Source organism: Brevibacillus parabrevis (assembly GCF_022701015.1).
Lineage (GTDB): Bacteria > Bacillota > Bacilli > Brevibacillales > Brevibacillaceae > Brevibacillus > Brevibacillus parabrevis.
This window is the reverse complement of sequence record NZ_CP064090.1, coordinates 5,486,897-5,544,433: the sequence shown is the minus strand read 5'-3', so window position 1 is coordinate 5,544,433 and position 57,537 is coordinate 5,486,897. Positions and strand designations below refer to the sequence as shown.

At 52.2% G+C, this 57,537-nt stretch carries 51 protein-coding genes, 2 pseudogenes and 1 other annotated feature (2 of these 54 only partly in view); of the genes and pseudogenes, 36 read left to right on the top strand and 17 right to left on the bottom strand.

What is annotated here, in order from left to right; genetic code table 11:
* The 6 genes from IRJ17_RS25480 to IRJ17_RS25455 all read left to right on the top strand — a co-directional run.
* Nucleotides 1–554, top strand: the 3' portion of a protein-coding gene (locus IRJ17_RS25480) for an ABC transporter substrate-binding protein (protein ID WP_242772296.1). 442 nt of this gene lie to the left of the window's left edge; only the last 554 of its 996 coding nucleotides appear in the window; its start codon lies beyond the left edge, outside the window; its stop codon occupies nt 552–554.
* A 347-nt stretch (nt 555–901) separates the two neighbouring features.
* Nucleotides 902–1,597 (top strand): hypothetical protein, encoded by a 696-nt coding sequence (locus IRJ17_RS25475; RefSeq protein WP_242772293.1) that lies wholly within the window; start codon nt 902–904, stop codon nt 1,595–1,597.
* A 97-nt stretch (nt 1,598–1,694) separates the two neighbouring features.
* Nucleotides 1,695–2,165, top strand: coding sequence for a PDDEXK family nuclease (locus IRJ17_RS25470; RefSeq protein ID WP_122962948.1), 471 nt, complete (start codon nt 1,695–1,697; stop codon nt 2,163–2,165).
* Between the two features lie 361 nt (nt 2,166–2,526).
* Complete coding sequence (locus tag IRJ17_RS25465; RefSeq protein ID WP_242772290.1) at nt 2,527–3,537, top strand: ATP-binding cassette domain-containing protein; 1,011 nt, start codon at nt 2,527–2,529, stop codon at nt 3,535–3,537.
* Nucleotides 3,534–4,349, top strand: coding sequence for an ABC transporter permease (locus IRJ17_RS25460; protein WP_242772287.1), 816 nt, complete (start codon nt 3,534–3,536; stop codon nt 4,347–4,349). Before IRJ17_RS25465 ends, IRJ17_RS25460 begins: the two co-directional genes overlap by 4 nt.
* A 196-nt stretch (nt 4,350–4,545) precedes the next feature.
* Nucleotides 4,546–6,684, top strand: a complete 2,139-nt coding sequence (locus IRJ17_RS25455; protein ID WP_242772285.1) for an AraC family transcriptional regulator — start codon at nt 4,546–4,548, stop codon at nt 6,682–6,684.
* 76 nt (nt 6,685–6,760) lie between these two features.
* Here IRJ17_RS25455 and IRJ17_RS25450 read toward each other — a convergent pair whose 3' ends face one another.
* The 4 genes from IRJ17_RS25450 to IRJ17_RS25435 form a co-directional block, all read right to left on the bottom strand.
* Nucleotides 6,761–7,288, bottom strand: coding sequence for a hypothetical protein (locus IRJ17_RS25450; protein ID WP_242772284.1), 528 nt, complete (start codon nt 7,286–7,288; stop codon nt 6,761–6,763).
* A 103-nt stretch (nt 7,289–7,391) separates the two neighbouring features.
* Nucleotides 7,392–8,375 (bottom strand): drug/metabolite exporter YedA, encoded by a 984-nt coding sequence (gene yedA, locus IRJ17_RS25445; protein WP_242772283.1) that lies wholly within the window; start codon nt 8,373–8,375, stop codon nt 7,392–7,394.
* Between the two features lie 22 nt (nt 8,376–8,397).
* On the bottom strand, nt 8,398–8,850 hold the full coding sequence (locus IRJ17_RS25440) for an Lrp/AsnC family transcriptional regulator (RefSeq protein WP_242772282.1): 453 nt from the start codon (nt 8,848–8,850) through the stop codon (nt 8,398–8,400).
* Nucleotides 8,851–9,293: 443 nt separating this feature from the next.
* Nucleotides 9,294–9,824 carry an ECF transporter S component gene (locus tag IRJ17_RS25435; RefSeq protein WP_242772281.1) on the bottom strand — a complete coding sequence of 177 codons (531 nt, stop codon included), beginning with the start codon at nt 9,822–9,824 and terminating at the stop codon, nt 9,294–9,296.
* 211 nt (nt 9,825–10,035) lie between these two features.
* On the opposite strand from IRJ17_RS25435, the gene IRJ17_RS25430 reads away from it, so the two are divergent.
* The 10 genes and pseudogenes from IRJ17_RS25430 (at nt 10,036) to IRJ17_RS25385 (ending at nt 20,999) form a co-directional block, all read left to right on the top strand.
* Nucleotides 10,036–10,878, top strand: a complete 843-nt coding sequence (locus IRJ17_RS25430) for an AraC family transcriptional regulator (RefSeq protein ID WP_242772280.1) — start codon at nt 10,036–10,038, stop codon at nt 10,876–10,878.
* 485 nt (nt 10,879–11,363) lie between these two features.
* Nucleotides 11,364–12,671, top strand: coding sequence for an NtaA/DmoA family FMN-dependent monooxygenase (locus IRJ17_RS25425; protein WP_242772279.1), 1,308 nt, complete (start codon nt 11,364–11,366; stop codon nt 12,669–12,671).
* An 87-nt stretch (nt 12,672–12,758) separates the two neighbouring features.
* Nucleotides 12,759–12,920: pseudogene (locus IRJ17_RS25420) on the top strand (TetR/AcrR family transcriptional regulator); the annotation flags it as partial.
* A gap of 27 nt (nt 12,921–12,947) precedes the next feature.
* Nucleotides 12,948–13,316: a DUF4180 domain-containing protein gene (locus tag IRJ17_RS25415; RefSeq protein WP_122962957.1), complete on the top strand. Its 369-nt coding sequence runs from the start codon at nt 12,948–12,950 to the stop codon at nt 13,314–13,316.
* Nucleotides 13,317–13,354: 38 nt separating this feature from the next.
* A pseudogene (locus IRJ17_RS25410) lies at nt 13,355–13,459 on the top strand (formylglycine-generating enzyme family protein); the annotation flags it as partial.
* A gap of 382 nt (nt 13,460–13,841) precedes the next feature.
* On the top strand, nt 13,842–15,101 hold the full coding sequence (tyrS, locus tag IRJ17_RS25405; RefSeq protein WP_122963254.1) for a tyrosine--tRNA ligase: 1,260 nt from the start codon (nt 13,842–13,844) through the stop codon (nt 15,099–15,101).
* Nucleotides 15,102–15,296: 195 nt separating this feature from the next.
* Nucleotides 15,297–16,067 (top strand): DUF4253 domain-containing protein, encoded by a 771-nt coding sequence (locus tag IRJ17_RS25400; protein ID WP_173596105.1) that lies wholly within the window; start codon nt 15,297–15,299, stop codon nt 16,065–16,067.
* On the top strand, nt 16,058–18,703 hold the full coding sequence (locus tag IRJ17_RS25395) for a winged helix-turn-helix domain-containing protein (protein WP_242775333.1): 2,646 nt from the start codon (nt 16,058–16,060) through the stop codon (nt 18,701–18,703). Before IRJ17_RS25400 ends, IRJ17_RS25395 begins: the two co-directional genes overlap by 10 nt.
* Nucleotides 18,704–18,822: 119 nt before the next feature.
* Nucleotides 18,823–19,761: an NAD(P)-dependent alcohol dehydrogenase gene (locus tag IRJ17_RS25390; RefSeq protein ID WP_242772276.1), complete on the top strand. Its 939-nt coding sequence runs from the start codon at nt 18,823–18,825 to the stop codon at nt 19,759–19,761.
* Nucleotides 19,762–20,021: 260 nt separating this feature from the next.
* Complete coding sequence (locus tag IRJ17_RS25385; RefSeq protein WP_173596107.1) at nt 20,022–20,999, top strand: iron-hydroxamate ABC transporter substrate-binding protein; 978 nt, start codon at nt 20,022–20,024, stop codon at nt 20,997–20,999.
* A gap of 216 nt (nt 21,000–21,215) precedes the next feature.
* Here IRJ17_RS25385 and IRJ17_RS25380 read toward each other — a convergent pair whose 3' ends face one another.
* The 8 genes from IRJ17_RS25380 to IRJ17_RS25345 form a co-directional block, all read right to left on the bottom strand.
* Entirely contained in the window at nt 21,216–22,073 is an 858-nt protein-coding gene (locus IRJ17_RS25380; RefSeq protein WP_122962962.1) for an amidohydrolase family protein, read from the bottom strand.
* Nucleotides 22,060–25,185 (bottom strand): GNAT family N-acetyltransferase, encoded by a 3,126-nt coding sequence (locus tag IRJ17_RS25375; protein WP_242772274.1) that lies wholly within the window; start codon nt 25,183–25,185, stop codon nt 22,060–22,062. Before IRJ17_RS25375 ends, IRJ17_RS25380 begins: the two co-directional genes overlap by 14 nt.
* Before the next feature lie 181 nt (nt 25,186–25,366).
* Nucleotides 25,367–25,672, bottom strand: a complete 306-nt coding sequence (locus IRJ17_RS25370; RefSeq protein ID WP_122962964.1) for an AraC family ligand binding domain-containing protein — start codon at nt 25,670–25,672, stop codon at nt 25,367–25,369.
* 6 nt (nt 25,673–25,678) lie between these two features.
* Nucleotides 25,679–26,449 (bottom strand): ABC transporter permease, encoded by a 771-nt coding sequence (locus IRJ17_RS25365; protein ID WP_122962965.1) that lies wholly within the window; start codon nt 26,447–26,449, stop codon nt 25,679–25,681.
* Complete coding sequence (locus IRJ17_RS25360) at nt 26,424–27,491, bottom strand: ABC transporter substrate-binding protein (RefSeq protein ID WP_122962966.1); 1,068 nt, start codon at nt 27,489–27,491, stop codon at nt 26,424–26,426. The genes IRJ17_RS25365 and IRJ17_RS25360 overlap by 26 nt, the downstream gene beginning before the upstream one ends.
* Nucleotides 27,492–27,495: 4 nt before the next feature.
* Nucleotides 27,496–28,215 carry an ABC transporter ATP-binding protein gene (locus tag IRJ17_RS25355; protein ID WP_122962967.1) on the bottom strand — a complete coding sequence of 240 codons (720 nt, stop codon included), beginning with the start codon at nt 28,213–28,215 and terminating at the stop codon, nt 27,496–27,498.
* 20 nt (nt 28,216–28,235) lie between these two features.
* A complete protein-coding gene (locus IRJ17_RS25350; protein ID WP_122962968.1) occupies nt 28,236–29,015 on the bottom strand; it encodes a class I SAM-dependent methyltransferase in 780 nt (259 codons plus the stop codon).
* A 29-nt stretch (nt 29,016–29,044) separates the two neighbouring features.
* Nucleotides 29,045–29,830, bottom strand: coding sequence for a Crp/Fnr family transcriptional regulator (locus IRJ17_RS25345; protein ID WP_173598421.1), 786 nt, complete (start codon nt 29,828–29,830; stop codon nt 29,045–29,047).
* A gap of 391 nt (nt 29,831–30,221) precedes the next feature.
* Here IRJ17_RS25345 and IRJ17_RS25340 point away from each other — a divergent pair, with 391 nt between their 5' ends.
* The 4 genes from IRJ17_RS25340 to IRJ17_RS25325 all read left to right on the top strand — a co-directional run bounded on the left by IRJ17_RS25340 (nt 30,222) and on the right by IRJ17_RS25325 (nt 33,604).
* On the top strand, nt 30,222–31,067 hold the full coding sequence (locus IRJ17_RS25340) for an SDR family NAD(P)-dependent oxidoreductase (protein ID WP_173598420.1): 846 nt from the start codon (nt 30,222–30,224) through the stop codon (nt 31,065–31,067).
* Nucleotides 31,068–31,069: 2 nt separating this feature from the next.
* The gene (locus IRJ17_RS25335) at nt 31,070–32,635 is read left to right on the top strand and encodes an AMP-binding protein (RefSeq protein WP_242772271.1); all 1,566 of its coding nucleotides are present in this window, start codon (nt 31,070–31,072) and stop codon (nt 32,633–32,635) included.
* A gap of 111 nt (nt 32,636–32,746) precedes the next feature.
* Nucleotides 32,747–33,187: an SRPBCC family protein gene (locus tag IRJ17_RS25330; protein WP_217021902.1), complete on the top strand. Its 441-nt coding sequence runs from the start codon at nt 32,747–32,749 to the stop codon at nt 33,185–33,187.
* Between the two features lie 180 nt (nt 33,188–33,367).
* A complete protein-coding gene (locus IRJ17_RS25325) occupies nt 33,368–33,604 on the top strand; it encodes a DUF2798 domain-containing protein (RefSeq protein WP_122963257.1) in 237 nt (78 codons plus the stop codon).
* Nucleotides 33,605–33,719: 115 nt separating this feature from the next.
* On the opposite strand, the gene IRJ17_RS25320 is transcribed toward IRJ17_RS25325, so the two are convergent.
* Entirely contained in the window at nt 33,720–34,568 is an 849-nt protein-coding gene (locus IRJ17_RS25320; protein WP_242772268.1) for a LysR family transcriptional regulator, read from the bottom strand.
* 124 nt (nt 34,569–34,692) lie between these two features.
* Here IRJ17_RS25320 and IRJ17_RS25315 point away from each other — a divergent pair, with 124 nt between their 5' ends.
* The 4 genes from IRJ17_RS25315 (at nt 34,693) to IRJ17_RS25300 (ending at nt 38,445) form a co-directional block, all read left to right on the top strand.
* Nucleotides 34,693–35,802, top strand: coding sequence for a Gfo/Idh/MocA family protein (locus IRJ17_RS25315; RefSeq protein WP_242772266.1), 1,110 nt, complete (start codon nt 34,693–34,695; stop codon nt 35,800–35,802).
* A gap of 94 nt (nt 35,803–35,896) precedes the next feature.
* A complete protein-coding gene (locus IRJ17_RS25310) occupies nt 35,897–37,285 on the top strand; it encodes a TraB/GumN family protein (RefSeq protein ID WP_242772264.1) in 1,389 nt (462 codons plus the stop codon).
* Between the two features lie 244 nt (nt 37,286–37,529).
* Nucleotides 37,530–37,922, top strand: coding sequence for a DoxX family protein (locus IRJ17_RS25305; RefSeq protein WP_122962975.1), 393 nt, complete (start codon nt 37,530–37,532; stop codon nt 37,920–37,922).
* Nucleotides 37,923–38,010: 88 nt separating this feature from the next.
* The gene (locus IRJ17_RS25300; RefSeq protein ID WP_173598416.1) at nt 38,011–38,445 is read left to right on the top strand and encodes an SRPBCC family protein; all 435 of its coding nucleotides are present in this window, start codon (nt 38,011–38,013) and stop codon (nt 38,443–38,445) included.
* Nucleotides 38,446–38,482: 37 nt separating this feature from the next.
* Here the strand turns inward: IRJ17_RS25300 and IRJ17_RS25295 are convergent, their stop codons facing one another.
* Entirely contained in the window at nt 38,483–39,475 is a 993-nt protein-coding gene (locus IRJ17_RS25295) for a helix-turn-helix domain-containing protein (RefSeq protein WP_122962977.1), read from the bottom strand.
* A gap of 180 nt (nt 39,476–39,655) precedes the next feature.
* Between IRJ17_RS25295 and IRJ17_RS25290 the strand changes: the two genes are divergently transcribed.
* From IRJ17_RS25290 to mle, 6 genes are all read left to right on the top strand, one after another.
* The gene (locus IRJ17_RS25290) at nt 39,656–40,258 is read left to right on the top strand and encodes an MptD family putative ECF transporter S component (protein WP_122962978.1); all 603 of its coding nucleotides are present in this window, start codon (nt 39,656–39,658) and stop codon (nt 40,256–40,258) included.
* Nucleotides 40,255–40,932 (top strand): energy-coupling factor transporter transmembrane component T family protein, encoded by a 678-nt coding sequence (locus IRJ17_RS25285; protein WP_173596117.1) that lies wholly within the window; start codon nt 40,255–40,257, stop codon nt 40,930–40,932. Before IRJ17_RS25290 ends, IRJ17_RS25285 begins: the two co-directional genes overlap by 4 nt.
* Entirely contained in the window at nt 40,929–42,398 is a 1,470-nt protein-coding gene (locus IRJ17_RS25280) for an ABC transporter ATP-binding protein (RefSeq protein WP_217021907.1), read from the top strand. Before IRJ17_RS25285 ends, IRJ17_RS25280 begins: the two co-directional genes overlap by 4 nt.
* Nucleotides 42,388–44,199, top strand: coding sequence for an ABC transporter ATP-binding protein (locus tag IRJ17_RS25275; protein WP_242772263.1), 1,812 nt, complete (start codon nt 42,388–42,390; stop codon nt 44,197–44,199). Before IRJ17_RS25280 ends, IRJ17_RS25275 begins: the two co-directional genes overlap by 11 nt.
* The gene (locus IRJ17_RS25270; RefSeq protein WP_242772262.1) at nt 44,199–45,938 is read left to right on the top strand and encodes an ABC transporter ATP-binding protein; all 1,740 of its coding nucleotides are present in this window, start codon (nt 44,199–44,201) and stop codon (nt 45,936–45,938) included. Before IRJ17_RS25275 ends, IRJ17_RS25270 begins: the two co-directional genes overlap by 1 nt.
* 638 nt (nt 45,939–46,576) lie before the next feature.
* On the top strand, nt 46,577–47,416 hold the full coding sequence (mle, locus tag IRJ17_RS25265; RefSeq protein ID WP_242772261.1) for an alpha/beta fold macrolide esterase: 840 nt from the start codon (nt 46,577–46,579) through the stop codon (nt 47,414–47,416).
* 24 nt (nt 47,417–47,440) lie between these two features.
* Here the strand turns inward: mle and IRJ17_RS25260 are convergent, their stop codons facing one another.
* Entirely contained in the window at nt 47,441–47,800 is a 360-nt protein-coding gene (locus IRJ17_RS25260) for a winged helix-turn-helix transcriptional regulator (RefSeq protein WP_122962985.1), read from the bottom strand.
* A gap of 126 nt (nt 47,801–47,926) precedes the next feature.
* Between IRJ17_RS25260 and IRJ17_RS25255 the strand changes: the two genes are divergently transcribed.
* Together IRJ17_RS25255 and IRJ17_RS25250 are read left to right on the top strand one after the other, a co-directional pair.
* A complete protein-coding gene (locus IRJ17_RS25255; RefSeq protein ID WP_173598410.1) occupies nt 47,927–48,649 on the top strand; it encodes an SDR family oxidoreductase in 723 nt (240 codons plus the stop codon).
* Nucleotides 48,650–48,758: 109 nt separating this feature from the next.
* A complete protein-coding gene (locus IRJ17_RS25250) occupies nt 48,759–49,760 on the top strand; it encodes a hypothetical protein (RefSeq protein ID WP_242772260.1) in 1,002 nt (333 codons plus the stop codon).
* A gap of 76 nt (nt 49,761–49,836) precedes the next feature.
* On the opposite strand, the gene IRJ17_RS25245 is transcribed toward IRJ17_RS25250, so the two are convergent.
* Nucleotides 49,837–50,574 carry a cyclase family protein gene (locus IRJ17_RS25245; RefSeq protein WP_173596124.1) on the bottom strand — a complete coding sequence of 246 codons (738 nt, stop codon included), beginning with the start codon at nt 50,572–50,574 and terminating at the stop codon, nt 49,837–49,839.
* A gap of 402 nt (nt 50,575–50,976) precedes the next feature.
* Here IRJ17_RS25245 and IRJ17_RS25240 point away from each other — a divergent pair, with 402 nt between their 5' ends.
* From IRJ17_RS25240 to htpG, 4 genes are all read left to right on the top strand, one after another.
* Nucleotides 50,977–51,783 (top strand): alpha/beta hydrolase, encoded by an 807-nt coding sequence (locus tag IRJ17_RS25240; RefSeq protein WP_242772258.1) that lies wholly within the window; start codon nt 50,977–50,979, stop codon nt 51,781–51,783.
* Between the two features lie 164 nt (nt 51,784–51,947).
* Nucleotides 51,948–52,182, top strand: a binding site (T-box leader).
* Between the two features lie 182 nt (nt 52,183–52,364).
* Entirely contained in the window at nt 52,365–53,900 is a 1,536-nt protein-coding gene (locus IRJ17_RS25235; RefSeq protein WP_122962989.1) for a 2-isopropylmalate synthase, read from the top strand.
* A gap of 371 nt (nt 53,901–54,271) precedes the next feature.
* The gene (locus tag IRJ17_RS25230) at nt 54,272–55,030 is read left to right on the top strand and encodes a MerR family transcriptional regulator (RefSeq protein WP_242772256.1); all 759 of its coding nucleotides are present in this window, start codon (nt 54,272–54,274) and stop codon (nt 55,028–55,030) included.
* A gap of 211 nt (nt 55,031–55,241) precedes the next feature.
* The gene (gene htpG / locus IRJ17_RS25225) at nt 55,242–57,122 is read left to right on the top strand and encodes a molecular chaperone HtpG (RefSeq protein ID WP_063228559.1); all 1,881 of its coding nucleotides are present in this window, start codon (nt 55,242–55,244) and stop codon (nt 57,120–57,122) included.
* Between the two features lie 335 nt (nt 57,123–57,457).
* Here the strand turns inward: htpG and IRJ17_RS25220 are convergent, their stop codons facing one another.
* Nucleotides 57,458–57,537, bottom strand: the 3' end of a protein-coding gene (locus IRJ17_RS25220) for a DUF5701 family protein (RefSeq protein ID WP_242772253.1). The gene runs 667 nt beyond the window's last position; 80 of the gene's 747 nt are visible here — the last part of the coding sequence; the start codon falls outside the window, past its right edge — the gene reads right to left on this strand; the stop codon is at nt 57,458–57,460.

Below are 57,537 nucleotides of genomic sequence, written 5' to 3'. Positions count from 1 at the left end.
CGAAGATTGCGCCGACAGTGGCGATGCCTTACAACCGCTTTGCATCGATTCAGGAGGAGATGCGTTACTTCGGCGATTTGTTGGACAAAAAGGACGTTGCGGAGCAATGGATTGCCGATTTTGAGCGTAAAACCGGCAAATTGCGCGAAGCAGTACAAGGAGCGCTTCATGAGGGCGAGACAGTGTCTGTCATGCAGGAATACGACGGCACCGTATTTTTGTTCGGTCCGAAGTCTGGACGTGGTGGCCGGATCATGTATGAAATCTTGGGCGCCAAGCCGCCTGCGGCCATTCCTGAACATATGCTGGCGGACTCCTACTATGAATTTTCACTGGAGAAGCTGCCTGAATATACCGGGGATTACTTGATTTTGACGACAAATTCGACGCTGGAGCAGTTGAAGGCTGACCCGATTTGGGGCAAATTGCCGTCGATCCGGGATGGAAAAGTGTTCCTGTGGAATGAAAATCAGTCGTGGTACCGCGATCCGATTGCTGTGGAAGGGCAAATAAACAGTTTGGCTGAGTGGATTACCAAAGCCGCCAAAAAGTAGAGGGAGAGCGTTTCATGCCGAAAGAGCAAATGTACGATGTGACGATTATCGGTGACGGCGATTTGGCATTCTCGTGCGACAGTTTAATTTAACGCGTCGTTTTACGATAGTTGGAGAAAATACGGGTGTTGCGAATCCTCAAAAATCATCTCGTGAAGAAAAAAGAGCGAAAACTGCGGTTCTCACTCTTTTTTTCTTTTGTTAAGATGAGTGGGATTCACAAAATGACACAGCTATAACCTGCATAAAATAGGTGAAATTTGCTTTTCTTTTACGTCTTGACTCGAAAAAAATAGAAGTGGGCAAGGAGATTAGGCAGGGGAGCATGAATGGGAGGCAGTGGCACAATGACCAAAATTGTGAGCTACATAAATGATTTTGCAATCAGTGATTCTACATCCCCTATCGAATATAAACGGGCTGGCTATCATCAAAGATATTTAACGATCAACGGAGAAGAGATTGCCAATACAGGGATCGATTGTGAAACGTGCCTGTTTTATGTGGAAGTATCGGGCGCGGAGTGGAAGAATCCAAGGGGAATTTCAGCAAACTTGAATAATGGATTAACCGAGCTAAACCATGATTTTGTGTCGGAATTATCATGTATCGTGCCAAATGGTCAGTATGTTGTCGCTTTGTTCAAAGCATATCCGCGATTGAAACGACAGGCAGATGGAAGCGAATATTATCAAATCGGCTCCCGACGAGTGGGTTCTGGAAAGAAAATAGAGGAATACATCGTGCCGATTCAACCGAGTGGATCATTGGACCAATCAGTCACTGAGAAGTACATGAAGACGGGGAAAGGGAACGTCAATCCGACGGCATTATGTGTTTCTTTTCTAGACACGAAATTTCCGCTTAATGATATACACTTCGATGAGCTTTGGCTGCATACGCACTACTTGCTAGACGGACATCACAAAATGTTTGCGGCTGCTCATGCCAAAATGCCCGTCTCCATGTTGTCTTTCCTATCAATTGATGAGTCATTTGCCAGCCGGGCGCAGATCGATAAACTTATCCAAGCATTGAGATGATAAAATGTTTTTTGACTGGAAAAAGCAGATTGGCTGACGGGTGATTTTGGAGAGATGAGGAACGAAATAACGTTAGGATCGGGAGGCACAACAGAAAATGCAAAGCGTTGACAAGAGCAGCAATCACTCGAAAATTACGGGGGATTTTGCCGAACATTTAATTATGTACTGGTTGTCTCGACATGGGTTTGAGTGTGTGCATGTCACTCATACGGGAATTGACATCATTGCAACGAGGAAGTCAACAGGCGAACGGTTGGGCATATCCGTTAAATCGCGAAGCAGGGCAGCGGGGCAAATTGATAACGCACTGACAATTACCAGACCGAGTGATGAATTTCGAAAAGTAGACGAGGCGTGTGGGCATTTTGCTTGCAAACCTTACTTTGCGATTGTTATTGATCAGGAGAATGTCATTAACGCTTATATAACTTCGAAGGAAAACATCATTAACATGTTTGGGCACAGCAGTGCATCAAGCCAAAACTGGAATTATAAGAAGCTTGAAAATGATCGTAATACTGTTTTGTTTTCCCTTGAATACGGCAAGCAGCGGTGGTTTCAGTAATATCACCGCCATTGCTACATTGATTATACTGCCAATGGTGCTCGTGCGCTCCCGCTTACGTGCGTCAGCATATAAAAGCACGAAAAACGGCTGAGATGCCGTTTTTTTGTTGGAGTTAAAAGCGGATTGTTGTAGCTAACCAAGAACATTCCACATTGTCTCTGGACAATCATTCTCTTTTTATGTCTCGGCAAAACACTTCCCTCTCCTCCTCCAGACTGACCTCCACCCCCTTCCCATGTACGTGTAACAACCGGACAAAAAGCCCTAAAATAAAAAAACGACAACCAGTTTACATTCAGTTTAAATCCGCACGGTATTGTTGCGATATCAAATAAACAGTGGGTAAGGAGATGCCAGAATGAACAAGAAGTACAGCAATGAATGGGCAGTCGAAGCCCGTGGGCTTGTCAAAGTGTTCGGAGACAATCGCGCTGTAGATGGCGTGGATTTGAACGTGCGCGCAGGCTCGATTTACGGCGTGCTTGGTCCAAATGGGGCGGGCAAGACTACGACGATTCGCATGTTGGCGACTTTGCTCCGGGCGGATGGCGGAGAGGCACGCATTTTCGGGCACGATGTGACGAAAGAGGCGCATGTCGTGCGGCAGTTGATCGGGGTAACGGGGCAATACGCTTCGGTCGATGAGTCGTTAAGCGCCACAGAGAACCTGATTATTTTCTCCCGTTTGCTCGGCTTGGGGCGCGCCGAGGCGAAGCGAAAAGCTGCTGAGCTGCTGGAAGAGTTTGGTCTGACGGAGGCTGCCAAACGTCCATTGAAGCACTTTTCCGGGGGGATGCGCCGTCGGCTGGATTTGGCTGCCAGTCTCATCGCGCAGCCACCGCTCATTTTCCTGGACGAACCGACGACCGGGCTGGACCCGCGAACGCGTTCGCAAATGTGGGATACGATTCGCCGCCTGGTAGAAACGGGGTCGACAGTTTTGCTCACCACGCAATACCTCGATGAAGCAGACCAGTTGGCCGACCGAATCGCGGTGATCGACCGTGGGCGGGTCGTGGCAGAAGGTACGGTGGATGAGTTGAAAGCATCTGTCGGGAACTCCGCCCTGCATCTGCGAGTCCAAAATGTACAGGACATTGCCAATGCTCGTGAAATGGTGGAGCAAGTGCTCGGAGTTCGCTCCAGCGTAACGGCAGAAGCAGGCAAGATTACGGCGCCAATGGCGAACGCCGACCAAGTCACCGATTTGCTGATCGCTCTGCGGACGAGAGGCATTCACCTGACGGAGATCAGCGTGCAAAAGCCGACGCTGGACGAAGTCTTTTTAACGATTACGGGGCACGGTGCCAGCGAAAATGCACAGCAAGCCTCAGAACACCCGAACAGAACGGAGGAAGCCACTGTATGAAAAGCGCAGCATTGACGCAAGAGCTTGATCGTTCGTTGAAAAACCGCGCCAGTTTCGCTCAGGCGCTCCGCCATTCGTTGACGATGGCCTACCGGGGGCTGCTGAAAATCCGGCGCACTCCCGAGCAGCTGTTTGATGTCACGATTCAGCCGATCCTTTTCACCCTGATGTTCACGTATATTTTTGGCGGCGCGATTTCAGGAAACGTGGAAAACTACTTGCCGATCATCATTCCTGGCATTCTCGTGCAGACCGTTATCTCGACGTCCATCGTGACGGGCGTTCAGCTTCGCGAGGATATGGACAAAGGAGTTTTCGACCGATTCAAGTCGCTGCCGATCGCCCGGATCGCGCCTTTGGCCGGGGCGTTGCTCGCCGATACGATCCGCTATACGATTGCGACCGTGCTTACTTTTGCGATGGGGTATATCATGGGCTACCAGCCTGAGGGCGGACTGGGATTCGTCGCGATTGCGGGGATTCTTGTCATTGCCTGCTCGTGGGCGGTCAGTTGGATTTTCGCCTTTTTCGGGGTTATTGCGAGGACGGCGGCAAGCGTGCAAGGGATTTCCATGCTGGTGCTGTTTCCGCTGACTTTTCTCTCCAATGCGTTCGTGCCAGTTGAAACGATGCCGACGTGGCTCCAGTGGTTCGTCCAACTCAACCCGATCTCCCATCTGGTGAGCGCGGTTCGCGAATTGGTCAATAGCGGCACGATCGGCACGGAGTTCGTTTTGTCGCTCGCGAGCGCTGCCGTTATCGTGGCTATTTTCGCTCCGCTGACGGTGCGGGCTTACATGCGGCGGACGTAGTGAATTTTGTAGGGACGGGAAGCGGGTCAACAAGGGATTGCAAGGCTTGCTCAGACTTAGACTCAGGCTCGGTGTAACTATCATTTGGCAATTGTACATTGTACGGTTCATCCAACTAACAAGAGACATAAACAACCGCTATATGCCGGAGCTGTCTGGCAGGTAGCGGTTGTTGTTGTTGGGAAGACAGTTTTTCATGACTATATGCATTTATAATGCCGTCAATCGCTGGTTCGACCACTCTTATGGGAGACGGATAAACAGCGAAAAAAGCTATGAGCACAGCAAAGCGATGGCTCCGGTTCGTTTTAGCCAGATTGCTGTTCTTGCTCTTCAACTGATAATTATTATCACTTATAATAAAGCAACCAAACAAAAAGGACTGGTCACATTGAAGCAAGAAAACTCCCAAGCGCTGCTATGGAACCAGGCTGCCATTAAAATTTTGGACATCCGTCACACAGCGTTGGCACCGGGGGAAGGGTTTGGACCGTACAAGCTCCCGGCCAGCATGTTTCTTTTTTCCACGCGGGGCAACGCGCAGGTTTTGTTGGATGGGACGGCGTACATGGCAAAAGGGTTTCAGCTCATGCACAGCGGAAAAGGAGCCACGCTCCAGATTGTGCCTGCGGGTGAAGCGTTTGAATATTACTCGATTTTTTACAAAGCAACGATTCCGGCACCCGCAAGCCAGAGCTTGCTTGAACTGTTAAAGCGCAGCAACCCGTTTTTGGCGCAATACAGCCTGATCCCGAGCAGCCCGGTTTTGCTTTTTCACCACTTGCAACAAATGCACGAGCAATGGCAGGGCCCAGAGTCGCTGAGGCGGTTTCAGATCAAAGCTCTTTTCTACCAATTTGTTTATCAGGTGCTGGCAGAGTTGGAGCGGGAGGGCAGCGAAGTGACCTATCCCGATTTGACGGCACAAATCATGCTGTACATGGAAAAAAATTATGCGGAGCCGATCACGCTGGAGTCTTTGGCGGAGATGTTTCGTTACAGTGCATACCATTTATCCGCGACATTCAAGCAAAGCACAGGCTACAGTCCGATCGATTATTTGATTCGCGTTCGCCTTGAAAAAGCGGCGAGCCTGCTGACGGAGACGGACGCTTCGCTGCGGACGATTTCGGCAGGTGTCGGGTACAAAGATGTGTACTATTTCAGCCGCTTGTTCAAGAAAAAGCTGGGCGTGTCGCCTGCCGAGTATCGGAGAAGGAATTGGCAACAGAGCAAAGTTGCAGATAGTCCGGCAAAATTCCCTACATATTCTATTGTGGAACGGATGCTGAATCGGTACATTGATAGTGATAATTATTATCAATATACAAAAAAAGGGGATTTTCCGATGAGCAGAGGTTCACGAGCGTCACTGGCGGCAACTGCGCTGTTGTGCATCATGCTGTTGCTGAGTGCTTGCTCTGGCGCGACCAGTACGAGTAATGGGGCAGCAGCCCCGGCACAAGGGGATGCGAATAACGTGGCAAAAGTAGAGACGATCACCTACAAGACGACAAGCGGAGAGGTGACGATTCCGAAAAATCCGAAGCGGGTTATCGTTTTGGCAGACAGTTACGTAGGCTATTTCCTCGCTTTGGGCATCAAGCCTGTAGGGTTGTCGGAGTTTGCCCTGAATCATCCTTTCTACGCCGGAAAAGTGGACGGGATTGAAAATATCGGGGGCTATGGCGATGACAGCAACTCGCTGGAAAAGCTGTTGGAGCTGAAGCCTGACGTCATTATCGCCTTGGACAACGCGAAAAACCTGGAGAACATCCAAAAAATAGCGCCGACTGTCGCGATCAAATACGGGGAAAAAAATTTGCGGGAGCAGCTTCGGGCTTTTGGCAAAGCGTTTGGCAGGGAGCAGGAAGCAGAAGCGTGGATTGCGAACTGGGATAGCAAAGTGGCGAAGTATAAGCCAGCCGTGCACGAGGTCGTGGGTGACAAAAAAGTGGCGATTTTAGGGGGAGACATGAAATCGCTTGGTGCGTTCGGAGATTTTTACGGACGAGGCGGAGAGATTTTATATCGCGAGTTTGGGTTGAAAGCGCCGGAGATCATCCAGAAAGCAACGATGGATATCGGCAAAGGCTACGTTGCGCTTTCGCATGAAAAACTGCCGGAATATGCGGGAGATTTTTTGTTCATCGAGGATTCGCTGGAGAAGGAGATAAGCAAGAACGAGTTGTGGCAACAGCTGGATGCCGTCAAAAACAAGCGCGTGTATACGATTGATTCGAATACATTTTATTTCAATGATCCGCTGTCGTTGGAAAAGCAGTTTGATTATATTGCGGGGAAATTGCTTGGTGAGGAAACGATCAGTAAGTAGTAAAAGTTGAGAGATACGCGAAACCAAAAGCAGCCCTCCTTGTATTCGACTGGCAGAGGGCTGCTTTTGCTACTTTTTAAATGATGGTAGGCTGGATACCCATCTGAACTTGAATCCCTTTAAACCATACTAAGTAGTTCTGCATCTCTTCATCAGTGAAAATAGTGCCGGGGGCTGTAGCTACTCTTGGCAGTTTCCTTAGATCGATTCCTTTCCCAATGAAGTAATTTTCGTTGGGATTAATTTCAAGGTTGGTGACATTACCGTATTTTACAAGCAAGAGGGCATCTTCCACTCTGAGATCATACCACTTCCCAAACCCCTCTTGAAACCGATACCCTGCCGCTGGCGGCGACCCTCTAGCTGTCTTTTTGTCCTTGATAAAGCTATCTTCAATTCGGCCAATGACATGGAAAGAACTCTTTTTAAGCAACATCGCTATGAGACGGATGAAGCTTGGATTTATGCGGCTTAACTCGATTGTATTTCTGGAGATGCAATCTTCAAATACATTTCTGGTCAATGACTCCAGTTGTTCCTCCAGTCCCTCTTGTTCAATAAGGTCGAAAATTTTAGTTTGAAGTCCCTGTTTCTCTTTGTCCAAATGATTCGCCCCTCTGCTTTTTTCTAAGCAAACATGACTTGTTTTTGCTTAATGATAAAAATTAGATTACAAGGGTAATTTTACCTTTTTCTCAAACTAATAGTTACACGCCCTCCCCTTCCCCTCTCACCACTTCTTTCCGCTCGATGGCTTTCCTCTGCCCGCCAAAAACCGTAATCATCATGACCGCGACAACGATAATGATAGCGGCGGCCCAGGCGTGGGGAGAGAGTCGCTCGTTTGCCAGAAACCAGCCCAAAAATACGGCGACGATCGGATTGACGAAAGCATAAGTCGATACCCAGGCGGGGTCAGCATTTTTCAATAGCCAAATGTACGCTGTGTAGCTGATGATCGAGCCGAACACGATCAGATAGCCCAAGGCGAGAGTGGAGCGGACAGATAGCTCAGACAGGTGCAGCTTCGTCCAATCGTCGAGGAAAAATGAAACAAAGATCAGCAAAGCGCCGCCTACCATCATTTGCGCCGCTGTCGATTGCAGGGGAGACGCGGGGAGTTTTGCCCTGCGAGAATACAAAGATCCGATTGACCAAGAAACCGAAGCGATCAAGAGGGCGATCATGCCGATTGTGTCCATGTTTTGGCTGTTCGCTCCGCCTGTGTTCAGGACGAGCACGGCAATGCCGGAAAAGCCGAGCAGTACGCCAGCGAGGACGCCGAGCGCAGGTCTTTTTTTGTTGCCGCCAAGCCAGTTGAAAGCAAGAATCCATAAAGGAACAGTTGCTACCAGCAGGGAGGCGATGGCTGACGGGACTTTTTGTTCCGCCCAGGCGACCAGCCCGTTCCCGCCCAAGAGCAAGAGAGCGCCCACGATTCCTGCACCTTTCCATTCGGCAACGCTCGGATGCTGCTCACCCTTTAACCGCGCAAGCACATAGAGGACAGTTCCAGCCACAAAAAACCGAATGCCCGCCATGATAAAAGGCGGGATGGTTTCAATCGCAACCTTCATCCCGAGATACGTTCCTCCCCAAAAAATGTACACGGAGAGTAAAGCGATTACAACGAGAGTAATATTTGAATTTTCTGACTCGCCGATTTGCATTGCTTTTTTCCCTTGCATCATCCAGGGTCGCCTCTCTTCTTTCTCAATTCTCCTTCATCCCGTTTTCGTAAAGGGTAGATAAAACAAACGTCGTCGAGGTCTCCTGAACGTCAGGGAATTTGACCATTTCATCGATCAGATTGGTAATATCCTCAGGGGAGGATACCCGCACTTTGAGCATCATGCACCATTCCCCGGCCAGGCGTTGGCATTCGAGAATCGTTGCGCCCGGAACGTGCAAATCGACAATCTTGCCTGCGATTTCTTTGAAGTTTTGGCATTTCATTTTGACAAAGATCAGCACTTTCAGTTTTTGCTCCAGCTTGCTCCAATCGACAATGCAGCGGTAACCTTTGATGATGTTGCTCTTTTCCAGCTTTGCCACCCGCTGATGAACGGCAGGGCGGGATATGTGCAAAAGCTTGCTTAGTTCTTCGTGCGAGAGTCTCCCTTTTTCCTCAAGGAGTTGCAAAATTTTGATATCGATATCGTCCATGGCGTACCTCCTGAGAAAAATTGTAGCACAAATAAACAGGAATAGAACGAATGGTAATCAGAGTGATCAAAATTCGAACGAAACGTTGTAAAATGCGCTTGGATTTTCCGCAAAAGCAAGTGGAGCAGTTGAAAAACCACTCTGGTTCTTACGATTTGTAAACTGGGTGGAGAGTCCAGTCGATGACAACGTGCGGAAGCTGGTTCCGGCGGTGAAAAAAGAGCTGGCGCACACTTGCTCGATGCCTCGGTAAATAGGGGCAGTCTACTGGCGATCCGGCTTGTGGCGGATGAAATTTCGCAAGCGGTGCTGTAAAGAAAGCAAAGTGACCGGCGAGTGGGCGAGCAAATGAAGCGGATTGAAAGACAGCAAAAAAGCTCTTGGCGGGAAATTTCTCCAAGAGCTTTTTCGTGATGGAACAGCAAGGATGGCTACCTGCCCGCCTATGCCTGTCCCACAATCTTTTTCAACCGCCCTACGAGTGGCAGCACGATAATTCCGGCAACGATAACCTGGAGGAAGTTCCCAGGGATGGAGCCGAACGGCTGAATCCAGTTGCCATACAAAATCACTTCCACGAAGTAGTAGCCGACGATTTTGATAATCAGCGCGACGGCGATCGCCACACAGTAAGCCAGTGTGCGTTTGCCAGGCATTTTTTCCCCGATGAGGCCAGCGACATAACCCATGGCACCGACGATGATGAACGTAAAAGGCGCCCAGGCTGTCCAGCCGGAGATCAGGTCGAAGAGACCCATGCCGAAAGCTCCGGCAATCGCTCCCGTTTTTCTGCCGTACACAAAGGCAGCAATAAAAAGAGGCACGTTACCGAGGTGAATCAGGCCGCCGTTGCCCATGATCGGGAGGCGGATGTTGATGAACATGGTAGCTGCGAGGGTAAAAGCGATAAAAAGGGCATGAATCACAAGCATTTTTGTTTTCGAAGTAGATCTTGGTGAGTAAGTTGAATCCATATAACAGCCTCTTTCTTTTTTTCCTATTATCATACCCGCAAACGGTTCCTAAATAAATATGCTTCCCGCGATTTATTTGGGCAGGGAGCGCCAGATGGTACGGCAAACCCGGGGATGGAGCGCATGCGATGCTCCTACGGCAAAATCAGGCCCAATCCTATGATAAAATAAGCAGGGGTACACGATATGGACAGAAAGCAGGTTTCCTTTCATGATGGATTTGGACAAGATAGCGGAAATATTCGCCGGCGGTTCCTATGAGATAGCCAATGTGCAGCGCTTGGTCATTCAGCCGAAAAGTATTTTGCGCGGTTTCAAGACTGTCCAATACGGATTTCTGTTTATTGTGCGTGGAGAGGCGAAGATGCATGTGAACGGAACCGCTTACGATTTGTTGCCGGGAACGGTCGTTCATGCTGCTCCAGGCATGCAAATGGACTCGCGGGTCATTGGTCAGTCAGAATTGGAGTATTTCATTGTTTTTTACAGGTGGAACAAACACGGAAATGACACGGCGGCTGTTGAACTGAATACTCACTTCAAACTCGAACCCGGCGCGAATCCCCGGTTGCTTGAAGCGCTCATCATGATCCAGCAAAAAGCCCGCGCTACAGGCGGGATCGGGAAGCTGCATGTCAAAGAGCTGTTTTTAGGCATCATGCATCAAGTGCTGGTGGGCTGCAAGAGTCGGGAGGAAGGACGTTCTCCAGGCCAAAAAATAATCGAAGAAGCGATTGCGTACATTAGCGGGCATTACATGGAGCCGCTGACGCTCGGCGAATTGGCTGAGTTGCACGGTATGAGCCCCAAGCAATTTTCTTACTTTTTCCATAAATACACAGGATACCGCCCTATCGACTACGTGATTCATTACCGGATGGAGAGAGCACGCGAGCTGCTGAAAGCAGGCAGCTATCCGATCAGCGATATCGCCGTCAGTGTCGGGTATGCCAATGCGCTCTATTTCAGCAGGATGTTTAAAAAGAAATTCGGCGTGTCGCCTTCCGCGTACAGAGAGCAAGAAGAGAGTCATAAGGACGTCGGACAGTCATGACTGTGATTGCTGACTGCAAGCCGCGAGTTGTAAACCGCAAGCTGCGAGCTGAAATCGTAAGCTGCGAGCTGTAAACCGTAAGCTGCGAGCTGAAACCGCAAGCTGCGAGTTGTAAACCGCAAGCCGCGAGCTGAAATCGCAAGCTGCGAGCGGTAAACTGAAAGCCGCGAGCTGCAAACCGCAAGCTGCGAGTTGTAAACCGCAAGCCGCGAGCTGCAAACCGCAAACTACGATCTGCCAACCGCCCACCAACTGCGCTGAAAACGCCGGGACGTTTTTCAAAGAAAAGCACTGGATTAGACAATCTTGCATATCGTTTTCGTGATTTGTGCATTTGCTTTTACTCCTGCCCTTGCTACACTATTTAACGATAATGATTATCATTGTTGGGAAAAGGTGCGTATTTGCGCTTTTGCCAACATGACGGAAGAGCGGGGCAAGTCCTAATCGCGAAACGAATCTCAATCCAGGAGAGGTGGATACGTATGGCTGAAAATAGACAATTGTGCATCGGACTGGCGATTAATACTACGTGGATGAAAGGGGCAGGCTGGCGGCGTCCTGACAGTGATATCGAGAAACTGGACACGATCGACTACTATATTGATTTGGCGAAAATGGCCGAGCAAGCCAAGCTCGATTTTTTGTTCAAAGCCGATTATTTATACGTCGGTCCGCAGATGCTGGGAGACGCCGTCAGCTTTGGCAGCGTTGATCCGACACTGATGTTCTCCGCTATTGCCCGGGAAACCGAGCGAATCGGGTTGGTGACGACGATCTCCACCACATTCAATCCGCCGTTCATCGTGGCGAGACAGCTTCAGTCGTTACACTGGCTGAGCAACGGGCGAGCTGGCTGGAATATCGTCACATCGATTGAAGGGGCCGAGAACTTCGGCGATGCTCCGATGCCATCACCGCAAGAGCGCTATGCGAAGGCAAAAGAGTTTATCGAGGTCGTACGCAAGCTGTGGGATAGCTACCCGCGCGAAGCAATTGTCATGGATCGGGAGACAGGCATTTTTACCGATCGGGACAAGGTAACGCCGATCAACCATTCGGGCGAATTTTTCAGTGTCAAAGGGCCGCTGACGATGCCAGCCCATGCCTCCGGCTCGATTCCGTTTTTCCAGGCAGGTGCGTCGGATACGGGACGTGATTTTGCTTCTTCCGTCGCGGATGCGATTTTTGCAGCCATGCCGGATATTGAATCAGGAGTCGAACTGCGAAGCGACTTGCGCAAAAGGGCGGAGGAGCATGGACGTAATCCGGATGCAGTCAAAGTGCTGCCGGGCCTGTACTTTTTCTTGGGGGAGACGCGCGAGGAGGCAGAGGAATTGCATAAAGTGGCGCATGCCAATTTGAGCACGGAGCGCAGGCTGGCTTCGCTGAAATTCGTACTCGGAATGGAAGCAAGCCATCTGGCTCTGAATCAACGCATAACAGCCGACATGCTCCCTGATCCGAACCTGCCCGTCCGCAGCCGGACACATGCCGAGCTGTTGCGCCGATTTATCACGAAGTACGAGCCGACTTTGCAAGAAGTGCTGGCACGCCCTGAGGTAGTCGGATCGGCGCATTGGGTGTCTGTCGGAACTGTCGACGATGTACTGGCTGATATTATCGAGCGTTACGAGGCGGGAGCGATTGACGGGTTCATTGCTCTGCCGGGCGGATCGGAAAAATCGATGAACATCTTTTTCGAACAACTGATGCCCAAGCTGGTGGAAAAAGGCTTGTTCAAGCGCGAATACGCAGGCGCCACCTTGCGCGAGCATCTGGGAATCCAATAAAATCGTGCGTTGCCGGGAATGAATTGCTTTAGCCACCCTGCCCCGCCTCCTGTCCTTCTTTTTCCCTAAAAAATCAGCCTTTGCCAGCTGGCGGAAGAAGATGCTCAGGGGGCCGCTTATGGGCTGATGGCGATGGTAGTCGGGCTGAGCTTTTTTCGGGTGGCGGGGATTGCGCCGCCGCAGGGCGAAGACAATCGCTATATAGGCGAGCAGTATGTCCAAAGACTTTTCCAGGCCCATGCCAAATGAGTGGCTGATCAAACAGGGAGGTAGACGATGAACATTGCCAAGCACACCGTTAACGGAGTCAATATTGCTGTCGTAACAAGCGAGGAACACGTCATCGCCGATGTCCAGGCGGCACTGGATCTGATCGCGACGGCATGGTACGAAGCCGAATGCGACCGCATCGTCATTCATAAAACGATGCTTGCGGAGAGTTTTTTCGATCTGAAGACGCGACTGGCGGGCGACATTTTGCAAAAGTTCATCAATTACAAGGCAAAGCTGGCGATCGTGGGCGATTTTTCCGTGTATGCAAGCAAAAGCTTGAAAGACTTCATCTATGAGTCGAACAACGGCAACGACATCTTTTTCCTGCCGACTGAGCAGCAGGCGATCGAAAAGCTGAGCTTGGCTAAATAAAAGTGGAAAGCGGAGGGAACCAGATGACAGGCAGGCAGGCTTGGGCGGAAGCGGCTAGAGGTGTCGGCGCGACATGCCGCAGGCGCAGTCATCCGACGTTTCGCATCGATGATCTCGGCTTTCGGCTTGCCCGGGCGGTGTGAGGGCAAACGCCAGTTGACACCGATCTTCCAATTCACTATACTGTCTGTAATCTTATATGCGACATACGTTGAAAGAGCCCAGTAGCAGATTGGTCCCTGTCCCAGAAAGCCGGGGGATGATGAAACCCGGCACACACCAAGCAAGCGAATTACAACTCTGGAGTATCTCGGGTAATGCTGAGCGGAAGCGGCGAACGATATCTCGCCGAGAGTGGCATGAATGGCGCGCAAAAGGAAGGCGTGTGCGGCATTGGTGCAATCTGGGTGGTAACACGGTTATTCAATCGTCCCTATGTCTATATGACAAGGGGCGATTTTTTGTTGTCACGCACAACGTTGATCCGGTATAGGAGAACTACGAACCTGAGGGAGTGAATTGGCTGTGAACATTATTGATGAACTCGAATGGCGCGGCGCCATCAATCAACAAACAGATGCCGAGGGACTTCGCGAATTGACCGAGCAAAAATCGATCTCGCTCTACTGTGGCGTGGACCCGACAGGCGACAGCATGCATATCGGTCACCTGATCCCATTCATCATGCTGAAACGCTTCCAGTTGGCTGGTCACCGCCCGGTTATTTTGATCGGCGGCGCGACAGGAACGATCGGCGATCCGAGCGGCCGGCAATCGGAGCGCTCGCTGCAAACATTGGAGCAAGTGCAGGCGAACGTGGATGCACTGACTGCGCAAATGAAAAAGCTGTTCATCACAGAAGGCGACAATCAAATCCGCCTGGTGAACAACTACGACTGGACGCATAAAATCAACGTCATCGAATTTTTGCGCGACTACGGGAAAAATTTCAGCATCAACGCGATGCTCGCCAAAGACGTGGTGGCAAGCCGACTGGACAGCGGTATTTCTTTTACCGAGTTCTCCTACCAAATCCTGCAATCGCTCGATTACTTGCACCTGTACAAACACGAAGACGTGCAGCTGCAAATCGGCGGTTCGGACCAATGGGGCAACATTACGAGCGGCCTCGATCTGATCCGCAAAAAAGAAGGGCCAGAAGCGAAAGCGTTTGGCTTGACCATTCCGCTGATGCTGAAAGCAGACGGCACGAAGTTCGGAAAAACGGCTGGCGGCGCTGTCTGGCTCGATCCGAACAAAACGACGCCATTCGAGTTTTACCAGTTCTGGGCGAATACCGATGACCGTGATGTTGTGAAATACTTGAACTACTTCACGTTCTTGTCCAAAGAGCAAATTGAGGAGCTGGCTGAAAAAGTCCAGACCGAACCGCATAAACGCGAAGCGCAAAAAATGCTCGCAGAAGAAATGACCCGATTCGTGCACGGGGAAGAGCTGCTGGAGCAGGCCAAACGCATTACAGCTGCCTTGTTCACGGGAGACATCAAGTCGTTGACGGCAGATGAAATCGAGCAAGGCTTCAAAGAAATGCCGACCTATGAAGCGACGAAAGAAGCGAAAAACATCGTGGATTGGCTGGTAGAGCTGGGCATCGAGCCATCCAAGCGCCAGGCGCGCGAGGACATTACCAAAGGCGCGATTTCCATGAACGGCGAAAAGGTGAGCGATCTGGAGCTGGAAGTAACGGCTGACCTCGCCATCGGCGGACGCTTCATCATCATCCGCAAAGGCAAGAAAAACTACAGCCTGGTTAAGCTGTCGTAACACAAGCAAATCGCACGAAAAAAGGAAAGCTTCCCTCCCGACTGGCGAGGGAAGCTTTTTTTAGGTTAGCTCTACATTCTTCTGGATAGATGGTGTACGATGAACAGGTGTGGCTTATTTTTCCAAAAATGCGAACAAGCCATTTGCATAAATCGATAAAGCGAATGAATGCGTGAAGAAAAAGAGGTGTCGGTCATGGTTGAAGAATTGGTCGAGTATTTGGATGAATGCGAAACAGAAGTCGTCGCAGTAGAACAATTGGCGTTGCCGCTGCAAGCAGAAGGGAAGCACCGCATTTTGGTGTTGCCGGGCTACAACCTGCTGGAAATGATGGAAGAAGTGTGCGAGGAAGCAGAAACGTTGTCCGCTTTTGTCGCGCAGCAGCTGGAAGAAGCCCGCAGCCTGAGCGTAGAGGATGCCTTCCGCAAAATCGTGGAGTCCCGGCTGGTCTACACTGATTTGCCAGCTGAGGAGAAGCAACTGCAAGGCAAAAACTTTTCCGAATGTTATCAGGCGTACGCAGCGATGTGGGAAGGCAGCGAGCTGGTTCACGAGCAGTTGGTCGCAACAGAAGCATCGACAGAACCGTTTCAGCTCGATCGGGAATGGGCACAGGACCGGATCGAGGATGGAGATTCGCTCGTCGTGCTGAACTTGCCGCAGGAGCGCGGGCATGAGGCTCCGCTGTGGATTCCGATGGGCGGATACAACGAATGTCCTTTGCCTGTGTACCAGTCGGTCATCTTCAAGCATTTTCAGGAACAGTATGGCGCAAGCATCCTCGCTGTGACAGGCGATACATGGGTGCTGCAAGCGAAGCGGCGTCCGCAAACGGCTGAAGAAGCGCTGCAATTGGCAAAAGAGCATTTTATTTTTTGCCAGTACGTTTTGGACGATCAACAGACGCTCGGTCATTATGCCGATTACTTGCTGAAGCAGGACGTGTGGTATTTTTGGTGGGATTAGAAAAGGACATTCTTTTGACAAAGCTGTACATCCCCAAACCGCGGCCAAAAGCGGTCCGACGCCCGCGGCTCGTGGAAAAATTGAGCGAAGGGATGCATCGCAAGCTGACGCTGATTTCTGCTCCAGCAGGCTACGGCAAGACGGCGCTTGTCAGTGAATGGCTGGCAGATGCTCCCGTCTCTGTCGCCTGGCTGTCGCTCGATGGGGGAGACGACGACCTGGGGCGTTTCCTGCGCTGCGTGATCGCGGCCATGCAGACAATTGAGCCGTCTGTCGGAAAAGGGCTGCTGCCCATGCTCAAGGCTGCGGAAAGTTCGCCAAGCGAGGCGATGCTGCTGTCTTTGTTGCACGATCTCCACTCTTTATCCCCGGCGATGGTTCTCGTTCTGGATGACTATCATCTTCTCCGCTCTCCGAGTATTCATGAGGCGGTTGCTTTTCTGTTGGAACGCATGCCGCCGCAGCTTCATCTCGTCATCACGACCCGCGCGCAGCCGCCGTTGCCTTTGGCGAGGATGCGCGCGAAAGATCAGCTGACGGAAGTTCATGCTGGCGATCTGCGCTTTGCCCAGCGGGAAGCCGGCGAATTTTTGTGCCAGGGGATGGGGCTGGTTCTTTCCGAGACAAGCGTCGGGATTTTGGCAGAACGCACAGAAGGCTGGATTGCCGGATTGCAGCTGGTCGCGCTTGCTTTGCGCAGGGAAGGCGAGCCGGATCGGTTGATTCAGTCTTTTCCGCCTAATCATCCTTATGTGTGGGACTATTTGGTCGAGGAAGTGTTGAATCAGGAAACGGAGAGCATCCAGTCGTTTTTGCTCCAGACGTCTGTTCTTGAACGGATGAGCGGGCCGCTTTGCGATGCTGTTCTGAGCGACGGGGAGCACACAGTCCGGGCTGGCTTTGGCGAAGCGACGCTGGCCTTGCTTGATCGCGCCAATCTGTTTCTTGTCGCCTTGGACAGCGAACGGCGCTGGTATCGCTACCATCATCTTTTTGCCGAGCTTTTGCGCAAACGGCTTGATCCAACCGTCGCTGCAAGCTTGCATATTCGCGCAAGCAGCTGGTATGAAGCGAACGGCTTTGCGCTTGAGGCGTTTCACCATGCTGTTTGCGCTCATGATACAAAAAGGGCGGCGCGGCTGGCGGAAGGTGCTGGCTTGCCCCTGATTTTTCGCGGGGCAGTGACCCCTGTTCTGCAATGGCTGGAGTCATTGGGCGAGCAGGAAAAGAACGAGCTGCCCGGTTTGTGGGTGATGCAAGCGTCTGCGCTGTTGATGACTGGAAAAACAACAGGCGTGGAACCAAAGCTGCAAGCTGCCGAAAAAGTGTTGCAGGCGGTGGAGCAAAGCGACATGACCCGTGATTTGCTCGGTCATATCGCGGCGATCCGCGCTTCGCTGGCTGTGAGCAAGCATGACGCGGAGCGGATCGTAGCGGAGTCGCACCGTGCTCTGGAGCTTTTGCATCCGGAAAACGTGCCTGTGCGCACAGCGACACTATGGGCACGCGGGTACGGCTGCCAGCTTCGGGGTGAATGGGCAGAGGCGAGCGTGGCTTATACGCAAGCTTTGGCGAACAGTGAAAGGGTCGGCCATGTCCTGATTACCATGCTGGCAACACTTGGCCTGGGGATGATTCAGGAGATGGAATCCCGGCTGTACCTGGCGGAGCGAAGCTATCTGCGGGTGCTGAAGCTCGCGGGCGATCCGCCGCTGCCGGCAGCTTGCAAGGCGCATCTTGGTTTGGCTCGCCTGTATTACGAGTGGAATGAACGGGAAAAAGCGTTGGAGCATACTCGTCAGAGCGTGAAGTGGGCAAAACAGCTGGAACAGACGGACTGCGTGGTCGAGAGCGAGATTTTTTTAGCCAGGCTAAAGCTTGTCCAAGGCGATGCCAGCGGGGCAGCACGCATGCTGGCAGAAAGCGATCACACGGTCCAGCGGCAAAACTTCGCAGTCCAGCTTCCTCAGCTTTTGGCGGTCCAGACCATGGTGCAACTGCATAAAGGCAATCTGGCTGCTGCCGAGCGCCTGGCGACGGCGAATGGACAGCTCGCAAGCACTCGCGCCCGGGTGTATTTGGCCAAGGGCAATTCCGCCCAAGCCGTGGCGATTCTCAAACCGTGGCATCAAGAGCTGGAGCAGACCCGCCAAGAACGGGAGCGGATCGAGGCCAAGCTGCTTTTGGCTGTCGCGCTTTTTGGGCATGGGGAAAAGCGCCAGGCGGTACAACTGCTTCGCGAAGCTTTGGCACTGGCTGAGCCGGGCGGGCTGGTGCGGACGTTTGTCGATGAAGCTGCTTTGCTCCTGCCGCTGTTGCGTGAGTGGACAGCAGCCGAAGCGGCGTCTGAGTATTGTGGCAAGCTTCTCGCTGCCATGAACCAGTTGGCGCCAGCACACGGGACGGGTCAGCCAGCGCAAGCGCAGCAAGCCGAGTCTCTGATCGAGCCGTTGAGCAATCGCGAGCTGGAAGTGCTCCGCCTGATTGCCCAAGGATTTTCCAACCAGCAGATCAGCGAAAGGCTGTTTATTGCGTTGCCGACTGTAAAAGGGCACAACCGGGTCATTTTTGAAAAGCTGCAAGTGAAGCGGCGCACGGAGGCAGTCGCGCGGGCACGCGAGCTTGGACTGTTGTAGGCGGTGCTGTTTTTCAGCCGTGATTGTTTTTGCAAAACCATACTTTAGTAGCTGTAGCGAGACAGTTCATAGCGGCTATACTCATGGCAAACAGGAAATAAGGAAAAAGGAGGAAGCCCATGAGAGCTGTCGTCTGCACAAGCTATGGAGCACCGGATGTCCTCTCGCTCCAGGAGGTAGCCAAGCCCGTTCCGAAAGAGCATGAGATTCTCGTGAAAATATATGCGACCACGGTCACTTCCGGGGATTGCCGGGTGCGCGCTTTTCGCTGTCCGTTGCTGTATTGGCTGCCTATGCGGTTGCTGATCGGATGGAACAAGCCGCGAAACCCGATTTTGGGCGTCGAGCTGGCTGGAGAGGTGGAAGCGGTCGGCAAGCAAGTCAAGCGCTTCAAGCCAAAAGACAAGGTGTATGCGATCACCGAGATGGACTTTGGCACGTATGCCGAATACAAATGCTTGCACGAGGACGCCAACGTCACCCTCATGCCGACTAATGCCACTTATGAAGAAGCCGCAGTGATGCCGTTTGGCGGAACTACCGCCTTGCACTTTTTCCGCAAAGGACAGTTGCAGCGCGAGCAACGAGTCTTGATCTACGGCGCCTCGGGATCGGTCGGCACATCGGCGGTGCAGCTCGCCAAATACTTCGGAGCCGAGGTGACCGGAGTGTGCAGTACCGCCAATGTAGAACTGGTCAGGCAGCTTGGCGCGGATGAGGTGATCGACTATACAAAAGAAAACTTTGCCCAATCCGGCAAGCAGTACGACATCGTCTTTGACGCTGTAGGAAAATGCGCGAAATCCCGCTGCAAGCAGGTGCTGGCTCCCCATGGCAAATACCTCACCGTGGAAGGGCAAGGAGTGGCAAAAGTGCGCGTGGAAGACATGCAGCTTCTCACCGAGCTGATGGAGGCGGGCCAGCTTCGGGCGGTCATCGACAGACGCTATCCGCTGGAACAGATTCCGCAGGCACATGAATACGTAGAGCAAGGGCACAAAAAAGGAAATGTAGTCATTACGGTAGCAGATGACTCCGCGAACGGACACAACGGCTGAAAAGGCCGTTTTTTTGTATTTGTATGGAAAAACGTCTCGATATTTATCGCGAAAACGCATGTGACCGCTTCTGGTCAGCCAAGCAGACATGACGTCATTGTTTGCCGCAACACATGGGTGGAAGCGGTTCCAACAGCATGTCAGGGGAAAGAGAGTGACCGTATTGACAGGCAGGTGAGAACTGTTTATAGTATGTAATTGTCAGAAATGATTATCATTATCATCTGCAAGTTTTTATTTGCCAAAAAGGAGACTGCAACATGAAAAAGTGGCTCATTCCTTTCCTGATGTCGCTTTCGCTGATGGTCAGCGCTTGCGGCAATGCATCGACGCCGGCACCAAACAATGCGGGCGGCAGTGAGACAAATCAACAGCAGGCAACAAAAACCGAAGAAAAGCCGAATGCGAATGCTGAGGCCAAACCTGAAATGATCACGTACCAGTCGGAGAACGGTCCGGTTGAGGTTCCTGCCCAGCCAAAAAGAATCGTGGGCCTGACCAACGCACCTAACGTAGTTGCGCTTGGCGGCACACTGGTCGGGATCGACGAGTGGACGAAGAAAAATCCACTGTTCACCGACAAAGTCAAAGATGTCGAAGTCGTATCGGACGAGACGATGGAGAAGATTTTGGCTCTTCAGCCCGACCTGATTATTGCCGGATCGTGGATGAAAAACCTCGACAAGATGAAGGAAATCGCACCGACAGTCGTCTACACGTGGGGCAAGCTGGACTACCTGGCGCAGCAACGCGAGATTGGCAAGCTTTTGAACAAGGAAAAAGAGGCGCAAGCGTGGATCGACGATTTCACGAAGCGCGCGCAAGCTGCTGGCGAAGAAATCAAGGCGAAAATCGGCAAGGACACGACCGTCTCCGTGTTCGAGCATGATACGAAAGACTTTTACGTCTTCGGCAACAACTGGGCTCGCGGAACGGAAATCCTGTATCAGGCAATGGGCCTCGCCATGCCGGAAAAAGTCAAGAAAGACGCACTTGGCCCTGGCTACTACACGCTTTCTTTGGAAGTGATTCCGGAGTACGCTGGAGACTACATCGTGCTCAGCCAGCGCAAGGGCGGAGAAAATCCGTTCCTGACCTCGGAGACGTGGAAAAAGATTCCCGCTGTGAAAAATAACCATGTGATCGTGATCGACATGGAAGCATCGACGTACAGCGACCCGATTACGCTGGAATATTTGCTGAAAATCTTCAAGGAAGGCTTTCTCTCCCAGTCGTAACGAGAGGCAGCTGCATACGAAAAAAGAACGAGAACGTCTGGGGAACCAGGCGTTTTTATTTGTGGGAGCATGCCGGGGCGCAAAGCTCGCACAATACTGCCAAAGAACACGGCAAACCCCTTCTGGCAAAAGAAAAATCCCATGTGTCTTCACGCGAATGAGCGCAGACATGAGGGATTTTTTTGATGGACGTGAAAGGAAATTCATTGCAGTTTACTACTCGACAAAAGCCCGCACCTTCGGAAACACCTTCAACGCCGTCTTGTAAAACACATCCGCATGATACTCAGCCGGAATCAGCTCCTGCACAAACTGGATGTACGACTTCACAGGGGCGAGCGGCCAGTCGGTGCCGAACAAAAATTTGTCATAATGATCGCAGTACGTAATCGCATGGCGCAGATGAGCGAAGAACAGCGGCGATTCGGCCAGTCTGCGGCAGTTGTCTGCGTCACCGACCATCAAGCCGGACAGGTCGGCAAACATGTTGCGGTTTTTGTACACGACTTCTGCGCCATCCAGCACCCACGGGTCACCGAAATGGGCCATCATGAAGTTCACGTCCCGATGCTTCACCGCTACCTCGTCGAGAGTGAGCGGATGCGAATACTTGAGCAGACCTCGTTCCGAGTAAGTGTCACCCGTATGGAAAACAACGGGCACCCCGTATTTGGCGGCGAGTGCATAGACCGGATCGTAGACGCTGTCGTAGGCGTAGAACGGATAGTAGCCGAGATAAATTTTCAAGCCGACCGCCTGGGGGTGTTGCAAATCTTGCTCCAGGCGAGCAACCGCCGCATCGTCCAGCGTGTACGGATTAATCCCCAGGCAGTAGACGAGCTGCGGTGGCAGTTCAGCGGTCAAGTCCAGACCCATCGGCGTGATCGCTTCGTAATCGGGAAAGCCGTCCTGCTTTGTTTCCGTCAAGCCCATGCCGATTCCGAGCACCACTCCGTTGTCCTTATATTCCTGCAAAATGCCTTGGACAGAGTAGTCGACAAACGACTTCTCCGCGGCTGTCCGCTTAAATTCTTCGATATGCGATAAATGCATGTGCGCATCAATGATCTTCATCTGAATTTCCCCCTTCGCCTTCGCTGGTAAACCGGATCGCCCGCAAAGCCGCCAAGGAATCGGCAGGCAGCTCTTTGTCGGCAAACAGGAAAAAGACAGGCGGCGTAAAGCTCGTGCTGTTGTCCGGCAAGTTCAGTTCGCGCAGGATGGTGGTCATCGCGATTTCCTTGTTGGCGTACACTTCGACATCTGCGGTGCCCAGATCGGTGAAGATCGTGAGCTGCTCGGCGCGGGAAGCTGCGCCAAACGTATAGTCGGATTGTTCCGTTACGGTCAAATCTCCCTGCGCCAGCTTGTAGGTCAGCGGCTCCCCGTGTTTCCCCGCTGTTTTCAGCCAAACCGTTTCGTCAGCCGCTTCTGTCTGCAAAAAGACTTCGGTCGCAAAGCTTTTGTGGGCAAAGTACGTTCCGGTTTTTTGCACGATTTCGACCGTATGGCAAAGGAGCGGGACGCCCGGCAGCAAAAGAAAATATTGGTGGCAGGTGAGGCCGCGATACTTCTCCTGTTTTTTGACGTGATAGCTGAGCTTGATGCCTTGCCAGACGTTCTGGCGATTGTCGGTCAGCTGGACGAAGGCGGCGCTTCTTTCTTCTTTAACCAGTGAAAAAGCGCTCAGTTCTTCGATGTGGTTGCCGATGCCGCCTGTCCACGGATTCCACCACGATTTCGGTTGCCGCTGCGGGAAAGAGCTGGCCAGCCATTCCTGTCCGCCCGAAACGAGCGAGAACAGCGACGGGTAAAAATCCGGTGCTGCTTTGATGCGGATGGAGCCGTTGTCTGCGCTGTAGACTTGCTGGCCTTGCTCTTCGGTCACTTCCATGGAGATGGAGCCTGGTTGAACCGGGAAAAGGGCGCTTTGCAAGCAAATGTCGTGGGTAGCGAACTGACCGTCCACACGAACCAGCTCGTACGCTTTGGCCGAAGCAGGCAAAGCGAAGTGCGCTTCCTGTTCCTCGGCTTCTTCCGTGAAGCGTTGCGTCTGTCCCAGAGCTTCTTCGCTCGCAAGTAAGGCCGTCAGTTCCCCGTCCAGGTACTGCTGTTTGTATTCTTTTACCTCAACTTTCACTTCGCCGTTTGCCAAAAATGGGTTGTGATCGTTGGCAATCAGCTCCAGATGAGGGGTCAGCGACAAGTCTTTGGCCAAAGCTTCTTTTCGGGCAAAAGCACGAAATTCTTTCCAGTCCGTATACGCTCCATGCGCCACGCATATCGGGCCGAACGTCGCGCTGCTCTGCGGCTCCAGCTCTCCGATGCACGATTCCAGGGCGATTTGCCAGCCTTGAATATCCATCTGGCAAGATGGCGGCCAGCACAATCCCCACGGGGCTGCATCTTCCCGGGAAAACAGCCAGTTTTCACTGAGCAGCTTGCCGTCCCAATATTCCAGGTCGCTGCCGTAAGAAGTGGGAACGTCTACATAGCGGCCTTGATAGGGCAAGATCGGGTGCTGGATCGAGTGGATGAGGCTTTGTGTCAGCCATAGCTCAGCAGCCAGTTTTTCCGTGGAAGTGTTGGTTATATCCAGCGTGTGTTCAACGGTGCCATCGCCGTGCAGCAGCGTTTTGCTGATCAGCGAAAGAGCAGGGTAGGCATCGGAACGGTAAGCGGCGCGAATACCGATGGCGCCTTTTTCGGAAAAGAAGTCGACGTGCTCCACGCGCTTTTTGGAAAACTCGCTGGAATACGGCTTGCCAAGCTTCGGATAGGCGATGTACGTCGGCGCTCCGCCGTTTCCGCCGGAAATGGTGAGTTCGTTGTCGTCCTTGTTCAAGGTGAGCGTATGGCGGCCGTGATGCACTTGCCACGTCAATTCTGTTTCGCCTGCCAGGAGCGCTCCCAATCCGGTAAAGGCAGCGCCAAGCTTTTTCACGAAGGAGACTTGCTTGCCGTCTGCAAGCTGCCCCACGATTTGCACATCGGCGCTGTAAAATCCGTGGTCGATCAGATCGGCGCGAAGCGGAAGCGAGACGCGTTCTTTGCCGGACAACCGCAGCGAATGGCTGTGTTCGTGGAAGCGCAAGAATGGCGAGTCAGCCAGTTCAAAAGAAAACTGTGCTTCTTCGGAAAAGTTGTTTTCCATGTCCAAATAATAGTGTGCAGTTTGACCCGGATAAGTCAGACCAGGAACGTGCATGGTGAGCGAAGCAGGGAATTTGGGCAAGATGCCGACCTGGAACAGCGCCTTTTTGCCGTTGATTTGAATGTGTGTGCAAACTCTTGGATGCGTGCGCCAAATGCTTTGCTCTTCCGTGATTGCTCCGACCGTAAAGCTTGCAGACAAGCTCGTTTCGTCCGTGACGGACAGCTCCTGCTGGTAGTCAAACTGAATGTTTTCATTCGACTCTCCCGTCAAGGAAAGCTGCAACGGCTTGCCCGATTTATTGACGATCCGGTAGTGAATCTGGTAGTCGCGGCCGAAGACCAGCTCCAGCTGCTCGACCTCGGCGGACAGCAAGTAGTCTTCCGTTTCGATCAGGCGCAGCCCGCGGCCGCGCCGTTCAAACTCCACGCGCAAGCTCAGGTCGGCTTTTTTCCAGGAGTAGGTGAAGTAATCAAAGCCGTTTTCTTTTCGTCCATCCGGCTCGACCACAATTTGTCTTGTGGAATCCTGGTACCAGTCCAGCGTATCGAAATAATGCGCGATAGCTTCTGTGCGCAGGACAGTGGGCATCATGTTCATCAAGTGCGTCGAGTCATCCCGGTCTTCCCAGAAAAAACCGAATTTTTTATACAAAGGAACCGCCTTCGTGTTGCCAGCCCATGTGTACAGGTCAAGCCGCGGCCAACCAAGCTGGACAGTCTGGTCCAGGGCGAGGGCAAGCAGCATGCGGCCTACTTTTTTTCCGTGATAGTCAGGACGAACGTTGAGCAGGGGGATGTAGAGGGCGCCCGTATCTTCCCTGTATTCCGCCAGGCTGCAATAGCCGACTACCGATTCGCCGTCCATTGCGAGGTACACAGCAAGCGCGTCGGAGCGAGCTTCTTCCTGTCTGATTTGTTCCGCCGTCGTAATCGAATTGCCGCCTCCCCAGCTGTCTCGGCTGGCGTTCCACATATCAGCGACAGCCGCAGCCAGCTCCGGTCGGTAGAGAACGATAGAGATAGATTCCATGTTTGCTTGCACCTCGATCTCATGTCAGTTTTTGCCTATTAATAGAGATACGTTTGAAGATAGCATCGGTTTCTCGTTCTGGCAGTTTTTTCTTGTCAACGCGAAAAGCCAGTATCGCTCGGTCAAACTCTAACGATACTGGCTTTTTCACTGTTCACTTGTGGCAACCGAATGTGTGCACTTACGCACGCTCGATGCGGATGACGACCATTTCCACGTCTTCATCCAAAGCGCGCACACTGTGCTTCTCCGCTGGCAGCATGTACAAAAGCGACTGTGGATCAAGCTCGATCTGCTTCCCGGAAAAGTCAAAGACCGCTTTGCCTTTTTGCACGAGAATCAACACGTCGGCGTCTGTGTCGTGTTCCGGGATAAAGCTGCCGGCACGCAATTGCAGTTGCAGCACTTTGGTGCGTTCAAAGCCCATCAACGCGCCAATATGCTTGGGCGCGGACTCCAGATAGTTTTTCAGGTCGAACGTTTGCATAAATGATCACTCCTCACGGTTCCAGCGCAGAATAAATTTCCGCAGCGGAGATATGACAAGATGGTCCAGCAGGATGATGATGAAAATACTGACGAGTGTCCAGGCGAACACTTTTGCCGTATCGATGTTGACTCTGGCAAAGGCGAGCGAATAGCCGATTCCCGCATCTGCGCCGAGCAGCTCTGCCATGATCGTGATGCGGACGGCAGAGCCAGTCGCAAGCGAGATCGCAGTGAAAATCGGCACGGCAAGTCCGGGCAAAATGATGTGTCTCAACGTGTGCCACGGAGTGCTTTTGTAGATCGCCGCCATTTCCAGCAGCTGGCGGTCGATATTGCGCCAGCCGTCCGCCGTATTCAAGTAAATGCCGGGGAAAACGAGCACAGAGACGACAAACACGGGAACCATCGAGCCTGTGCCGAACCAGACCATCGCCAGGACGACGACGATGATCGGCGGAATCCCCATGAGCATCGACTGAACCGGACGCATCGCATCGTACAGGACGGGAGAACGTCCTGCGACAAGCCCGCAGCAAATCGCGACTATCATTCCGCTAAAAAGTCCGGTAAACATGCGGGAAGCGGACTGGAGCAACTGCTCGGTGAACTCCCCGCTCTCGACCATCCGAACGAAAGCGGCTGCGGTGTCCAGTGGTGAAGCGAACAGGATAGAGGGCAAGGACATCGATAAGCCTTGCCAAATGGCGAGCAGGATCAGGATTGTCACGCCCTGTACGAGCAGGCGGCGATTACGGAGCGTAGTAGAATCCTGCATCCGGCAATTTCCCCCCAATAATCTCCGGGGACAGAGTGGAGAGCTCGGTGAAGAAAAATTCCAGTTCTTCCTTGGCGTCCTTGGCCGAGACGAACTGCAAGTTCAGGGAAGGAATGACATTTTCAATGATTGGCGGGGTCAGCCCGTCCTGGTATTTCGCGATCATCGCGGCAGCGTCTTTTGGCTTTTCGTTCAGGAACTGGACGGATTGCTCAAACTGTTTTTGCAGTTCCGCCACCAGTTCAGGATGCTTGGCGATCAGTTCGCCTGAGACGAGGATACCAGCTTGCGGGATGCGCGGCGATTTGCCTGTCGCTTTCGCCCATTCGGCTTGCAAGCTCATGACTTTGCCCAGTTTTTTGCCTGCCTTGTTGCCTTGCATCACAGACATGGTCGCCATATGCTCCGGCAAGATGGCGTACTTCGCCTTGCCTGCGACGAGCAAGCCGACCAGCTCCTGCGGCGCGCTGACGTATTCGATTTTGACATCTTTAGTCGGATCGAGATTGTTTTTTTTCAGCAAGTAGCGGAAGACGAGATCGGGCATATCGCCTTTAAACGGAACGTGAACGGTCTGCCCGCGCAGGCTGTCCCAACTGACTGCCTCACCGTCGGGGCCGATCATATAGAGGATGCCCCAGATCAGCGTGTTGATCAGCTTGACATCCATTCCCCGGTTGTACAGATTGGCGCCGACATAAGTAGGTACGGCGGATACTTCGGCCTGGCCGCTACTGATTCGGGCGCGCAGCTCATCCGGTGTTTTCCACGGCTTGTACTCAACATTTTCGACGAACGGGCTGAGCGATTTGTCCTCGATCATTTTATAGATGGGAGAAGAGAGCGAGATTCCCACTGGTGCCTGAATGGTCAAATGCTCGCGTTTTTGCACTTCTTGCGCAGTCGCAGCTGGTTGCTCGGCGGCTGATTGTTGGCTTGAGGTGGTAGCCTGATTCGTTTGAGCGGAGCAGCCGATCAGGGCGCTGGTGATGGCGACAATCAGGGACATCATGACGTAGCTGGTTTTGGATGTGCGTGACACTTGTCTATCCTCCTGTCAGGTGCTGGTGCAGCACGGCTTTGATTTGTTGAATTTGTTCCTCGCTCCTGCCTGCTCTTTGTCCGGGGAGGGGGTATTCCCGGATGACTGTTGCCGCTGCAAGGTTGTTGCTTTTGCTGAACAACAGGACGCGGTCAGCCAGGCGGGCCGCTTCTTCCGGATCGTGTGTCACATAGACCATTCCGATGCGGCGTTCCTCGATCAAACGGATGACATCTTGTTGCAGCTCGCGCTTGAGGGCGAGATCGAGCGCGGAAAAAGGCTCGTCCATCAGCATCATTTTCGGGTCTGTGACCAGCGCGCGTGCGATGGATACACGTTGCTTCATCCCGCCGGAGAGCTGCTTCGGATAGTAGTCGCGGGCATGGAACAGCCCGACTTTTTGCAACACCGTCGTCACTTTTTCGTTCATCGTGTCTTGGTCCATGCGGCCGAGCACAAAACGAATGTTGTCCGTGACCGTTTTCCACGGAATCAGCCGCGGCTCCTGAAAGACATAGCCGAGCTGTTCCGTGCGGACGGTCACCGTTCCGGAAGTCTGCCTGATCAATCCGGCTGCCATGTTGAGAATCGTTGTTTTGCCGCAGCCGGAAGGGCCGAGGATGGCGACGACCTCTCCCGCCGCGAGAGAGAAGGAAAAGCCAGCGAGTACAGTCGTCCCGTTGAACGACTTCGTGACGGAGGCAAATTCCAGCAAGGCTTCCATCGGCTCGCCTCCTGACTTTGTTATTTCACGACCGTAAAGGTGATGTGTCCGTACAGGTCGTCGTTGGCATCGAATGTACGAATCAGTTCAAACAAATGGGCTTGATCCGCCGGGTTTTTGCACGCGTTGGTCAAAAGTTGGATCGTGCCTTCCCAGCCTTCGTCTGTGAGCAAGCCTTTCAGCGACAGAAGCGACATTTTTCCTGTCTGGCAATCGACTTGGCGGAAGGCAGCCTGTTCGAACAAACCGCGCCAGTTCGCTTCGGTCATCGGCTGGGCATTGACCGCGAGCAGTTGGCGCAAAGCAGCCAGGCGCTCCTGCACTTCCGGCGTTTCCGGGTCCTTGCACAGCAGCAAATCGTGGGTCGCCAGTCTGCCGCCCGGCTTCAAGACGCGGAAATATTCCGCGATCGCCTGCTTTTTCTGTTCCAGCGGCAGCATGCTGAGCATCGCTTCATTGATCACCACGTCAAACGTTTCAGCGGCAAAAGGCAGCTCCAATGCATTGCCGTATGCAATCTGGACGCGCTCTTCCAGTCCGTGCTGGCGAATGTTTTCCTGCGCCCGCTCGACGCTCGGCTGGTGAATATCAATTCCGGTCACCTGGCAACCGTACTCCTTGGCGATCTGAATGGCGGTCGTGCCCATGTTTGGCGCTACTTCCAGCACTTTCGTATCGGCGGTGAGGCGGCATGCTTGCAAAATGCGCTCGGTCGCTTCTTTTCCGCCCGGACGCAGCCGGGTTTTCCCAAGGGAAGCGAGAAACAGGTGAGTAGGCTTGCGGCTTGCTTTTTCGGTCATGTCAAACATCCTTTCTTATGATCGCACGTTCACACCTCATGGCAGCCTCTGACGCAGCATGCCTGGGCGTGAGTGCGGATAAAATGGTCTTTTTGGGGATCGATCGGTACAACAGGCGTGTCAGGAAGCAAGCTTCTCAGCTTTTCCAGGTGAATGTGCATGCTGCCGCCCTGGGCCATCACGACCGCTTGCTGCTTTTTCAGCTTCTGGATCGTGCGGTTGACCGTCTCTCGCGTCGTGCCGAGCATCCCGGCCAGCTCGCTATTGGTAAAAGTGGTGGAAAAGCGGAGCCATTCTGCGTCGAGCCTGGCTGCGTGTGTCTCGCTCAGGCGCAGCAACAAAGACACGAGCTGGCTTTCCACCGGATAAAACGTCTTGTCTTCCAGACGCTGCTGAAGGTCGATAATTTTGTCCGCCAGCACTTGCATGATTTTGAAGCTGATGGCGGGATGAGCGAGCAGCAGCTGTTCGAAAGTGCGCACGGGAATGACGAGGCAATGGACGTCATCCAGCGCGACGGCGTGGTGCGGATAGCTGTCTGTGCGAAAAAATCCGAGGTGAGGGAACATGTCGCCCTGATCGGCAAGCAGGAAAGTTTGTTCTTTTCCATCTTCACTCGTGCTGAACAGACGGACTCGGCCGGAAATGACGAAGTACACTTGCAAGATTTCTTCCGATTGATAGAAAAGGTAGTCGCCTCTTGCAAATTCACCGGATTTGCACGTAGCCGCAACAGCTTTCAACTCATGCTCGGACAAATTGCGAAACAAATGAAAGCAACGCAAAACGGAGGAGATCGGGCCAGTAGACAGCATAGGAATGCACTCCTTTTCTCGCATTGTTATAATTGATTATAATAATCATTCTCAATTATAACATTGTGTGAACGGAAAAAAATGAGAAAAGGAAGCAAAGGCCAGAGCAATCGCACTGAGGCGCACTTTCACAACCTTTCACGCGTTTTAATGGGAGCAGGTAGTTGATTGATTACGAGCCCAGTATAAAACATGTGCAGAGCGATGCCTTGTGACCAATATCACAGTTGAGAATTTATCTCATTCTTGTTTCTGCGGGCTAGGTCGAGGAAAATAAAGGAGAATGGACGACTAACCAAAACGAACATGACCGTTTTGTTGACCGCAAGCGGTCACATCCCATTTCATGAAAAACGGCGAGACGTTTTTCACAGAAAAAAGGACGATGCGGATGCCTGCCTATACGTTGTGGGAAAACATGCTGTTTTGGCCAACGGCTCTGGATGAGGGCAAGCTCGCGGCGGCTGTTGCGGGCAAGACGATTCTCATTACCGGGGCCAGCTCGGGAATCGGGGAGCAGCTGGCATATGTGCTGGGGCGCTGCCAAGTGCACTTGCTGCTGGTGGCGAGAAGAGAGGAAAAGCTGCGCCGGATCAAAGCTGAAATCGAGCGAGACGGGGCGAGAGTCAGTGTGTGCGGGGCCGATCTTCGCGATCCGGCTCAGTTGGAGGCATTTCTTGCGTTTTTGCACGAGCAGTCTGGCGGGATCGACATCGTGGTCAGCAATGCAGGCTTGTCCATCCGGCGACCGATCATGGACTCTCTGGAGCGCTATCACGATTTTACCCGGACGATGGCGATCAATTATTTTGCTCCGGTTAAAATCTTGTTGTCGCTTACTGAGCAGCTCGCCCGAAACAAAGGGCAGATCGTAAACGTCTCCACGATCAACACATCGTTGCTCCCGTTGCCTTACTGGGCGGCGTATCAAGCTTCGAAAGCCGCGTTCGACACCTGGTTTCGCTCGGCCGCGCCGGAGTGGAGCGCGAAGGGGATTGCCACGACATCGATTTACTTGCCGCTGGTGAGAACGCCGATGATTTTGCCCACGACTGCCTATCGGAGCATGCCTGCCATGAGCGCAGAGCACGCTGCGAGGCTCATCGCCAAATCGCTGTACACGAAACGGACCACGATCCGCCCGTGGTGGCTTTTGGGGGGCGAGCTGGCTTCCTTGTTTGGCAGAGGGCTATGGGAGCGATTGCTTCCTCGCTGGCTACGCAAAAGGGGGGAATGACGATGCGCCTGATGTATTTGCTCGCTGTGCTTGCCAAAATGAAGCTTTTGACGCCAGCAGGCATCGGCAGGCTGCTCGCCGCCTTGTTCCGATGCGGAACGAACCTGATGACGCTGCTGAAGCTCGCGCAAAGCACCCACGCTCAAAAGGTCGCATTGGTCGACGAGCGGGAAACGGTTTGCTTTCAGCAGCTTTGGACAGACTCTCTGCGGCTCTCTTGGGTGTTCAAGGAAAAATACGGTCTTGCGAAAAGCAAACAGGTCGGCTTTTTATGCCAAAACCACATCGCGTTGGTGCGAGCCATTTTCGCGGCGTCCGGTACGGGCTGCGATGTATATTTGCTCAATCCCGAAATGAGTGCGGGACAGCTCAGGCAGTTGTTCGACGAAGTGGAGCTGGACCTGCTTATCCACGACGAAAAGCAGACGGCGACCATCGAGCAGGCGGGATACGCGGGAGCGAGTCTGTACAGCTATCACGAGCATCTTCCCGCGATCAACCAGTTGCTGGGAGAATGCTCGGACTGGTCGGACGAAGAGCTGGCGTCAGTGCCAGTACCAGCGCGCAGTTCTGCGGGCAAGATCATGCTCCTGACAGGCGGAACGACGGGGCGTGCGAAAAAAGTGCCGCACAAGCCGTCGCTGTTTCATTATTTGCCGCCGTTTTTGGCTCTGCTCAGCCAGCTTGGGCTGCTTCGGCTGAATACAGCCTATATTGCGACGCCGATCTACCATGGATACGGTTTGGCTATCTTGCTGTTGTTTGTCGCTTTGGGCAAAAAAACAGTGATCACTCCCGGCTTCGCTGCCGCCAAAGCGTGTGAGCTGATTGCCAGACACAAAGTAGAGGTCGTATCCGTTGTCCCGTTGATGCTCAGAAAAATGCTGCATCACGATCCGACAGCGTTGCAGTCTCTTGTTTGCATCGCATCAGGCGGAGCGCCGCTTGCCACCGGACTCGTAGCCGAGGTGTCCGCCGAATTGGGCGACTGTCTGTACAATTTATACGGGACAACGGAAGCGGGGCTATGTGTGATCGCCACGCCCGGCGACCTCCGGCATCGTGCGCACACGATCGGGCAAAAAATCCCGGGTGTCCGTTTGCATGTGCGAAATGTGCGAAACTCCGATCAGCGTCCATGCAAGGCAGGCGAAATCGGCCAGCTGTGCGTGAAGGCGGGCGGCTCGCTGTTTTTCAAGCGACAGGCTTGGATCGAGACAGGCGACGTCGGTTATCGGGATGCAGCGGGCTATTACTACTTGTGCGGGCGAACAGACGACATGGTGGTGTCCGCTGGCGAAAATGTGTATCCAGTCGAGCTTGCGCGAGTGCTTGTGGAGCATCCGGCCATCGAAGACGCGACTGTGATCGGCATCCCGGATGAAGCGTTTGGGCAAAGGTTGAAGGCGTTCGTCCAGCTCGCGAGTCATGCCGGACTGACTGAGACACAATTGCAGCAATGGCTGCGGCAAAAAGTAGCCAGATATCAGATGCCCAAAGAAATCGTTTTTGTCGAGCAGCTGCCGTACACCGAGTTGGGCAAGCCGGACCGGAAGCAGCTCATGTAAAATGGCCTGGCATGGGCAAACGCTTCGCCACATTTTCCCGATATATCCTGTCAAAACAAACCATACATATTACGAGACAGAGAAATCATACGGGGAAAGGGATGAAAAGCCATGCCTCAAGGCATCCACGATATCGAAGTGCCGCTGCCAATCCGAACGGTTTGGGAGTTTGTCCGTGTATTGGATCATTGGGTAGTGCTAGTTCCGGGCTACATCAGCCACGAAGTCATTAACGAGCGCCGCGTGACCTGGAGCTTTACCGGAGACATCGGCATCTTGAAAAAGGAGATCAGCTTGCAGGTAGATATTACGGAATGGAACGAGCCGACCGAAGTCAAATTCATGCTGGCCGGAATCAACGAGAATTTCACGGGCGAAGGCTACTTCAAGGCACAGGAATTGGGCGAGAAGTGTACGAAAATGACCGGCTTTCTCGATATTACAGCCAAAGGCTTGAAGGCGCCGATGGTAAATTCCATCCTGAAATCGCACGTTCCCCAGTTGACAACCGAACTGGCGGAAGCGGTAGCCAGCCGGATGAAAGAACAATAGCGAAGACATGTCTAAAAACCCTTGATTGCCAAGGGTTTTTTCTTTTTTTTCAGCCGACACTTACGCGATTGACGACTTCGCCATTATGCTTTAATCTACCATAGTTAACGAGGTAACTATTGCGCAAAATAGGTACCTTATAATAGGGAATAACAGGAAATTACAACGAGGGTGATGCTTGTGAAAATCAACAAAAAATACGAACACATTCTTTTTACTTTTCTGATGGCTTTGGGCATGTCCTGTCTTTTGTCGTTTTTCATGATGCTGGTTAATTTCGGCTTCGACTCCATGCTGCTTACACGCTGGCTCAAGGCGTGGCCGATGGCGTTTTCACTGGCTTTTCCAGTCGCTTATTTTTTGCCAAAAGGCATCAGGCTGCTCATGAAGAAGATTACGTTTGTCGAGGGAAAATAAAGAGCGGATCGGGAACGCACAGCAGGGGCAAAGCTGTGTGTTTTTTTTTCAGCGCTGTCCCAGTACCTCGAACCGGGACAAGAAGCAGGAAAAAAGCGGAGCAAACCAGGTCGGACTATAAAAAGTGGCTGGCTTCTATAAATTGCTTTTCCAGCGGAGAAAGCTCATAGCCTTGCCTGGTAATCACATATTTATCGAGAAAACGCTGCTCGGCAGGCAGCTCCAAATAGTTCGTCACACCGAGCCGTTCGACAATGCGTTTGGACATGAGAGTAATGCCCATTCCCAGCGCGGCGAATTGTAGCAGAGTTTCCACTACAGCAACCTGTGTCACGGGTGCTTTTGGCAGACCGAAATCGGAAAAAAGTTGTGCCATGCGCGATGTATACAGGCATTGTTCGGACAAAATCAGTACCGTTGCTCCTGGCAAAATGCTTTTGAGCGACATGCCTGGCACGGCTCCTTTTCCAACCAGGACGACTTCCTCCAAGCCGATTTTTTTATAGTGCAACTGTTCCGTCTTGCTGGATGCGCCAATCGTGAAAGCCAGGTCGATCGTGCCATTCATCAGCGCTTGTTCCATTTCGGCAGTTGAGCCAGTCTGTAAAGTAACGGACAGCTGCGGGTATTTTTCATACAAGCCGGCAAGCGTAGTGGTAATTTCCGAGCCAATCACGGATTGCATCGTGCCCAGCCGAAGCTTCGGTTCAAGCTGTTTCATCTCTTGTTCGGCTTCTTCCCACAAGCTCAATAGCTTCTTGTAGTGCGTGTAAAGCCGCTTGCCTTCCACCGTCAGCTCCATGCCTTTGGAACTGCGAATGAACAGTTGCTGTGCGTAATGAGCTTCGATTTTTTTGATTTTCGCCGTCATGTTGGATTGCAGATGGTTCATGCGAAAGGCAGCGGCGGACAGGCTCTTCAACTCGGCAACTGTCACGAACGCCCGGATCGTATCCATATCCATGTTTTCAACTCCTTCCATCAAAAAAAGTGATAGAGCAATCAAAAGTTAACATTATTCGAGATGTCTTTGGATTAGTATACTTTTCACAAAAAAGAATTGCACGCGTGAAGCAGGAGGGAAAGACATGGATACAAAGCAAATTCGCACCGGGATTATCGGCGGGTCGTTGAACAATCAGTGGGCAAGTAAGACGCATATTCCTGTGCTTTTGCAAAGTGAGCGACACCGCATCACCGCAATCGCCACGACAAACGAAGCGAGTGCGCGAAAGAGTGCGGAAGTGACCGGGGCTACGCTCGCTGCGACAGACCATCGCGCCGTAAGCGGCTCGTCAGCTGTGGAGCTGGTAGTTGTAAGCGTCAAGGTTCCTGATCATTACGATGCAGTCCGCAGCGCCATCCTTGCCGGGAAGCATGTGTACTGCGAGTGGCCTCTAGCTGTCACGACAAGCGAAGCAGAACAGTTGGCTGGTCTGGCAAGACAGGCAGGCGTTCATCACGCAGCAGGGCTTCAGGCGAGACAGTCACCTGTGCTGCGGCAAGTGAAGCAGCGTCTGGAGCGAGGCGAGATTGGCCGTATCTTGTCTTGTCACATGCGCGTTTCCACGCAAGGAAAAGGCGGAGTCACCGATCGGCAGGGGGCGTATTTGCTGAGCGAAAAACACGGTGCGACATTGCTTGCGATCAACGGCGGCCATTCCCTGGATGCCCTGTGCTACTTGCTTGGCGATTTTCGTGAGCTGTCCGCGATGATGAACCGGAATTTTTCTACCGCGACTGTGCTTGCGACGAATGAAATCATTGCAAAAGACACAGCAGATCAGATCATGGTGCAAGGAGTGCTGAAAAGCGGGGCTTCGGCATTCGTTCATATCCAGGCCGGCACGTATCCCGCCTTTGAGCTGGAAATTCAGGGAGAGCTGGGAGTCATTCGCATCGTGCAGCACAATTCGGTGGGGCATGTACAGTTCGGCAACCTGGAAGCGCACATGACAGCCTACTCTTCTGCAAGCCGTGTTGCAGCAAGCAATCCGGACCACTTCGTCTCGGTTGCAAAAGATGCGGCAGAAGGCGAAGCAGTCAGGCAATATGTGGCTAGTGCTCATGAAGCTTTTGCCAAGGACATTCAGACAGGGACGTTCACCGTTCCCGATTTTTTTGAGGCACTCCACCTGCATCGGCTTCTGGATACGATCAGACTGGCGGCTGCCACAGGGAGCAGACAGACTTTTTGACGTTTACCTACCATTTTCAACTGTGGTATAATCTACCATTGTTTACTAGAAACATGCAGGCAAGTTGCAGACAGCATGAGAGGAGATCTTGAAAATGCAAAGAAACAACCACTGGAAGAAGCTTGGCAGATGGGCAGGGGCGGGAGTGCTTGGCCTGACGATTTTGCTCGGCCACGTATACCCGCTGAAAGCCGCAGAGCCTGTTCAGGTGCCTTTTCTCAGTGAATGGTCCATTTCGACATTGAATGAAGGCGAGAAATACGGAATTTTTCCGTTAGCCTGGTACAAAGACGAATCGTTCCTTCAACCGATTCCTGCCGATAAGTTTGCGGATTTGCTGAAAGCGACAGAAAAGAAGCTCGATCAGCTTGGCTTGAAGAAAAAAGCAGCTTTGTCCTGGTCAGACAACCGTGTGGCGACGCGCGAAGCAGTAGCCGTTTCCTTGCACAAGCTGCTGGCAAACTATGAGTGGCCAGCCGGAAAGGGAGCCGATGTGACTGCACTCGCTCCGTTGGAGTACATGCGCAAACATGAACTTGTCAAAGGGACGAGCACAGGTTTGGAGCTGGATCAGCCAGCAACAGTAGAGCAGGCTGCGGTCATGGCCAGCCGGGTGGTCGAGTTCGCCAATGATTTGGCGGGCGGCGGAGCCAAAGGCTTGTTGTGGAAAGTGACCAAAGGCCAAAATACGCTCTATTTGCTCGGCTCGATTCATATGGGCACAACCGACATGTATCCGATGCAAAAAACAATCCGCGACGCTTATGAAGCGTCAGACGATCTGTGGGTCGAGGCGGATATCCTTGCTGGCGACATGAATTACATGCTGGAGAAAATGATTTACAGCGACGGAACGACACTCCAGGATCACGTGTCAGCCGCCACATACAGCAAGCTGCAAAAGGCGCTGGCAAGCATGAAATTGCCTGAAAATGCGTTCGATGGCTACAAGCCTTTTGCCGTTGGTCTTTCCCTGGTAACGGTAGGCTATACCGGAAGCCCGGAGGAAGGCGAACTGGCGATGCTGACAGGGATCGACCGCTATTTCCTGGCCAAAGCGATGCTTGAGCAAAAGCCGGTCCACGAGCTGGAAGGCATCAAGCTGCAAGCCGATTTGCTCTCGGGCGTACCCGCAGAGCAGCAGGAAAAGGAATTGAACGTCATTCTGGACAGCTTGCTTTCCGGAAAAGAGCCGGCAGCAAGCTATCAGGTGTTGCAAGACATGCAGACGAAGTGGGTGCAAGGCGATCTGGAAGGCATGACTCGCGTTTTGAGCGTGGAAGGACAATTCGATGCCGGAGGATTGAACCAGCGCCTCGTTGGTGAACGGGACAAAAACATGGCGAACAAGCTGGCCCAGTTGCTGGAACAGGAAGGCGAGCACACTTCCTTTGTCGTCGTAGGCTCTGCCCACTACGCGCTGAAAGGCATGGTGCTTGACCAACTGAAGGAAAAAGGCTATCAGGTGGAGCGGCTGAAGTAAGCGGCACAGCAAAATAACAGAAGAACGCAGGCAGTTCGAGCAGCGAGGCAGCAGCCTTTTGCACGGACTGCTTTTTTCTGTGAAAAACGTCTCGATGTTTTGGCAGGAGAGTGAGCGGAGCGGCATGCGGTCCACGAGCCGTGACGCTGAACATAGCAAACGAGAAGAAACGTTGTTGAGCGGTTTATGATACGCTTCTCTTAACAAAAGGATTTTGGCAAATAAAGAAAGGCGGTTAGAAAACATGGCGAAAACAATTTCCCGAACGCGACTGTGGGTAGCGCGGATCATGAGCTGGCTGGTCATCCTCTTCATGCTGTTTGACGGTGTGTTCAAGCTGATCCAACCCGCTCCTGTCGTCGAAGGCACACTGGTACTCGGATTTGCGCAGCACCATATTGCGCTCTTGGGCATTTTGGCGATTATCTCTACTGTTTTGTACGCTTTGCCGCGAACTGCAGTGTTGGGAGCGATTTTGCTGACAGGCTACTTCGGTGGCGTCATCGCTACACAAGTTCGCGTAGATGCGCCGCTTTTGACGCACACGCTGTTTGCTGTCTACCTGGCCATTTTGGCCTGGGGCGGGCTTTGGCTGCGGGATGAACGGGTACGCAACTTGTTTTCCTCTGTGGATTGATTGATATTTCCAAAAAATGAAAGTATGCTAGAAAGACAAGTTTGTGAGCATTAGCACGCACATTTCGAACGGATAGGGGGAAGTACAGATGAACAAAAAGCAGTCCGCTGCCACTCCTAAGGTGGTGGGGCAAACCGCTGCTGCCGGGTTTCAGATCGGCGTGAGGAGAACGCTTCCCGTAGAGGCGGAGCCAATCTGGCTTTTTCTGACCTCCCCGGAGGGAACGAAGCTTTGGCTGGGCGACCTGCCGCCGCTGTCGCTTGCAGCAGAAGCAGCTTTTGAATCGCAGCAAGGAATATCCGGACAGTTCAAAATCGTCAAGCCTTATCAGCAGCTTCGCCTAAGGTGGAAAAAAAGCGATTGGGAAAAGTTCTCGACGCTGCAAATCCGCTTGATTTCCGCCAAAAACGGGAAAACTACCGTCAGCTTTCATCAGGAAAACTTGGCGGATGCCGACATGCGCGAGCAGATGAAGGAACATTGGGAAAGCGTGATCGAGCAACTAAAGACGCACGTTTGCTGAAAAAATAAGCTGTAGCCGTCACAGAAGCGGCCACAGCTTATTTTTTTGCTACGCCGAGCAGAGGGGTGGCGCAATGTCTTCTGTATTCGTTGGGCAAAAGACCAGTCATCTTGCGGAACAGCTCGGAAAAACGGCTCGAATTGTGATAGCCGACGATCTGGGCGATCTGGCTGATCGGCAAGTCAGTCGTGCTGAGCAGCTGTTCCGCATGGCTCATTCGCTTGTTTTGAATGTATTCGGTAATCGTGCACTTATAGACGAGCTTGAACGTGTACTTGAGCTTTGTCGTACCCATGCAGGCAATGCGGGCGAGATGCTCCAGGTGAAGTTCTCCGGCAAAATGTTCATCCATATACGCAGTCACAGCTTGAAGACTATCCAAATCCTCTCTGGACACAAACTTGCTCGGATGAGCCTTTTTTTGCTGTTTGGCCCGTTCGACGATCAGGGAAACCGCTTCGGCAACCTTGCTCTCGTAGTACAGTCGCGCGGCGATTCCCGTACCGCGAAATTGTCTGATTTGCCTGAGCAAAAAGACAAGCTCGGGGAAATGAGTCAGGCCGTCCACGCTGACAAAAGCGGAACGAAGGTCTGTGTACTCATCGGGGTATTTGGTCTGCAAATAATCTTCGTAATACTCCGGCGTAATCTCAAACCCAGTGGAACGAATCGGCACATTTTTCTCATATCGCGCCCGATACACGTTATTGCAGCCAAAATGCACCCGGATGTATCCGGAGGAGAGACGCTTCGGCGGATGCAGCTCTTCTCCCGCCACGGAGTCGTAGTAGTTCAGGCTCATATATTTCGGCTGCTCAAATTCCAGGTACAAATCCTCGTAAAAAACGAAGTCGAGGATGGAGATGGAAAACAGATTCTCGCGGGAATACGTCCAGTAATGCCCGGAGCCTTTTTCCGGCGAGATGGAGAAGCACGTTCCCGCCTGACTGTAAGGAGATGGGCTGTCATCGCGGAAAAAACCGCATTTTGCCAGGCAAGGCACGTGCATGTCAGCTACAAGATCCTTCATTTCTACTCACCTCCCAATGCTTTGATCAGACGAAATGATGCCATGAAAAGACACACCTGCCGTTAGCTCATTGACCCCCCGAGTTGGAAAAAAATAAAATGGAACCAAGTTACTGCAAATGAAAATTGATCTCATTTACAGTCCTATCATCTCAGAGTATGAACAAAAGGAGGATTTATCATGGAAGCCGCCGTCTCACCCCTGCAAAACAGATGGACTTTGCGGGACTTTATCACACTCGCTATTTTTAACGTAGTCATGCTCATTATTATGACGATTTGCCCGATCTTTACCTTCGCCTCGTATCTGGTGGTTGGCGGGATTACGGCTTTGCTCAATGCGCCGCTTTACGTTGTCATGTCCAACAAAATTAACAAAAGAGGTGTCCTGTTCTTCACTTCCGTCATTACAGGCTTGTATTTTATCGCCTATGGCTACGCGTATTTTTTGCTCGTATTGGCCTGCATGGGAATCGTGGGCGAACTGGTTTTGTGGGGCAAGGACGGCTATAAAAATCCTGTCCGCAACGCCATTGCCTACGCCCTGTTTTACGTAGGCTATTCGCTCTGCGCTATCGTTCCGCTCATTTTCTTCCGCGATGCGTATATTGCCACTTTGTCCAAGAGCTATTCCAAAGCCGCCATGGATAAGATGCTCTATTACTACAGTACGCCGAGCATGGCGATTACGATGTTAGCGATTTCAGCAGCGGGCGGGCTGCTTGGGTGCCTGATCGGAAACGTGTTGTTCAAGAAGCATGTGAAAAAGGCGAAGCTGGCATGAGAAAACCGGGTCCAAAGACACACTTGTTGGTGCTTTTGCTGGCAACGATCCTGACCATTTTGATCAAGGAAGAATGGCAAGTACATATGATGGTTGCTTTAAGTGTAGTGTACTTGGTCTTAAATCACCTGTCCAGAAAGGTCATGCCATTTATTCTCGTCTATGTGATGTCGCTGGTTATTGCGTATATCATGCCGCAGATGCTGGGCACGATGAAGCTCGTTTTCTATTCTTTTGCCAGAATGATGCCGCTGGTCATGATCGGGGCGACGCTGATGTACTCGCCTCCTGGCAGTCTGATGTGCGTGCTGGAGAGAATGGCTGTGCCCCGGCCGATCACGGTAATGATTTGCGTTTTGCTCCGCTTTTTCCCGGTTGTCATCATGGAAATGCAGGCGATTCGGGACGGGATTCGCGCTCGGGGCATTTTCCCGCACTGGTACAGCGCGCTGCTTCATCCGGCTATGGCTTACGAGTGCTATTTCATGCCGCTGGTCGTGCGTTGCCTGAAACTGTCAGCCGAGCTGGCTTCATCGGCTGAGCTGCGCGGGATCGAGAGCAAGTGCAGCAGGACATCTATCTATCCGTATCATTTCAAATCGGTGGACGCAGTGGCTTTGCTCATTTATATCATCGCAGGAACAGCGATTTACGGGGGAGGGATTATTCGATGATCGAATTGCGCGATGTCACCTTCCATTATGCAAGTGATGACGGAGAGCCCGGCAGCGAGTCGGGAGTCAAGCAGATCAATTTGTCTGTCAAAGCCGGACAGTGCGTCGTGTTGTGCGGGCGCTCCGGCAGCGGCAAGAGCACGATGATGCGGCTGGTCAACGGGCTGGCTCCCGGCTTTTATCCAGGGACGCTCAGCGGTACGGTGAGTGTGGGCGGGAAAAGTCCGGCCGAGCTTTTGCCGCAGGAGAGAACGATGCTGATGGGTGTCGTATTTCAGGACCCGCGCAGCCAGTTTTTTATGGAAAAGGTGCGGGATGAGCTGGCGTTTTCGGCGGAGAACATCGGGATGGACCCGGCAGAAATTATCGAACGGATTGAAAGTGTGGCGAAACAACTGGGGGTAGATCATTTGCTCGACCGCTCGCTGCACAAGCTGTCCAGCGGGCAAAAGCAGCGTGTCGCGATCGCGGCGGCATCTGTCCTGAACCCGCCGCTGCTTTTGCTAGACGAGCCTACAGCCAATCTGGATCAATCCTCTACGCGAAATCTGATCGAGATTTTGGGGAGACTCAAGGACAACGGCACGACTTTGCTCATTTGCGAGCATCGGCTGAATCCGTTTTTGCCTGTCGCGGACTCGTTTGTCTGCATGAATCAAGGCCAAATCGCCCGGACGTGGTCGCGGGACGAGTTTGCCGAACTGCCGATGGAAGCGGTTCGCCCGTACGGTTTGCGCCATCCCGATATGATTCGGATGGGGGAGCAGGAGCACAGGGAGACTGTACGCACGGCGGAAATGGCGCTGGAAGCCCGGGAACTGTCGTATTCCTACCGGAAAAAAGGAGATGGGATCTCGAATCTGAACGTCACGCTCCCGAAAGGCACGGTGACGGCCTTGACGGGTGAAAACGGATCGGGGAAGACGACCCTTTGCAAAGTGTTGTGCGGGCTGTTGCGCGAGCGAAGCGGAGCGGTCTTCTACGGTTCTGCCCGTTATTCCGCCAGCAAGCGGCGCTCGGCCAGCTACTTGGTCATGCAAGACGCAGACTACCAGCTGTATTCGGACAGTGTGGGCAACGAGATTGTCATGGGCAGAGCGCTGGACGAGAACTTGCGCAAGCGGGCCTATGAAGCGATGGCAGCGTTCGGCATTGAAGGACTGCGCGACCGTCACCCTGCTTCCTTGTCAGGGGGAGAAAAGCAGCGGGTGACGATGGCTGCCGCCTACTGCTCGGATGCCGAGTGGATTATTTTGGACGAACCGACGAGCGGGCTGGACGGTGACGGTGTCCTGAAAGTCGCGGCGTGGGTCAAGCAGCTGGCCCGGGCAGGAAAGACTGTTGTGATTATTACACACGACAAGATTTTGTCTGGACTGGCAAGCGACCAGGTTGTGGAGTTGAAAGCGGCTCATGATGAGGAGACGATTTTCACAGAACAAGGAGTGAGAACCGTTGAAACGTAAGCCCAAAAAAGGACTGGCCCGGCTTATGGAACTGGCAGGCGAGAAAAAGACGCTGATGGTTTGCTCGGCCGTTTTGTCTACCGTGAGCGTCTTTTTGCTGCTCGTCCCGTACTTGTCGATTTACTGCGTTTTGGCTGAGCTTTTGCGCCATGCGGATGACATTGCCGCTGTCGACGCCGCGTATGTCATCACATGGGCGGTATGGGGCGTGGTTGGACTGCTCCTCGGCTATTTGTTCATGTACGTTGGCGGGATGTGCTCGCACATTGCCGCTTTTCGTATTTTGTACGGCATCCGGGTCAAGCTGGCTGATCATATCGGCTCTTTGCCGCTCGGCTACTTCAATAAAAATGCGACGGGAAAAATCAAAAAAGTGGTGGAGCTGGACGTGGAGCGAATTGAGCTGTTTATTGCCCATCAGCTTCCCGATTTGATCAATACGGCAGTCATGCTAGTCGTGATCATCGTGGCGATGTTCTCGCTCGACGTTTGGCTGGCTCTGGCCTGCATCATCCCGATGGTGCTCGGATTTGCCGCCCAGTTTTCGATGATGGCTGGCAAAAAGGCAAAGGCGGGGCTGAAGGAGTATTTTGACGCGCTGGAATCGATCAGCACCTCTTCTGTGCAGTACGTCCGCGGGATGCCGGCGATCAAAGTGTTTGGGCAGACCGTGCATTCATTTCGCAAGTTTTATCAAGACATGCTGCATTATCGCGATTTCAGTCTGCGCTATACGGACAATTTTGAACGGGGCTACGTCTCCTTCAAGGTCATCTTGCTGTCTCTTGCGACTTTTTTCTTTCCGGTCGGGGTGTATTTTCTCAGCAAAGACCCGGATCATGTCGCTTTCGCCGCCACACTAATGCTGTTTCTCGTGCTGGCGCCAGGGATTTCTACGCCGATTTTCAAGCTGAACAGCTTCGCTTCGGCCATGACGACGATCGCGGAGGGAGTCAACCGTATTGACGACATGCTGAAAGAGCAGCCGATCCCGGAACCGGACAACGGACACAAGCCGACGGGCTATGACATTGCGTTTCAACATGTCTCCTTCTCCTATAACGAGCAGGGGGGCAACGAAGTGCTGAGAGACATCAGCTTCGTGGCACAGCAAGGAAAAATTACGGCGCTGGTCGGCCCGTCCGGCTCTGGAAAATCGACGATTGCGCAGTTGATTCCGCGGTTTTGGGATGTGCAAAAGGGGACGATTTCCGTTGGCGGGGTAGACATCCGTGCGATGAAAACTGGCGAGCTGATGGATGCGATGTCTTTTGTATTCCAGGATACGTTCCTGTTTTCCGATACGCTGTACAACAACATTTTGGCGGGAAGGCCGTCTGCGACGCGAGAGGACGTATACCGGGCGGCCAAGGCTGCGCAATGCCACACGTTTATCGAGCGGTTGCCAAAAGGCTACGACACGCTGATCGGCGAGGGCGGCGTGCATCTGTCGGGTGGAGAGGCGCAGCGTGTGTCGGTTGCCCGGGCGATTTTGAAAAACGCGCAGATTTTAATTCTCGATGAAGCGACGGCTTACGCTGATCCTGAGAACGAGTACGAGATGCAGCTCGCCTTGGGGGAACTGATCAAGGGCAAGACTGTACTGATTATCGCCCATCGGTTGACGACCATCTGCGAGGCGGATCAGATCATCGTGCTGCGGGACGGAACGATCGCGGACAGAGGTACGCACAGAGAGCTTTTGGCCAGAGGCGGGCTGTACAAAAACATGTGGGTGGCCTACACGAGTTCGACGGATTGGACAGTCGATCTCAGGCAAGAGAAGGAGGTGTTCGGCTGATGCGCAACATGTTGTATAACATTACGGCCGGCCACCCGGAAAAAATGGCGAAGCCGATTATCTGGGCTGTGCTTGCCAATCTGGCGAACATGCTGCCTTTTGGCTGTCTGGCTTGGGCTGTCAGTCTCGTGTACGCCTATTACGCGGGGGAGCAGGCCGTGCTTGACACGACAGGTTTGTGGCTCGCAGCGGCTGGTATGGTTGTGTTTCTCGGCGTGGTGTATTTCTGCGAGCAGAAGGCGTATCGCGCCATTTATCGCGGCGCCTATGAAGCGTCTGCCGCCGGACGGACGAACTTGGCCGAGCATTTGCGCAAGCTGCCGCTTGGCTTTCTCATGCGCAAGGATGCTGGCGAGCTGGGCCACACCATCATGAACGATTTTACTCAAATTGAAAATGCGAGCACTTCGGTGTTGCCGCAACTGGTCAGCGGGATACTGATTCCGTTCCTCGCGTTTTTTGGCTTGCTGTTTTGGGATTGGCGCATGGCGTTGGCGATGTTGGCCGGCTTTCCTGTCACGATCCTGATTTTGTGGGGAGTCTCCAGGGTGGAGCGACAGCTTGGCACGAGCCATTCCCAGGCAAAAGTCACACTCGCCAACTGTCTGCAAGAATACTTGTACGGGATGAAAGTCATCAAAGCGTACAATTTGCGCATGGACAACTTTACCCGGCTGGAGCGATCGTTTTATCAGTTCATGAAGGAAAGCATCCGCATCGAAGGGGTGCTCGGCCCGTTTTTTCTCGTGGCGATGGCGTTCATGCAGTCGGGTGTGTCGCTCGTGACGATTGTTGGTGTGTATCGCGTACTCGGCGGGGAAATGACCGTTCCTTTGTTCGCGATGTTTCTGCTCGTGGGAGCGCGTATTTTCGACCCGCTTTCCGTCGCGATTATGCGCTTGCCTTCATTCAAATACGATGCGATGGCAGGCGAGCGCATCGTCAACCTGCTTGCCCAGCCGATCATGCAAGGAGAACAGGATGCGCCGCACGGGCACGACATCTGGTTCGAGGAGGTCAGCTTCGGCTATGACGATACGCTTGTGCTCGACAAAGTTTCTGTCGAAATGAGAGAAGGCACGTTGACGGCGATTGTCGGGCCATCCGGCAGCGGGAAAAGTACCATGCTGCGGCTGGCGGCGCGGTTTTACGACCCGCTCGGCGGACGAGTGCTGTTCGGCGGCAAAGATGAGCGCGAGCTGGACCCGGAGAAGCTGTTGAAAAAAATCTCCATGGTTTTTCAGGATGTATATTTGTTTCAGGACACGATCCGCAACAATATACGTTATGGCCGAGAAGATGCGACGCAAGAGGAGATTGAGGCAGCCGCCAAGGAAGCGTGCTGTCACGATTTCATCATGAAGCTGCCGGACGGCTACGACACGATGGTCGGAGAGGGAGGTTCTACCCTGTCTGGCGGGGAGAAGCAGCGCATCTCGATTGCGCGGGCGATTTTGAAAAATGCGCCTGTGCTGTTGCTGGACGAAGCGACTTCTTCTCTCGATCCGGAAAATGAAGCGGTCATGCAGCAGGCGATCGGCCGTCTGGTCAAAGGGCGCACGGTCATCATGATCGCTCATCGGCTGAAAACAGTCGTGAATGCGGACAATATCATCGTGCTGGAAGAGGGCAAAGTCGTGGAGCAGGGGCGTCACCAGGAGCTGCTGGAAAAAGGCGGGCTTTACGCGCGGCTGTGGGAGCTGCAGCAAAGAACGAGCGGCTGGAGAATTACCGCGTAGCACGCGAAGGAATGGGCTGTTGGATGGGCAACAAAGAACGAAGCGATTGGAGAGTTACTTGCGTAGCTGAAAAGGAACGAGCTAAGGAAGCCAATCGCTGGGCGAGCACCAGTTATTGACAGTCAAAAGCAGCGCATGATAAGCTGTAGGCACTTGAATGGAACGGAGGGTTACGTGTGGCAAATTAATTTTTCGATTGGATTCCTGGCACAATGATTTTGAATAGCACAAAAAGGCTATGTTGTGTGCATACGGTAATCGAAAAATGGTTTGCCATTCAGGTAACCTGTTTGCAGGGCGCAAGTGCGTAAACGTGTGAAAACGCGTGAAAAGCAGGTGAATGCGGCACTTGTTTGCCCTGGAAAACAACAAACAATGGAAAAGAGAACGGAACGGCCATTTTTCGTGGCTGTTGTCATCGTGCGCGGAAATCAGGGTGTTTTTTGCGCGGTTCTTTTTCTTTGTATGTTTCGATTACACAAGCACAGGCAACCAGCCTGTGTTTTTTTGTTGGCAAAATGTGATGAGCGAAACAAAACAACTGTGCAGGCTTGGCAGAGGCGGCGAGCCATACTGACTGGCTCTCGTAGCAGCCAAGCGAGCTAATGATAACACGGACTTTGAAGGGAGATGTACGAATGACTGAACAAATGGTGAAGGTGAAGAACACGGAGATTTGCACGGAGAGCTTTGGGAACCCCGCTGATCCGGCTATTTTGCTGATTATGGGCGCTCAGGCGTCACTGGTTTGGTGGGAGGAAGAGTTTTGCCAGCGGCTGGCGGATGCAGGACGGTTTGTCATTCGCTACGACAATCGCGATGTCGGGCGCTCCACGACTTTTGAGCTTGGCAATCCGGGGTATACGTTCGAGGACATGGCGGACGATGCGATCTGCATCCTGGACGCTTACAAAATCGAGCGGGCGCACATCGTCGGCATGTCGATGGGAGGGATTATTACCCAGATGATCGCTTTGCGAAACCCGGAGAGGGTGCAGGCGATCAGTTTGCTGGCAACGTCCAATTTCGCTCCTGATTTGCCCCCGATGGAAGACAAGGTGATGCAATTTTTCAGCAATGCGCAAGAGGTCGACTGGGCGAATGAGCAGGCGGTGATTGCGTTTTGCATTGCAAGGTGCGAAGTGCTCGTCGGCTCCAAGTATCCGCTGGATGAGAAGCGCACGCGAGAGTTGGCAGCGGCGGAATTTAAAAGAAGCCGCAAGATGGCAAACATCAACAATCATGCCCTGATCACAGGCTGCGAAGCTTATTTGGCCCGGACGGAAGAAATCGCGGTGCCTACTTTGGTCATTCATGGCACAGAGGACCCGATCATTCCGTATCCGCATGGAGTGGCGCTTGCTCAGGCGATTCCCGGAGCTGAGCTGCTGACGCTGGAAGGGACAGGGCACGAGCTTCCGTATGGCGATTGGGCTGCCGTCCTTGGCGGAATTTTGCAGCATTCCAGAAAGGGGTAAAGGTAGCAGCGAGAGCGCCCTGCGTCACTTTTCTTCTGTTTCGTCGCAGAGCAGACGCTCCATTTGCCCGTGATCGACGTGCGCAATTCCCCAGTCGCAAATCATTTCCAAAAGCGGGATGAGCGAGAGTCCTTTTGCAGTCAGCGCGTATTCGACGCGCGGCGGAACTTCGGGGTAGACGGTTCGAATTACCAGGCCGTCTTCTTCCAGCTCTCTTAATTGATTGGTCAATGTTTTGTGCGAAATATCCCGGATGTAGCGGTGCAGCTCCCCGAAGCGTCTGGGAGAGTTTTCATACAGCTCGTAAAGAATCATGACTTTCCACTTACCCTGGATGATTTGCAGGGTGGCGTCAAATTCGTTCAGGTACTTTTTCTTCGTCATGGCTGCGTCCTTTCTTACCTCAAGGTTACTAGCTCACTTCAAAGTGCTTACTAGCGAAGCGCGGGCATTCCTTTTATACTCACTTTACCATGAAACACGAAACGATAGGGAGAGAGGGAGACAGGAATGAAAACGGGATTTGTAGCAGTAACCGGGGCTTCTTCCGGGATCGGCAAAGCGACCGCTGCTTTGTTTATTGAAAAAGGATTCAACGTGCTTTTGATCGCGAGACGGGTGGAGCGGCTGGAGGAATTTCAGGGAGCCAATATCATCAAGGCGCAGGTTGACGTGACTGACGAGCCAGCGTTGAAGCAGGCGATTGCCGATGCAGAGGCACGATTTGGTCCGGTAGAGGCGATCGTCAACAATGCAGGACGGATGCTCCTGGGCGATATCAGTTCCCAGGACAGCAGTGAATGGAAGGACATGTACGCGGTCAATGTCATTGGCGTGTTGAACGGCATGCAGGCCGTGCTTCCATCCATGATCGAGCGCAAGACAGGAACGATCATCAACATCAGCTCGATTGCGGGCAAAAAAACGTTCGCGGACCATGCGGCTTACGTGGGCACGAAGTTCGCCGTTCATTCCATCAGCGAAAACGTGCGGGAAGAAGTGGCGAAGCACAACGTCCGCGTCATGACGATCGCCCCCGGCGTTGTCGAGACGGAACTGTTGAGCCACACGACCGATGAGACGATCAAGGAGAATTACACCGATTGGAAACAGTCGATTGAAGGCGGCCTCGACCCAAGAACAGTAGCGGAGACGATCTACTTCGCCTTCAGCCAGCCGCAAAGTGTCAACATCCGAGAAATAGCGCTGGCGCCGACGAGGCAGCAAGGTTAATAGAGTGCGGAACCCCCAGATGGTTGACTGGGGGTTCTTTTTTTGGATCAAAAGTCCTGGGAGTATGGTACAATATTTGGTAATTTGCATGATTGTTGAGTGTAGCGGAATGGAAAATGGAAAAAAGAGTATGGAGGGGAGCATGGGAGGGACGCGGTTTTGGGAGTTTTATTTGGTGCGCTACTTGCTGGGCACGATTTTTGGGATTGTGATTTTGTTTTATTTGGTGATTAATTATGATGGGCTGATAACGAAAGCTTTTTATCCCAAATCAGATTTTCTATGTGCAGAGTGCGATGTTGCTGGCTGTCAAAGTATAAAAGATGATGTGAAAAGCTTGTTGTTTAGTACGACTTATGGTCTGGACGTTGATGATGCGAACAGTCTTTTAAAAACCATAGGGAGTAATCATTTGATTGATGCGAAAAATGAAAACATAGAGATAACAGAGACAGGTTTTCCCATCTTGGCTGCGATTATTTTGGCAGTCTCCGGATTTTTGTATATGTATTTTTCCAGTATGCTGATTTTGATTTTGCATGGAATTAGGTCATTAATATTTTTTTATCCTCCAAAATCATGGACAAAATACGTAGGAATAGTATTTTTTGTAGGTTTCTTGTCGTACATTTCTTGGATATTTACTCCTATGTTAATGGACGGGAAATACGCGGATCATTGGAGAAATAACAAGCACCTCATTGCAATAAGTATCATTGTAGGATTAATTCTCTTACTATTATTTAGTTCTCGTCTCATTCAGGAGTTTTATGAGAAATTAAGCAAATTCAGAACGAATAATGAGGATATAGCAAGAAAATCAAGCGTTCTTAAAATGAGAGTAACGACGGGCGAAACCCACCTAAATAAAGAAAGCTTATCTGAGGAACAGAAGGATGATCAAATTAAAGATTATATAGAGTCGTACAAACATTTGAGAGAGCATGGCAATGCATTCGGAATCATTGTGTGCGAAATAGTATTCGCATTCTGGTTGTATATTTGGGACTTTGAATTTTGGGCTGTTCTTTATTGGTGCATTCTGGGCTTTATGGCGTGGTTTTTAGGTTCCTATTTAGAAATCAGAGGAGTATCCACTAAAAATAAGTAGGACAAAAAGTAGGCGATAAAAGAAGACAGTCCTAAGTCAATTTTGACTGCGGACTGTCCTTTTTTATTTGGAAAAACTAAGGCAAAATCGCAAACGAACGCACCGGGAATCCGGACGCTTTTTCCGGTTTGGGGGTAATGTTGACGATGACGGCGCCTTTGGCTGGCAGCTTGTCCAGGTTTTTCAGCAGCTCGACCTGGTACGTATCTTGTGCCAGCACGTAATACTCGCCAAGCAGCGCGCCGTTTTTCTGGAAGTCCACGCTGGCGTCGGTGTCGAATGTTTCGTGGCCGACGGCTTTGATTTGCCTTTCTTCAAACAAGAACTTCAAGGCGTCCAGGCCCCAGCCGGGAGCGTGGTTGTTGCCATCTGCATCTTTGTTGTTGAACGCCGCCACATCGGGCCAGCGCTTGCTCCAGTCCGTGCGAAGGGCGACGAAGCTGCCGCTCTCGATTTTGCCGTGCTCGGCTTCGAATTGCAAAATATCTTCCACCGTCAGGCTGTAGTCGTTGTTTGCTTCGGCTTCCTTCGATTTGTCGATGACGACGAGGGGCAACACGAGTTCCTTCAAGTCCAGCTCGTCCAGGTACCGCTTGTCGCGCACAAAGTGGATCGGCGCATCCAGGTGCGTGCCGTATTGTCCGGCAAAAGTGAAGCTTTGCGAGAAAAAGCCGTCGTCATGCGTAAACAGCGTTTTGAACTCGGCTGATTCAAAGGCAGAAAAATGCGGTGATTCCGGGCCGAATGTATGAGTCAAGTCTACCCATTCTTTCTCTTTCAGCAGTTGGATTGCTTGGATCAAGTCGTTTGCCATGCGCCCACCTCATCAACGTTTTTGGAATTTTCGCCCGAATCCTTCGGCAACAAGTCCTTGTCTGTCAAGACGAATCTTGCCAGGCGCCAGGGCGTCCAGAGGTTGTCCGGTTTTTGCATGTCTGCCTGCAACTTGTTGGAAGGATTTGTTATACCATTACTTTATGCGTTATAATTCCGAGTGTCAATAAGGGAATTAACGAGACGAATAAATCGACAGGGGAGAGTGGCGACGATAGAGGTGGAGGCGTGAGCGAGGGATTTTTGGGCGCGAAGGTTGGCGGGCAAGCTCAGGCAAGCGGCTTTTGGCGTTTTGTCCATCTCCGATCTGGATTTAGTACATGGCAACTCGCTGCCCTACTCCTTATAATTTGATAGGAATGAGTGGGAGAGAGGTGCAAAAATGCAGCAACATCGAATCATCAAGGAAAAAGTAGCGGATTTTGAACTGACCATTTATTTGCCGAACAGCTATGCGGAAGGCGAGAAGCGATATCCGGCTATTTATGTGCAGGACGGGGGAAATGTCGTCCTGAATGCGTTTAATTACCTCGATCATCTGTTCATCACAAAGCAGCTGCCGGAACTGATTTTTGTCGGAATCACGCCGCACGACCGCAATTATGAATACACGCCGTGGCCGGCAGACACGCTGGTGCCTGGCGGAGTTTTGTTTGGCGGTGGAGCGAACGATTACATTCAAGTGCTTGCCGATCAGATCAAGCCATATATCGACGCGCATTATGCGACGATGCCTGAACCGGAGCACACGGCAATCGCCGGATGTTCGTTCGGTGGTCTGGTCAGTGCGCACGCCTATTATTTGCGATCCGATACATTTGGCAAAAGCGCCTGGCTGTCCGCCTCCTTCTGGTATGAGGGCTACGTCAAGCACATGCAGGAAACACCGCTTCCCGCTGCCGATCATCGGCTGTACATGTACGTGGGCGAGCTGGAAGGCATCCACAAGACGACGATTCAAGCGGAAATGGTCGCACAGACGAAAGCAGCGTACCGCATCTTGCTGGACAAAGGCTTCCCGGAGCAAAACGTGAAATTCGAGACAGATCCGCTCGGCACGCACGACAGCTTTTTCTTTGCCATGAAGTTTATCCATGCCCTGAGATGGCTGTTTGCGGAAGGGATGGAAGCGGAAAAAAGGGAATTTGCCCGCGACCGTACGCGCGAGTCGAACAGGGAAACGATTTAGCAGCGACAAAAGCGAGCGCCTTCTTTGCGGAGGCATTTTTTCGATTTGCCCGCCGGATTGTTCTCGCTTTATTTTCTTCAATCAAAAATGTTTGATCGATCCTCCAGCATTTTGCTTGTTGACAGTGGCATTTTTCTGCCCATATAATTACAAAAAATGATAAAACAAATGTTGCGATTAGAAATAGTAGAAATAAAAAGACTTTTCAGAGAGCCGTTGGGTGGTGCGAAACGGCAATGTCGTTTATTTCGAACTCGTCTATGAACAGCTGCCTGACAATGTAGGGTAAGCCGGAGTTCCACCGTTACAGGGATAGATGGTGATGGCCATCGAAGAAGATCGTTTCCGCTATTTGGAAATGAATTAGAGTGGTACCGCGAGTTCAACCTCGTCTCTATGCGCAGAGACGAGGTTTTTTTGCGTGAAAAACGTCGCGACGTTTTTTTAGAAAAGCGGATGTTGATTGCGAGTGATCAATAAAACGGGTCATGACCGTTTTGCTGGCTGAAGACCGGGTTTAGCCGGCCCCGCTTTCCATAAATCGAGTTGCAAAAACAAACCATTTTGGGGAGGAACAGAAAATGAGCCGTAAAATTATCGTGTTTGATACAACGCTGCGTGATGGAGAACAAGTGCCGGGAGCGAAGTTGAACGTCCAGCAAAAAATCGAGATCGCCCAACAGCTCAAAAAATTGCGGGTGGACATCATCGAGGCGGGCTTTCCGGCTTCGTCCGAGGGAGATTTTCGCGCGGTGCAGGAGATTGCCCGCAGTGTCGGTGACAGCGTGTCGATCACGGCTTTGGCCCGTGCCGTGAAAAGCGACATCGATGCGGTGTACGAAAGTGTCAAGATCGCCCAGGACCCGCTCATCCACATCGTTTTGGGAACGTCCAACATTCACGTAGAGAAGAAGTTCAACCGCTCCAAGGACGCCGTCATGGAAATGGGCGTGGAGGCAGTACGCTACGCCAAAACATTGCTGCCGCACGTTCAGTATTCGACTGAGGATGCATCGCGGTCCGATTTTGAATATTTGTGGAGTACGATTGAAGCCGTCGTCAAAGCGGGAGCGACGATGATCAACGTCCCGGATACGGTGGGCTACGCGGTGCCGGATGAGTTCGGCGATTTGATCCGCCGCATCAACGATCGCTTGAAAAACCTCAATCCGGATGTCATCCTGAGCGTCCACTGTCATAACGATTTGGGCATGGCTACGGCCAACACGCTCGCCGCGATCAAAAACGGAGCGGAAAAAGTCGAGTGTACCATCAACGGACTCGGGGAACGTGCCGGAAATGCCTCGTTGGAGGAAGTCGTGATGGGGATGAAGGTGCGCGAGAATTTTTACCAGTGCCATACGAACATTAACACGAAGGAGTTGCTGCGCACCTCGATGCTGGTGAGCCATTTGACTGGTCTGGATGTGCAGGTGAACAAGGCGATTACGGGCGCGAATGCTTTTGCCCATTCGTCGGGTATTCACCAGGACGGTCTTTTGAAAGATAAGCAAGTGTACGAAATCATGTCGCCGGAAGAAGTCGGGGCAGACAGCATGGAGCTGATTTTGACAGCGCGTTCTGGGCGCCACGCTTTTAAAAATGCTGTTGAGAAGCTCGGCTTTGAAACGAACGACGCGGCTGATTTCGAGGTGTTGTTCGCCAAGTTCCTGGAGCTGGCAGACGCCAAAAAAGAAGTGTACGACCACGACGTATTTTATTTGGTGGCGAATCACCGCACGCTCGCAGACAGCAGCAAGCATCTGTATGAGCTGGAGTCGTTCCAGGTCGTCAGCAACGATTTGTACCCGACTGCGACGGTCAAGCTGAAAAAAGGCGAGGAAATGCTGAAAGGCAGCGCAGTAGGCGAAGGGCCGATCGAAGCGTTGTACGATGTGATCAAAACGTTGGTCGGGCTGGATGTCCATCTGAAGGATTACAAGATCAACAGCATTTCTCGCGGCAAAGACGCCGTCGGCCGTGTCAATATTCGCATCGAGTACATGGGGAAAACGTACTCCGGTCGGGCGATGGATACCGATATTATCAAAGCGAGCGCCCTTGCGTTTTTGAACGGGGTCAACGCTGCGGTGCTTGATCTGGTTGCGGTCGGATAGTCGGATAAAGCAAGAGCAGGCGCGAGACGACTAGGCGATCCCTGCCTGAAAAACGCCGAGAATCAAGCATGTAAAAAGACTGCTGCCAACTCAGGCTGAATGTCCAAAGGCTGCTCGAACAGGAAAGCGGGCTGCAAAGGCAAAAAGGCTGATCTGTATCGGTAGAAATGGCTGCCAACTGATGGCAAAGCAGATTTGGCAGCGAGCCTGCAAGTATAGGAATGGAAAATTTGGAAAAACTGATTACCATACACTGTTAACCACCTTTTTCAACCCTCGCGGCTGTTTGCGGGGGCTTTTTTTATGAAAAAAACGCTGGACTCTCCGCTTGGGGGAGTCTTTACACTAGAGGAGAAAGGAGGGCGGACAGCGTGCTGTACACAGTTAAGGAAGTAGCGGAGCTTTCCCGCGTGACGATCAAGACGTTGCACCATTACCACCGGATTGGCCTGCTCATTCCGGGCGAGATCAGTGAAGCGGGCTATCGGTTGTACGGCGACAAAGAGCTTGCGCGTTTGCAGCAAATTTTGTTTTACCGCGAACTGGATTTTCCGCTGCAAAAGATTCGCGAGCTGCTTGATGGAGAGCCGGAGCGAGAGCTTGTGTTGCAAGAACAGGAACAGCAGCTTTTGGCCCGACAAAACAGGTTGGAAGAGGTCATACGCACGCTGCAAGAAACGCTGGCGTGCCTGCGAGGAGGAAAAGGAATGGATAATCAAGCGATGTTTCAAGGGTTTAGCAGTGAGGAAGAGTGGAGAGCAGCTCTGCAGGAGCAAAGCGAGCATTTGCAGGAAACGTACGGATACGATCTGGCACAGGAAGCTTCCATCGACGTGGCGAAGATGAATGAACAAGCGCAGGAAGCCGAACGGTTCATGGCGCAGATGGCTGCCGCATTGCGCGATGGAGTCAAGCATACGGATGCGAAGCTGCATCAGTTGATCGGGGAGCATCTGCGCTTTATGCATGAGCACGGGCATTCGCTTACTCCGTACGAGTTTGCCGGACAGACTCGGTTTTTCCTGCAAGACGACTTCCATTTGCAGATGCTGGAGGGGCAGCAGACAGGACTTGCCTATTTTCTGGCGATCGCAGCCGAGGCGTATGCGGCTCATGCAAAAGCAGAGTAGGGAAAGAGAGAAGGGACCATTGAGAACGATGGTCCTTTTTCTTTTGGTCTTTTGGGCAAAAAGCTTGTGCGGCGTTCAGGGAATAATTTACAAAAAACAGGGGCGGTATATTGACAGAAAAATCTAGGACTGTTATAAAAAATAGTGGATAGCACTCTCGCGGTGAGAGTGCTAACAATTGTGTGTGGCAAAATAGAAGGGAGAATGGCCGATGGAAAAAAAGCAGTTTCAGGCTGAATCGACGCGACTGTTGGAAATGATGATCCACTCCATTTACACGCAAAAAGAGATTTTCCTGCGTGAGCTGATTTCCAACGCAAGCGATGCGATTGACAAAATCTATTACCGCTCGCTGACGGATGATCAGCTGGTGTTCGATAAAGACAATTACTTCATTAAAATTAGCGTGGACAAGGCTGCTCGCGAATTGACGATTACCGATACGGGAATCGGCATGACCGCTGAAGAGCTGGAAAACAACTTGGGCGTGATCGCCAAAAGCGGTTCCCTTGCCTTCAAAAAAGAAAACGATGCCAAAGACGGCTACAATATTATCGGGCAATTCGGGGTGGGCTTCTACTCTGCCTTCATGGTCGCTGACGTCGTAACGGTCACGAGCAAAGCGCTGGGAGCAGACACAGGCTACAAGTGGCAATCCAGCGGAACCGATGGCTATACCATCGAGCCTTATGCAAAAGATGAGGTCGGCACCACGATCACTCTCAAAATCAAAGAGAATACGGAAGAAGAACGCTACGATGAGTTTTTGGAAGAGTATCGCTTGAAGGCGATTATCAAAAAATACTCGGACTTCATTCGCTACCCGATCAAGATGGACGTGACGAAGCATCAGCCGAAAGAAGGCAGCGACAGCGAGTTTGAGGAAGTGCAAGAAGAGCAGACGGTCAACAGCATGGTGCCGATCTGGCGCAAGAACAAAAACGAGCTGACTGACGAAGACTACGAACAGTTTTATGTAAGCAAGCATTACGGTTTCGACAAGCCGCTTGCGCATGTTCACGTCAGCGCGGATGGAGCGGTCGTCTATCAGGCGATTTTGTACATCCCGGAAAGCATTCCGTTCGACTACTACTCCAAAGAGTATGAAAAAGGTCTGGAGCTGTACGCCAATGGTGTACTGATCATGAACAAATGTGCCGACCTGCTGCCAGATTACTTCAGCTTCGTCAAAGGGATGGTCGATTCGGAAAGCCTGTCTCTCAACATTTCCAGGGAAATGCTGCAGCATGACCGCCAGTTGAAGCTGATCGCGAAAAACATCTCCAGCAAAATCAAGGGCCAACTGCAAAGCATGCAAAAAAATGAGCGGGAGAAGTACGAAAAGTTTTACGAAGCGTTCGGCAGACAGCTGAAATACGGCGTATACAGCGATTTTGGCACACACAAGGACACGCTTCAGGACTTGCTCATGTTCTACTCTTCCAAAGAGAAAAAGCTGGTGACGCTGGCCGAGTACGTCGAGAGAATGCCGGAAGACCAGAAGTACATCTACTATGCGACAGGGGAATCCAACGAGCGCATCGAAAAACTGCCGCAAACCGAGCTGGTATCCGACAAAGGCTATGAAATCCTTTACTTCACAGAGGATATCGACGAGTTCGCGATCAAGATGCTGCGCACCTACAAAGACAAGGAGTTCCGTTCCGTCTCCAGCGCCGATCTGGGAATTGAACCGGACGAGCAGGACAAGGCGGCAGACGCTGAAAATGAAGACAACCAGGAGCTGTTCGCTTACATGAAGAGCCTGCTCGAAGGCAAAGTCGCAAGCGTAAAAGCATCCAAGCGTCTCAAATCCCATCCAGTCTGCCTGTCGACAGAAGGCGATGTCACGATCGAGATGGAAAAAGTGCTGAACGCCATGCCGAACAGCCAAGGCGTGAAGGCGCAAAAGGTGCTGGAGATCAACGTGAACCATGACGTGTTCCAGTCGCTGAAGGCCGCTTTCGGTCAAGACAAGGAAAAAGTGAATTTGTACACAGCGGTGCTTTACCATCAGGCGCTGCTGATCGAAGGCTTGCCGATTGAAGATCCGGTCGCGTTCACAAACGATATTTGCAAAATGATGGTATAGCAAAAAGGGGATGCATGAGGCATCCCCTTTTTTCGCTGGAAATAATCGCTTGCGAAAAGCACATCGCGCACCGCGGTTTTCTTGCCTTTTCCGAGTGTGGCCGAGAAGATGGAAGCAACAAAGGAGAATCGTTCCCAAGCGCTCTTGGCGTGTAGCGATCCAGTCCGGTTCGTGATGGAGGTCGGAAAATGCGGGCTGAGCAGCTGCAAAAGGCGCTTGCGACCGATGCAGATGAACTGCGCAGCCTTGTGGGAGTTCCGTACGAGGCAGTAGCGAAAAAGCATTGCCCAGGTGGAAGCACATGTCACCAACGGAGTTACGCTAAAGTAAAACCGTTAGCTGTTGTGGGAGCAAACCTTAAAGCTGCCTTCAAGGTTTTTTTCGTTTGCGACGCTGTCCGTTCCTATGCGCTCCA

What these genes read in the sequence shown, in the direction of transcription:
- IRJ17_RS25295 (WP_122962977.1), bottom strand. Translation starts at nt 39,475, where the DNA reads ATGAAGGATCTTGTAGCTGACATGCACGTGCCTTGCCTGGCAAAATGC.
- IRJ17_RS25355 (WP_122962967.1), bottom strand. Translation starts at nt 28,215, where the DNA reads ATGGAAGCCTTGCTGGAATTTGCCTCCGTCACGAAGTCGTTCAACGGG.
- IRJ17_RS25250 (WP_242772260.1), top strand. Translation starts at nt 48,759, where the DNA reads ATGGAAAATGGAAAAAAGAGTATGGAGGGGAGCATGGGAGGGACGCGG.
- IRJ17_RS25320 (WP_242772268.1), bottom strand. Translation starts at nt 34,568, where the DNA reads ATGGATATGGATACGATCCGGGCGTTCGTGACAGTTGCCGAGTTGAAG.
- IRJ17_RS25435 (WP_242772281.1), bottom strand. Translation starts at nt 9,824, where the DNA reads ATGGATTCAACTTACTCACCAAGATCTACTTCGAAAACAAAAATGCTT.
- IRJ17_RS25305 (WP_122962975.1), top strand. Translation starts at nt 37,530, where the DNA reads ATGGCGAAAACAATTTCCCGAACGCGACTGTGGGTAGCGCGGATCATG.
- IRJ17_RS25315 (WP_242772266.1), top strand. Translation starts at nt 34,693, where the DNA reads ATGGATACAAAGCAAATTCGCACCGGGATTATCGGCGGGTCGTTGAAC.
- IRJ17_RS25290 (WP_122962978.1), top strand. Translation starts at nt 39,656, where the DNA reads ATGGAAGCCGCCGTCTCACCCCTGCAAAACAGATGGACTTTGCGGGAC.
- IRJ17_RS25345 (WP_173598421.1), bottom strand. Translation starts at nt 29,830, where the DNA reads ATGCTGTCTACTGGCCCGATCTCCTCCGTTTTGCGTTGCTTTCATTTG.
- IRJ17_RS25390 (WP_242772276.1), top strand. Translation starts at nt 18,823, where the DNA reads ATGAGAGCTGTCGTCTGCACAAGCTATGGAGCACCGGATGTCCTCTCG.
- IRJ17_RS25335 (WP_242772271.1), top strand. Translation starts at nt 31,070, where the DNA reads ATGCGCCTGATGTATTTGCTCGCTGTGCTTGCCAAAATGAAGCTTTTG.
- IRJ17_RS25285 (WP_173596117.1), top strand. Translation starts at nt 40,255, where the DNA reads ATGAGAAAACCGGGTCCAAAGACACACTTGTTGGTGCTTTTGCTGGCA.
- IRJ17_RS25260 (WP_122962985.1), bottom strand. Translation starts at nt 47,800, where the DNA reads ATGACGAAGAAAAAGTACCTGAACGAATTTGACGCCACCCTGCAAATC.
- mle (WP_242772261.1), top strand. Translation starts at nt 46,577, where the DNA reads ATGACTGAACAAATGGTGAAGGTGAAGAACACGGAGATTTGCACGGAG.
- yedA (WP_242772283.1), bottom strand. Translation starts at nt 8,375, where the DNA reads ATGATGCAAGGGAAAAAAGCAATGCAAATCGGCGAGTCAGAAAATTCA.
- IRJ17_RS25400 (WP_173596105.1), top strand. Translation starts at nt 15,297, where the DNA reads ATGGTTGAAGAATTGGTCGAGTATTTGGATGAATGCGAAACAGAAGTC.
- IRJ17_RS25475 (WP_242772293.1), top strand. Translation starts at nt 902, where the DNA reads ATGACCAAAATTGTGAGCTACATAAATGATTTTGCAATCAGTGATTCT.
- IRJ17_RS25350 (WP_122962968.1), bottom strand. Translation starts at nt 29,015, where the DNA reads ATGACCGAAAAAGCAAGCCGCAAGCCTACTCACCTGTTTCTCGCTTCC.
- IRJ17_RS25415 (WP_122962957.1), top strand. Translation starts at nt 12,948, where the DNA reads ATGAACATTGCCAAGCACACCGTTAACGGAGTCAATATTGCTGTCGTA.
- htpG (WP_063228559.1), top strand. Translation starts at nt 55,242, where the DNA reads ATGGAAAAAAAGCAGTTTCAGGCTGAATCGACGCGACTGTTGGAAATG.
- IRJ17_RS25280 (WP_217021907.1), top strand. Translation starts at nt 40,929, where the DNA reads ATGATCGAATTGCGCGATGTCACCTTCCATTATGCAAGTGATGACGGA.
- IRJ17_RS25460 (WP_242772287.1), top strand. Translation starts at nt 3,534, where the DNA reads ATGAAAAGCGCAGCATTGACGCAAGAGCTTGATCGTTCGTTGAAAAAC.
- IRJ17_RS25385 (WP_173596107.1), top strand. Translation starts at nt 20,022, where the DNA reads ATGAAAAAGTGGCTCATTCCTTTCCTGATGTCGCTTTCGCTGATGGTC.
- IRJ17_RS25440 (WP_242772282.1), bottom strand. Translation starts at nt 8,850, where the DNA reads ATGGACGATATCGATATCAAAATTTTGCAACTCCTTGAGGAAAAAGGG.
- IRJ17_RS25340 (WP_173598420.1), top strand. Translation starts at nt 30,222, where the DNA reads ATGCCTGCCTATACGTTGTGGGAAAACATGCTGTTTTGGCCAACGGCT.
- IRJ17_RS25245 (WP_173596124.1), bottom strand. Translation starts at nt 50,574, where the DNA reads ATGGCAAACGACTTGATCCAAGCAATCCAACTGCTGAAAGAGAAAGAA.
- IRJ17_RS25370 (WP_122962964.1), bottom strand. Translation starts at nt 25,672, where the DNA reads ATGCAAACGTTCGACCTGAAAAACTATCTGGAGTCCGCGCCCAAGCAT.
- IRJ17_RS25300 (WP_173598416.1), top strand. Translation starts at nt 38,011, where the DNA reads ATGAACAAAAAGCAGTCCGCTGCCACTCCTAAGGTGGTGGGGCAAACC.
- IRJ17_RS25380 (WP_122962962.1), bottom strand. Translation starts at nt 22,073, where the DNA reads ATGAAGATCATTGATGCGCACATGCATTTATCGCATATCGAAGAATTT.
- IRJ17_RS25310 (WP_242772264.1), top strand. Translation starts at nt 35,897, where the DNA reads ATGCAAAGAAACAACCACTGGAAGAAGCTTGGCAGATGGGCAGGGGCG.
- IRJ17_RS25240 (WP_242772258.1), top strand. Translation starts at nt 50,977, where the DNA reads ATGCAGCAACATCGAATCATCAAGGAAAAAGTAGCGGATTTTGAACTG.
- IRJ17_RS25455 (WP_242772285.1), top strand. Translation starts at nt 4,546, where the DNA reads ATGACTATATGCATTTATAATGCCGTCAATCGCTGGTTCGACCACTCT.
- IRJ17_RS25270 (WP_242772262.1), top strand. Translation starts at nt 44,199, where the DNA reads ATGCGCAACATGTTGTATAACATTACGGCCGGCCACCCGGAAAAAATG.
- IRJ17_RS25235 (WP_122962989.1), top strand. Translation starts at nt 52,365, where the DNA reads ATGAGCCGTAAAATTATCGTGTTTGATACAACGCTGCGTGATGGAGAA.
- IRJ17_RS25465 (WP_242772290.1), top strand. Translation starts at nt 2,527, where the DNA reads ATGAACAAGAAGTACAGCAATGAATGGGCAGTCGAAGCCCGTGGGCTT.
- IRJ17_RS25365 (WP_122962965.1), bottom strand. Translation starts at nt 26,449, where the DNA reads ATGCAGGATTCTACTACGCTCCGTAATCGCCGCCTGCTCGTACAGGGC.
- IRJ17_RS25470 (WP_122962948.1), top strand. Translation starts at nt 1,695, where the DNA reads ATGCAAAGCGTTGACAAGAGCAGCAATCACTCGAAAATTACGGGGGAT.
- IRJ17_RS25375 (WP_242772274.1), bottom strand. Translation starts at nt 25,185, where the DNA reads ATGGAATCTATCTCTATCGTTCTCTACCGACCGGAGCTGGCTGCGGCT.
- IRJ17_RS25330 (WP_217021902.1), top strand. Translation starts at nt 32,747, where the DNA reads ATGCCTCAAGGCATCCACGATATCGAAGTGCCGCTGCCAATCCGAACG.
- IRJ17_RS25430 (WP_242772280.1), top strand. Translation starts at nt 10,036, where the DNA reads ATGATGGATTTGGACAAGATAGCGGAAATATTCGCCGGCGGTTCCTAT.
- IRJ17_RS25425 (WP_242772279.1), top strand. Translation starts at nt 11,364, where the DNA reads ATGGCTGAAAATAGACAATTGTGCATCGGACTGGCGATTAATACTACG.
- IRJ17_RS25255 (WP_173598410.1), top strand. Translation starts at nt 47,927, where the DNA reads ATGAAAACGGGATTTGTAGCAGTAACCGGGGCTTCTTCCGGGATCGGC.